Genomic DNA, 57,671 nt, shown 5'->3' with positions numbered 1-57,671 from the left:
CACGCGAATAGATCCCGAACAGGGGAGGGCGGCCATCAGTTGGCCGACGCCGAAGACCCTATGGTATCGGTCTTTGAAACTGAGGTTTGTTCGCTCAGTGGTTCGCTGAACAGGCAATTAATGCTTTGCTGCGTCACACCCAACACCATCCGTTGCCGGGCCCCTTCTCGACCGACCTCCACGGTGACTACACGCTGCTGCGGCCCAACCGCCAATACGGAAACGACGCGCGGCGCGGGCTCAGCCTCGCCGCCATATTTGGCCGTGTTGACAGACTTCCAGCGTTTCACCAGAAACGGCAATGCCGCGAGGCATGCCAGAAAAATGAGTACGGACCAGATTTGCTGCGCCAGCATTCGAATCAGTTCTTGCTGACCCGGCGCAAACGCTCGGACGGAGTCACTACGTCGGTCAATCGAATGCCGAACTTGTCATTGACCACCACCACCTCGCCCTGCGCTATCAAATATCCATTGACGAGTACATCCATTGGCTCACCGGCCAGCGCATCCAATTCAACGACGGAGCCTTGCCCCAACTGAAGGATGTGCTTGATAGGCACCTTGGTGCGCCCCAACTCCACAGACAGCTGCACAGGGATATCGAGCACCATATTGATGTCGTTGACTCCGCCCTCTCCACCATTTGGCCCTGCCGAGAATGGGCGTGGAGCCTCACCAGAAAGCACACCACCAGATTGCACGTCGCCCTCAGGACCATCCGAAGCCTTCTGCTCCAGCAGGGCCTCGGCCCAGTCGGCCATGCCGTCGTCCGCTGATTCGCCAGGTTTGTCTTCAGACATTTCGTTCTCCTAACCAGTTTTGGTCGTTTCCCCGCAGCGCCTTGTCAATGCGAATAGCGTATTTTGCATTGTGCGTACCGTAATAACACTCGAAGATGGGGACACCATCGACCGTAGCTTGAATCGTGGGCTCCTTGTCCAGTTCGATGAAATCGCCCTTTTTCATGGCCAACAATTGCTCAACCGTCGCATTCGCTGTCGCCAACTGCGCGACAAGCGTAATTTCAGCTGCCTGAATCTCCCGCGTCAGCACGTTGACCCAGCGCTTGTCGACCTCGATCGAGTCGCCCTGAGTCGACGAGTACAACACATCCCGGATCGGCTCCAGTGTGGAATACGGGAAGCAGAAATGGATCGCGCCGGTGATATCGCCGATTTCCAGCTGAAAAGACGTCGAGATGACGATTTCGCTGGGCGTTGCAATATTGGCAAACTGCGGCTGCATTTCAGACCGCTGGTAGTCCAGCTCCAGTGGATAGATACCCGTCCAGGCTTTTTTGTATTCGGCAGTGATCACATCGACCAGGCGGTTGATCACGCGCTGCTCGGTCGCCGAGAAGTCACGGCCTTCAATCCGTGTCTGAAACTTGCCGATGCCGCCATACAGCGTGTCGATGACGCCAAACACCAGCGCAGGTTCACACACAATCAGCCCGCTACCACGCAGGGGCCGCAGGGCCACGATATTGAAATTGGTGGGGACGGCCAGTTCGCGCAGGAATGCGCTGTAGCGCTGAACCGACACCGGTCCGACCGAGATTTCCGGGCTGCGCCGGATGTAATTGAACAAGCCTACGCGCAGGTTTCGGGCAAACCGTTCATTGACGATTTCCATCGTGGGCATGCGCCCACGGACGATTCTTTCCTGGCTGGAGATGTTGTAGGAACGAACCTCTCCATGCTCGGCCGCTTCCTCGACCGTCTTCTGGCTTTCGCCCGTGACCCCTTCAAGAAGGGCATCAACTTCTTCTTGTGAAAGGAAAGACTCACTCATGGGGTATCACCTGCAGTCTCGGCTATTGAACAATGAAACTGGAAAAGAGAACGCCCTTAACCGGGTATTCCACATGGGCTTTTTTCTTCTTCTTCTTGCTCTTGGCGCCGCTGTCTTCATCTTCGTGATCGTCATCGCCGCCGCCGAATGGAACTGCTGCTTCGCGCAGGATATCCTTCGCCAGCTTTTCCTTGCCTTCAGGCTTCAGCAACTCATCCGCTGTTCTCTGCGAGATCAGCATCAGGATGCCACTGCGGATGGTGGGCAGGTATCCCTTGACCGTGTCAGAGGCATGCGCATCCATCACTTCCAATGTAATACCCACTTGGGCAACACGTTCACCGCCAGGATCTGCCAGATTCACCACCATGTTGTCCAGCGGCAGATAGGCGGGGGGAGTTCCGGGCGCGGGCGCATGAGAAGCGGCCTTCGCTGGGGCTTCACCACCATCTTCGTCAGCCGCCGCTGCGCGCTGTTTGCTGATAAAGAAAAACGCTCCGCCGCCTGCGAGCACCAGCACCAGCACCAAGGCGCCGACGATGATCAACAGTTTCTTGCTCTTGGCAGGAGGACCGGCTTCGGGAGCTACTTCAGGTTTTGCGGACACGGATTACCTCGGGAAAATAGTTGCCAAACCATTATTTGACACTTTTGCAGAACATAAGGGTTGAATAGACACAAAAAACACGTCAAACATACAAGTCCAGTGTGCGCCCCACTCCAGTCGCCGATACGCCTGCGCCACGCACTTCTGGCGTCGCGATGCGCAATGTGGTCTCGGAGCGTGTGCCCTGGCGAAACTTGCGCTCCTGCTGCTGCCCGGCGTCGCCCGCGCCCGAGCTGCCGACAAACACGCCGGTCAACACCACGCCCTGCTGCTGGAGCATGTCCTTGAGCTGGGCCGTAGCGCCTTCCAGCATCTCGCGGGTCTGAATTTCATCGGTGCGGAACACGACCTGGGCCTCTTTGCCCTGCATGTTGATGCTGACTTCCACTGGCCCGCCGCCCACGCCTTCAAGTTTCATCTCTGCGCTCTGCACATCCTGCGAAACGTAATATGCGACCTCCTGCGCCACGACAGACTGAAACTGCGCGGCACTGCCAGATGGACCGACATCCCCGACACCGCTGGTGGACAGGGCGCCAGATAACCCAGAGGACAATACCACTAGGTTGTCAGCGACCTCGACCTTGGCCTGCATCACATGCGTGGCCTTGCGGGCTTCTTCGCCGGAGAGGGGGGCCTGCAATGATGCGGGTATCGGCAACGAAGGCATTTCCGGCTGGCTGGCAGTCATTGCGGCCTTGCCCTCGCGCGCCGCTGTCAGCTCTGCCAGTTTGGCGGAGGGCTCTTTGGGGGTTTCTGTTTGCAATTGCTGCGTGCCCATAGGCCCGGACGTGTCAGCCAGGAGCGCCGCACGGCGACGTCCTCCTGCAGCCGCTTTGTCAGATGTTTCCAACGTCAATGCGTCCGCAGACTCGCCTGCCTTGTCGTCGGCATGACCTTGAAACCGGTGCGACTCAGTCAGCGCAATTCCAGGCAGGGTGGCTGTATCGGTAACCGGTGTTGCAATAGCAGCGACCGGCAAGGCCACCGCCAAATCGGCACTCAAATCTTTGGCATCTGGCTCGGCTGCATCGGAAGCAAGCGCGGCGGGATCGGCGGACGCATCGGGCGATGGTTCCTGGCCCAGCCCCATTAACAAAGCCAGAAATCCGGCAGGATCTTTGGCTTGGCCGCTCTGGCCATGGCCAGCAGATTTTGCCGTACGGTCCGCCGAATCATTGCGGCCGGCGGCTGTTTGTGCCGTGGATTTTGCCGGACTGGCTTTGGCCGGTGCAGGCGCAATTTCAAGTGCCATCGAGGACTCCTGTGTTCAGTGTTTTGCGGACGCGCAGGAATTGCATCGTGGCCAGTTCATCGAACTGGATTTGCTCCCTGCGGTTCTTCATCTGCTGGATTTGATGCAGCCGGGTCGAATAGAGTTTCTGAATCGCCGCAAGACGAAATTCGCCTTGCAACAGTGCTGCGTGCGCCTCGGCCACGGCGTTGATTAAGCCAGCGATCACGCCGTTCTGCATTTGAATCGCTTGCTGCAGACGCCCGCCGAACTGGTAGTAGTGGTGCAGAACCTCCGCTGAATAGGCACTACCCGACGCGCCAATCCAGCGGGCATCGGTGTCGCGTGCATAAGTCTGCAACTGCTCCAACTGGACGTGTGCGTCAGCCAGCGTGCGCTGGGTGTTCGCATGCGCCTCCGCCAGACGATCGCGCTGTCGTTGCGCGTGTTCCACAGCCAATGCGATTCCATTAAGCCGGTGCATGGTCCATCTCCATCGCCGCCGCCATCGCACCGGTCACCGCGTCAAAACTGGAAGGTTCATACATATCCTGCTGCAGGAAATGCTCCATGCTGGCATGCAGCGCAATGGCCTCGTCCAGAGCAGGATCCGAGCCCGCTGCGTAAGCACCGATCTGCACCAGATCTCTGCTGCGTTCGTAGCGGGAATAAATCGAGCGGAAGCGTCGCGCCAGCTCAAAATGTTCGCGTGACACGACGTTGTGCATCACGCGCGAGGTGGATTGCTCCACATCAATCGCCGGGTAGTGGCCCGACTCAGCAAGGCGGCGCGATAACACGATGTGGCCATCCAGAATGGCCCGCGCCGCATCGGCAATAGGGTCCTGCTGGTCATCGCCTTCTGTCAGCACCGTATAGAAAGCCGTGATGGAACCCACGCCATGGAGGCCGTTGCCGCTACGCTCCACCAATTGGGGCATCTTGGCAAAGCACGACGGCGGATAGCCCTTGGTGGCAGGCGGCTCACCAATTGCCAGCGCAATCTCGCGCTGCGCCATGGCATAGCGGGTTAACGAATCCATCAGCAGCAAGACATGCTTGCCCTGGTCGCGAAAACTCTCGGCAATCGCTGTGGCGTAAGACGCGCCCTGCATGCGCAGCAATGGCGGGGCGTCTGCCGGAGCTGCCACCACCACGGAGCGCGCTCGACCTTCTTCGCCCAGAATATCTTCAATGAATTCTTTGACTTCTCGGCCCCGTTCGCCTATCAAGCCCACCACGATCACGTCGGCTTGGGTGTAGCGAGCCATCATGCCGAGCAACACGCTCTTGCCAACGCCCGACCCGGCGAATAAGCCAATCCGTTGACCACGGCCCACCGATAACAAAGCGTTGATGGCGCGCACCCCGGTATCAAGGCTTTGCCGCACTGGCGCCCGGTCCATCGCATTGATAGGCTGGCGATCCATAGGACGGGAGGTCACATGCCGAATCGGCCCCATGCGGTCCAGCGGTGCGCCTTGCGAATCGACCACACGCCCCAGCAGGCCATCACCCAAAGGCAGCCTCAAGACACCCGCATCTGCGGCATGCGCAGGCATACCCACCGTGGACAACTGCGGTACTGGCACATAGGCGGCAGCCGGGGTCACTGCCGCGCCGCTGGTTAATCCATGGACATCACCTGCCGGCATCAGAAAAGCTGTGCTGCCAGAGAATCCGACCACTTCGGCCAATACATCTGCACCGTTTTGCATACCCACCGTGCACTGCGAACCCACGGGCACGCGAATGCCACTGGCCTCCAGCACCAGGCCCGCCAAGCGTGTCAGCGTGCCGCGAACTTCCAGCGCATTGCCACGAGCAGCGTTTTGGGCAGCGCCCGACAGAAACTGCCCCCATTTAGCGGAGGCATCAACAGGGCCGGTAGCGGCTTCATTCGGCTGCATCGGGAACCTCCCAAGCCGATTCCAGCCCCAGACGGGCCACGACCCGATTCCAACGGGTTTCCACTCGACCATCCACGACCGTACCGGCAGACTCCACCTGGCATCCGCCGGCTTGCACGCTGCTGTCAGGCAACAGTTTGATCGCCAGCCCAGGGAACTCTTCGCGCAGCACAGGCTCGATGACGTCCACATCCGAAGGCGCCAAACGCACCAGTGCCGTTTTGGCGTCCGCGATCAGAATGGCCAGCGACTCCCGTACCACTGGCAGCACGGCATTGGGGTTCACCGCCAGTTCGTGCAGCAGCACTTGGCGGGCCAGTCCACAGGCCAGTTCCAGCAAGCCTTCTGCCATCTGCTGTTCGGAAGCGTTGATTTGTTCATGGCTGGTCGCCAGCAGACTGGCAAAGGCGCGGGCTGACTCTGCGCCTTGGTTGGAGATGTATTCAGCGATCTTGCGATCCCCTTCCAGCGTGGCCGCAGCGTGTGCCTGGGCATAGCCCTCAGAAAACCCCTTGTTGTAGCCTTCATCAAACCCGGCTTTGCGCGCAGTATCGGCCCGGTGCTGGTCTTCTGCTTCGGCTTGCGCCTTCAATTTGGCTGCAAAGCGCAGGGCAGCCTGGTCTACGGCGGCAAACTGCCAATCGACTGCGGGGCCGACCTGGTCGCTGGGGGTGATGCGTGAATGGACGCGGCTCATCAGACCATGGCGTCGTCGCCACCCCCACCGCCGATGACAATCTGTCCTTCGTCCGCCAGACGGCGCACGGTCTTGAGAATTTCCTTCTGCTGCGCTTCCACTTCGGACAAGCGCATCGGGCCACGCGATTCCAGATCTTCGCGCAGGGTTGCCGCTGCACGGGAAGACATGTTCGCCAGAATCTTTTCCTTGAGCTCGGGTTGGGCGCCCTTGAGTGCCACGATGAGCACATCGGAAGACACTTCCTTGAGCACCATCTGGACCGCCTTGTCGTCCAGTTTGATGACATCGTCGAACACGAACATCTTGTCCATGATCTTCTGGGCCAGATCGGCGTCGTGGCTGCGGATGGACTCGATCACAGTGCCCTCGATCGCGGTACCCATCAAATTGATGATTTCCGCTGCCGTCTTGATACCGCCCAGTGAAGCCTTGCGGATCTTGTCACCGCCTGCGAGAACCTTGAACAGCACTTCATTCAGGTCCTTCAGCGCAGTCGGCTGAATACCTTCCATCGTCGCCACCCGCAACATGACTTCATTGCGCTGGCGCTCGGTCAGGTGTTTCAGCACGTCGGCGGTTTGGTCATACTCCAGGTGAACCAGAATGGCTGCCACGATTTGCGGGTGCTCATTGCGCAGCAATTCAGCCACCGACAACGGGTCCATCCATTTCAGACTCTCGATGCCGGAAACGTCACCGCCCTGCAAGATGCGGTCAATCAGCAACGCCGCCTTGTCGTCGCCCAGCGCCAGTTTCAGTACAGACCGCACGTAGTCGCCCGAGTTGGACACCAGCAAGCTTTGCGACGCCGCAATGCCGGTGAACTTGTCGACCACCTCATCCACCCGTTCTCGGGTAATTTGCGTGGTTTTGGCAATGGCTTCGCCCAGCTTCTGCACCTCTTTGGGTGACAGATGCTTGAACACTTCCGATGCCTCGGCCTCACCGAGTGACATCATCAGAACTGCCGCGTCTTGTAGTCCGTCGTCTTGTGCCATGGTGTTATTTTGCGCCTAGCTTCAAGCGGCCGCCTCGCCGTTAATCCAGGACTTGACGATATTTGCCACCGCGGCCGGGTTGTCGCGCGTGAGTTTGCGGGCGTCTTCCAGCCGCAGCTCGGAAGCCGTTGCCTGCGCAGGATCTACCGCAGGCCCTGACAACTGCGGACGATCCGGTTGTTCGGACTCCAGCGCATCCAGCTGCGAGCCACTCAGATCGGAACTGGTACTGGTCGCGATCTGCTGTTGAGACAGACCCTTCAAAGCGGGGCGAATGACGCCCAGCAATACCAATGCAGCGAGGGCCAGCGTGCCCAATGGCCAGGCAAAGCTGCGGGCAGTCTCAAGAACCTGCGGCTGGCGCCACAGTGGTATTTCCAGGTTTTCGTCGGCAACCTTCGCAAACGGTGCGTTCATCAGGTTGACGGAGTCGCCACGGTCCTTGTTGAAGCCCACGGCTTCGCGTACCAACGCCGTCATTTTTTCCAGCTGGGCCTCGGACAGCGGCGTGCTGGTGGTTTTGCCCTTGTCGTCGGTGACAGTCTGGTTGTTCAACACGACAGCGGCATTCACCCGCTTGACCACACCGGTGGCGCCCTTGGTCACCTTGACGGTCTTGTCGACCTCGTAATTGATGATGGATTCTTTCTTGGATGCGCCACCTGAGCCGGCAGCGCCTGCGCCCTGACCACTGGCCGCCAATGGCTGCGCCTGCCCGTTGATCGGCGCTGCAGGGGGCGATGGGGGTTGGTTAGTGGTTGCACCGGGAACACCGGAGGGCGGTGTCGCAGTGCCGCCGTTGCTGCTTTCCACCATTTGCTGGCTGCGCACCGCACTGCTGTCGGGCGTCTGATTGGGTTTATGCGTTTCGGTTGTGGATTCGGTTTGGGAGAAATCCAGCTCAGCAGTGACCTGGGCTTTGACGTTTTGCTTGCCGACCACCGGCTCAAGAATGTCGAGAATCCGGCGGCTATAGGCCTGTTCAATCTGTTGCACGTACTGCAGTTGTTCCGCATCTACACTGCCTGCGCTGTCCGGCGATTGCGACAGCAGCTTCCCGGTATCGTCCAGCACGCTCACGGCAGACGGGTTCATTTCCGGCACGCTGGAAGCCACCAAATGCACGATGCCTGCCAGTTGGGTGCGGTCCAGCGCACGGCCGGCGCGCAGGCTCAGCAAAATGGAGGCCGATGGTTTTTGCTGCTCGCGGAAGAATCCATTCTGATTTGGCAGCGCCAAGTGCACGCGCGCACTCTCGACCGACGACAAAGCTTGAATAGAGCGGGTCAGCTCACCTTCCAGCCCACGCTGAAACGTCAGCCGCTCCTGGAACTGGGTCATACCAAAGCGGTTGGACTCCATCATCTCGAAACCCGCTACCGAACCCTTGGGCAGCCCCAGCGCCGCCATCTTCAGGCGCACGTCGTGCACGCGGTCTGCCGGCACCAGAATGGCGCCGCCGCCTTCGGTGTACTTGTACGGGATATTCAGCGTGGTCAGCTGCGCGATCACCGCACCGCCATCCTTGTCGGCCAGATTGGAATACAGCACCCGCCAGTCAGCCTGGCGCCCCATCACGAGGCCGATCACGGCAATCGCCACAAACAACACCGCACCCAGCGCCAGGCGCATGCGCTGCCCCTGTTCCAGCGCAGCAAAGCGCTGCGCAATGGTGGGATTCACGCTGATGGTATTGACAGGAAGGGTCGCGACGTCGGCCATTGGGTGTTCCGGTAAGACATACAAGGCGCGGTACGCCCTGTGACTGGGATTGATTATTCGGGGCTGCTCCCAAAACATTAGGATGAAAAGCACCCTTTATCCCCACCAATTCAAATTAATGTTTGCCCAAGTGCGGCAATAGCATTGCGCATGCCATTTTTGAAGGACCTGCCGTGGATCTGAAGCTCACCCCCGTCTCCATGCCGACCGGCATCCGTCCGGGAGCGCTCACCCGAGCCACGCCGTCCATTGGCGCCGAAAAGGACTCGGGGGGCTTTTCCGGCGCCCTAAAGAATGCCCTGACCGCCGTCAGCGCATCCCAGAACGAAGCGACCCGCCTGCAACAGGAAGTTCAACTGGAAAACCCCAAAGTCAGCCTGGAAGAGACCATGGTGGCGATCCAAAAAGCCCAGATCGGCTTTCAGGCCACACTGCACGTCCGAAACCGCATGGTGCAGGCTTACACTGACATCATGAACATGCAGGTTTGAAGCCCATGTTCCTCAATGCTTTGGGGAGCAAATATGCCCCCAAGGCCCGAAAAACGTGCGTAAGCAGCTATAAAATGAATAGCATGTCCAGCAAATGAAAGCCTTCTAGTGAAAGCCGTCATCCTCGCCGGTGGCCTCGGAACCCGTATTTCCGAGGAAACCCACCTCAAACCGAAACCGATGATCGAAATCGGCGGCATGCCTGTTTTATGGCACATCATGAAGATCTACTCCCATTACGGGATCAACGACTTCATCGTCTGCTGCGGCTACAAGGGCTACATGATCAAGGAGTACTTTGCCAACTACTTCCTGCACATGTCGGACATCACCTTCGATTTGGCTAACAACAGCATGCAGGTACACCAGCGCAAGTCCGAGCCCTGGAAGGTAACGCTGGTGGACACGGGTGCCGACACCATGACCGGCGGACGCATCAAGCGCATTGGCAGCTATCTCAATCCGGACGAACCGTTTTGCCTGACCTATGGCGACGGCGTGAGCGATGTAAATATTGGCGCGCTGATCGCGTTCCACCAAGCCCACGGCCTGCAGGCAACCCTGACTGCAACCTATCCGCCGGGGCGCTTTGGCGCACTCGACATCCAGAACCAGCGGGTCGGATCGTTCCGGGAAAAACCCAAGGGCGACGGCGCCATGATCAATGGCGGCTTCTTCGTGCTGTCGCCCGAGGTTCTGAGTCTGGTGGAAGACGACCAATCGGTCTGGGAACGCGAGCCGCTGGAAACACTGGCCCAAGGCGGGCAACTCGCCGCGTTTGAGCACACGGGCTTTTGGCAACCAATGGACACCTTGCGCGACAAGACCTACCTCGATGAGTTGTGGGCCAGTGGCAAGGCTCCATGGAAGGTCTGGGCGTGAATCCGGACTTCTGGCGTGGTCGCCGTATATTCCTGACGGGCCACACCGGCTTCAAGGGCAGCTGGCTGTCGCTATGGCTGCAGGATTTGGGCGCCGAAGTCAGCGGTTACGCGCTGGCACCGCCTTCTGATCCCAACCTGTTTACCCTGGCACAAGTCGAGCGCGGCATGCAATCGCAGATTGGCGATGTATGCGACCTGGCGACCCTGTCAAAGGCCCTTCAACAGGCCCAGCCGGAAGTCGTGCTGCACTTGGCGGCCCAACCTCTGGTGCGCGCGTCCTACGACGATCCGGTCGCCACTTACGCCACCAATGTGATGGGCACGGTGCACCTGCTCGAAGCGGTGCGCCAGACACCCAGCGTGCGCGCGGTCGTGAATGTCACCACCGACAAATGCTATGAAAACCGGGAGTGGGACTGGGGCTACCGTGAGAGCGATGCGCTGGGTGGTTACGACCCCTACAGCAACAGCAAGGGCGCATCTGAGCTGGTCACCGCCGCATACCGAAACTCGTTCTTCAACCCGGCACAGCACAAACGACATGGCGTCGCACTGGCCTCCGCACGTGCGGGCAATGTGATAGGTGGTGGTGATTGGGCCGCCGACCGGCTGGTGCCCGACATGCTGGGCGCATTGCAGTCCGGCACACCGGCGCGCATTCGCAACCCGCATGCGATCCGCCCATGGCAACACGTGCTGGAGCCACTGCGCGGTTATCTCCTACTTGCGGAGCGTCTATATACAGAAGGCCCGACCTTTGCCGAAGCCTGGAACTTTGGTCCGCTGGACGAGGATGCCAGACCTGTAGGCTGGATTGCCGAAGAATTGATCCGGCTCTGGGGCCACCAGGCAGCCTGGGTCGCCGATGCAGGCGAACACCCGCACGAAGCGCACTATCTGAAATTGGACATCTCCAAAGCGCGCGCGCGCCTGCCGTGGATGCCGCTGTTACGGCTGTCCGACGCGCTGCGCCTGACTGTAGACTGGGCGCGGCTGCAACAGGACGGCGCCGATATGCGCGCCGCCACCCTCTCCCAAATTCGCGGCTACCAAGCCCTGGCGACCACCTCTTAAGCCCCATGGAAAATCAGAAGTCAATCGCCCTGCGGGCGCAAATCAAAGCCCTGGTCGAGGAGTACGCCGCAATCACGCTGACGCCTCAGCCTTTCTTGCCCGGCGCCAGCGCCGTACCACCTTCCGGTAAGCTGCTGGACGCGCGCGAACTGCAATACATGGTGGACGCTTCGCTGGACGGTTGGCTGACCACAGGACGCTTCAACGCCGAGTTTGAAAAAAAGCTGGCCTCGTTCATTGGCATCAAGCACCTGATCACAGTGAACTCCGGTTCATCGGCGAATCTGGTCGCATTCAGCACATTGACCTCGCCACGCCTCGGTGATCGTGCGATCAAACAAGGCGATGAAGTGATTGGCGTGGCCGCAGGCTTCCCCACCACGGTCAATCCCATTCTGCAATTCGGTGCGGTGCCGGTGTTTGTTGATGTGGATCGACTAACCCATAACATCGATGCCGACAAGATTGAGGCAGCCATTGGCCCCAAGACCAAGGCCATCATGCTGGCCCACTCGCTGGGCAATCCGTTCAACCTGGACGTGGTGGTCGCCCTGTGCAAGAAATACAACTTGTGGCTGGTAGAAGACTGCTGCGACGCGCTGGGCAGCACCTACCGCGGCCAGATGTGCGGCACCTTTGGCGACATCGCTACGCTGTCGTTCTATCCAGCGCACCACATCACGATGGGCGAAGGCGGCGCGGTGTTCACCAACAACGATGAGCTCAAAAGCATTGCCGAAAGCTTTCGCGACTGGGGCCGCGACTGCTACTGCGCACCCGGCAAGGACAACACCTGCAACAAGCGCTTTTGCTGGACAGCCAAAGAAATCGGCGGCAGCCTGCCCGACGGCTACGACCACAAGTACACCTACAGCCACCTGGGCTACAACCTGAAGATCACCGACATGCAGGCCGCCTGCGGTCTGGCCCAACTGGAGAAAGCACCCCGCTTCATCCAGGCACGCAAGGACAATTTCGCGTTCCTGAAAGAGCGGCTCGCGGCCTGCGAAGAGTTCATGCACCTGCCGCAGGCGACCGAACACTCCGCCCCGTCATGGTTTGGTTTCCCGATCACGCTGAAAGAAAACAGCCCCGTCAGCCGGCTTGATCTGCTGACCTATCTGGACCAAAACAAGGTCGGCACGCGACTGCTGTTTGCCGGGAACCTGACACGCCAGCCTTACATGCAGGGCGCGAATTACCGCATCAGTGGCGACCTGACGAATACCGACAACGTGATGAACAACACCTTCTGGATCGGTGTGCAGCCCTCGCTGACTCGCGATATGCTGGAGTTTGCGGCGCGCAAGATAGAAACCTTTTTGGGCGTTGATTTCTAAAGCCTGCCACCATGTCCGCCTCCGATCCCCTGATACTGCTGCACCCGGCCGACGATGTCGCGATCTGTCGGCGCCAGCTCGTGGGCGGAACCGTGGCCTTGGGTGTCGCCGCGCGCGGCTTAATTCCGGCCGGCCACAAGGTCGCTCTGCGCGCCATAGATACAGGCGCGCCGGTGCGCCGCTACAACCAGATCATCGGATTTGCGTCGCGCTCCATCGCAGCCGGAGAGCACGTACACAGCCACAACCTAACCATGGGAGCATTTGAGCGTGACTATGCGTTTGGCGCCGACCTGGCTGCGGCACCCGTCCAACAATACGCCGAGTTTCTGGGTATACGCCGCGCCCACGGCAAGGTTGCCACCCGCAACTACATTGGCATCCTGTCCAGCGTGAACTGTTCGACCACGGTGGCGCGCGCGGTGGCCGATCATTTTTCACGTAGCAACCCGGCCAGCCCCTTACATGCGTTTGCCAACATCGATGGCGTTGTTGCCTTGACCCACGGCGCCGGATGCGGGATGGACGACCAGGGCCTGGGCATGCAGGTTTTGCAGCGCACACTGGCCGGTTATGCGTTACACGCCAACTTCGCTGCGATCCTGGTGATCGGCTTGGGCTGCGAGGCCAACCAAATCTCTACCCTGCTGCTGGCCGGCGGCTTGCAGCCCGGCGAGTCGTTCAAGACTTTCAATATCCAGGACGTGGGCGGCACCCGCAGCGCGGTGGCCCAAGGCATCGCCATCATCCAGGACTTTTTGCCCAAGGCAAATGCAGTGCAGCGCGAAGCCTGCGGCGTCGAGCACCTGACTATCGGCCTGCAATGCGGCGGCTCAGACGGCTATTCCGGCATCAGCGCCAACCCGGCGCTGGGCAGTGCGGTCGACCTGCTTGTAGCCCATGGCGGCACCGCAATTCTCAGCGAGACGCCGGAGATCTATGGCGCCGAACACCTGTTGACACGCCGCGCGATCAGCACCGCTGTCGGGCAACGCCTGGTCGACCGCATCCACTGGTGGGAAGAGTACGTCAGGGTCAACCAAGCCGAGATGAACAACAACCCGGCACCGGGCAACAAGGCCGGCGGCCTGACCACGATTCTGGAAAAGTCGCTGGGTGCAGTAGCGAAGGGCGGCACGACCAATTTGCAAGCCGTCTTCGAATATGCCGAACCGGTCAATACACACGGCTTCGTGTTCATGGACACCCCCGGCTACGACCCGGTCAGCGCCACCGGCCAGGTCGCAGGCGGAGCCAACCTGATTTGCTTTACCACCGGCCGCGGCTCGGCCTACGGTTGTGCGCCGGCACCTTCGCTCAAACTGGCCACCAACTCCGCCCTGTGGCAACGCCAGGCCGAAGACATCGATGTCAATTGCGGGGAGATCATTGACGGCGACTGCTCAGTGGCGGAGATGGGCGCGCGCATATTTGCAGAATTGTTGGCCACCGCCTCCGGCAAGAAGACCAAAAGCGAATTGCACGGCTACGGCCAAAACGAGTTTGTGCCTTGGCAACTTGGCGCGACCCTATGATCTATTTTTCGATTTCGAACCCCGCATGAGAGTCAGCGACTACATAGCCCAATTTTTACGTGACCAAGACGTAGACCTGGTCTTCACCATTACCGGTGCCGGTAATATCCGCCTGATCGAATCGATCAGCGAGGCAGGCATCCAGTATGTGTGCCCGCACCACGAACAGGCCGCCGTGATGGCCGCGCTTACCCGAATGCGGATGAATGGCAAACCAGCCGTGTGCGTCGTCACCGGCGGACCCGGCGCCGCCAACACGCTGATCTCTGTGGCCGACGCGCATCTGGATTCCCTACCCTGCATCATCATCGCCGGCCAGGAAAAAGCAGAGTTTCTGTCGCCTCCCAACGCGATGCGCGGCAAGGGCGTGCAGGGCTTGGACATGGTCGGCATCATGAGCACAGTGACCAAGTTTGCGACCTGCGTCACCCACGCCGCCGATATCCGCTGTGCGATGGAGCAAGCCTTTCAAGAGGCCCACAGTGGCCGCCCCGGCCCGGTCTGGATCGACGTGCCGCAGGATGTGCAATGGGCCGACATCGAGCCGGCCGCGCTGCGCGGCTACACCGCCCCTGCAGTACCCCAAGTGGCCATGCAAGAGGCAGCGGAAGCCGCGCTAGGCTTGCTGAAGAACGCAGAACGCCCGCTGCTGTGGGTAGGCCACGGCATTCGGCTGGCCGGCTGCGAAGAAGAATTCAAACAGTTGCTGGACCGCCTGGGTGTGCCCGCGCTGGTGTCCTGGCAGGCCGCCGACCTAGTCGCTGACACGCATCCTTTGTATGTGGGGCGCGCCGGAACCTACGGACAACGTTGGGCCAATCTGGCGCTGCAAAACTGCGACCTGTTAATCACACTTGGCACGCGCCTGGCGATTCCGCAGCGCGGCTACAACGATGCCGAGTTCGCCCGCGCGGCCAAAAAAGTCATTGTCGAAATCGACCCGGTCGAAATGGACAAGTTCAAATTCCACATTGATGTACCGGTGCGGGGGAATGTGAAAGACTTCATTACTGCGCTGTTGGACGCCAAGCCAGTATCCGCCCAAGTGACGGCTTGGACTGAGAAATGCCGCGACTGGCGCAACCGCTACCCGATGAGCCAGCCGCCCCAAGACCCACAAGCGCCGGTCAACTCCTATTGGTTCATAGACAGGCTGTCCGAACACCTGCCCGCCGACAGCGTAATTGTCACTGACATGGGCACCAGTCTGACTTGCACCCACGCCACCATCCGGATCAAAGATGGCCAACGCCTGATGACGTCCACCGGCCTGGGTGAAATGGGTTTCGGTTTGCCAGGCGCCATCGGTGCTGCATTGGGTGCAACGCCCGGACGGCCCATTGTGTTCATCGGTGGCGAAGGCTCACTGATGATGAACCTGCAGGAGCTGCAAACTGCCAAGCACCTGGGTCTACCGATCAAGATGTTTTTGCTGAACAACAACGGCTACCTCACTATCAAGCACACCCACAATGCGCTGTACAAAAGCGCAGGCCAAGCCAGCGCCACCGGCCCGGCTTCGGGCGTCAGCTTTCCGGATTTCGCAGACGTTGCGCCGGCCTTTGGTTTTGAATTCCGCCGCATCCACAACGCGCAAGGCCTGGACGCTTGGATCCAGGACGTACTGGCGTCGCCCGGCAGCGTGTTTGCTGAAGTCGTGATGTCGGAGTTCCAAGAACTGGTTCCAAAATCCTCGCTCAAAGTGCTGGCTGACGGGCGCATGATGTCGCCCCCGCTGGAAGATCTTTATCCATTCCTGAGGCCCGAGGAACTGGCGCGCGAAATGATAATTCCTATGTTGCCGGCATAAGGAGCATCGCACCATGACCATTTCCGCCACTCCCTGCGCTCTCGGCCTATTTGTCAAATGCCCGCAGCCCGAAATGATCGAGGCCATAGGCATTGCCGGCGTGGACTTCGCCGTGATCGACATGGAGCACACACCCTTAGGCCCGCGCGACCTGTACCCACTGGTGCTGGCCGCCGAACGACGCAAGTTGCGCTTGGTGGTGCGCATCCCGCAAAAGCTCGATGCCTATTTCAAATGGTGCCGCGACCTGAACATTGCATCCATCCAGGTACCTCATGTGGAAACCCGCGAAGACGCGCTGTACGCAATCAAGCACAGTTATTTTTCGCCGCTCGGCGAGCGCGGCCTGTGCCGTTTTGTGCGCGCCGCGGATTTTTCAGCACTGCCCAAAGACGAATATTTGCAAACCGCCAATGCCGGCAACCAGCTAATCCTGCAGATCGAAGGAAAGAAGGCGCTAGGCAACCTGAACGAGATCGTTGATGTCGTGCCGCCCGGTGCCTCGCTGTTCATCGGCCCTTATGACCTGTCTCAGTCGCTTGGGAAACCTGGCAACATTTGGGATCCCGAGGTGGTTGCTGCAATGGAAAGCATCATCGCGCTGTGCAATGCACGTAGCATTGGCGTGGGCACCTTTACGGACACGCTGGAAGGCATTGAATTCTGGTCCGGCAAGGGTCTATCCTTCTTGCAATACGCCTCGGACTTGAATGTTTTCATAGGCGCGGCGCAATCGCTGATGCACACCGCCCGCGGCCTGTTGAACAAATAAGAGCTATGAAAACAAAAATACTTTTTATGGGTGCTGGCGCAATTGGCCGCGGCTATTTGCCCTGGACCTTGGATGAGTCCAAGCACGACTTCATATTCATCGACCACAGCGCGGCCATCGTCGACCGGATGAATCAGTACGGCGGCTACACCACGCACCGCGTTAAGGGCGACACCTATGAAAGCCGCTTCATCAAGGTGCAGGCCGCCTATACACCCGACACCTTTGTACTGGGCGACCACCAGGATGCCGTTGCCTGCTTCTTTTCGGTCGGCCCGCGCAATGTCAGCAAGGCCGCCCAAGCCTTTATCGGCTCGAAGATACCGCTAATCCTGTGCGAGAACGAGCCTGACACCGTCGCCGCGGCCAAACGCGTGGTCGGGCATGACGCCGTGTACTTCGCCGTGCCCGATGTGATCACTTCCAACACCGCCCCGGCCGATCTTCTGGCGAAGGACCCGCTAGCCATCACCACTGAAAACGGTGTGCAGTTCGTGGAACAGGGCGCTGCCGGCTTGCACGGCGCCATGCACTGGATGTCGCGCGAAGAACTATTGCGCGTGCAATGGACCCCCAAACTGTACCTGCACAACACCCCGCACTGCATCGTCGCCTACCTAGGCGCGCTGATGGGATGCACCTACGTGCACGAGGCGATGATCCCTCCCATGGCTGCGGCCATCGTCGAAGGCGCGATGACGGAAATGCTGCAGACGTTGAAATTGCAATGGGACATTCCGCACGACTTTCTGGAGTGGTACGCGCAGAAGGAGCTGGCGCGGTTCCGTTGCCAGCTGCTGTTCGACCCGGTGGCCCGGGTCGCGCGCGAGCCGCTGCGCAAGCTGGAGCTGCACGGCCGCCTGATAGGCGCGGCGCAGATGTGCCTGACGCTGGGCGTGCTGCCCAACAACCTACTCAAGGGCATCGTCGGCGCCCTGCTGTTCGAGGACGTGCACGACCCCGACCACCACATCGGCCTGATGCGCGAATCCATGGACACGGCCAGCTTCAACCGCTATGTGCTGGGCCTGCGTCCGGGCGAGCCGCTGGACCTGATGCTGCGCGAGAAGATGGGCGCCATCACCGCCGAACTGCGCGAACTGGCGAAGGAGGCTCACTGATGTCCGCCGAATACAACGCATGGGTTCAAACCGCCGTCGCTGCGGTACTGGCAGGCACCAAGCTGGCCGAGACCGCGAGTACCAGCCAATCCCTCAACCAAAAGGGAAGCCTGCGTGACATCGTCACACAGGCCGATCTGGATATCAGCGCGCTGCTGACCGAAAAATTGATCGCCACCGGGATTCCCGTGGTCTCGGAAGAACAGATCCAAGCCGCGTCCACACCGGATGTGTTTTGGGCAGTCGATCCGATTGACGGCACAGTAAACTTCTCGCATGGCCTGCAGCAATACGCAGTCAGCGCCGGCCTGGTTCAAAATGGCAGCTTCAATCTGGGCGTGGTCTGTGCACCTGCCCTCGATGAGTTGTACTTCACGCTGAACCCGCAGCGCGCCTTGCTCAATGGTCGGCCAATTGCACATTTGCACCAGCCCTTGCAAGATAGTTTGGCAGCGGCCAGCTTCAGTGCACGCGCTGATGCCAAGCAGTACCTGCTTTTTCAGGCGCTCAACGAAAGCACCCGCGGCTGCTTGCGCAGCGGCAGTTCGGCGCTGAATATCTGCTGGGCGGCAGCGGGTAAGCTGCAACTGGCCTATGGCTTTGGCGCCAAGATCTGGGACGTGGCCGCTGCGCTGGCGATTGCCAAGGCGGCCGGCTGCGCATGGCAACTGCAGTTCAAGCCCGGCTGCCTTACGCTGGACTATTGCGTGGGCTCAGGCGAAGCGGTGGCCCATTTGACACAACTTGCCAAGGCTCAGGGCCTGTGGAGTGGGGCATGAAAAACCATAAAAATGCATTCCACGGTGTGCCGGTGGCCGTCTTGTGCGGCGGCCGCAGTGTGGCGGTGGGCGACAACGCCCCCAGCAACAAGGCCTTGGTGAGCTTGCGCGGCAAGCCGCTGTTTTGGTGGGTGCTGCGGCACTACGCCGCCTACGGCGCCCATCAATTCATCATGGCTACCGGTGTTCAAAGTGAGCGCTTCAGCGGTGCGCTGCTGACACTGGGCGCACACGCGCAGGCACAAGACCCACAGTGCTTTGACATCGAGATTGCCGGCAGCGCCTGCCAGGTTCGCCTTCTGCCCACTGATGCACAGGCCAGCACGGCGCAGCGCCTGCTGTCGTGCAAGCCTTGGCTGGATGGCGCAGCGCATTTTGCGCTGACCTATTCCGACACGCTCAGCGACGTCGACCTCGACGCGGAGATGCGTTTTCACACCTCGCAAAGGCTGATTGCCACGCTGCTGTCGGCCCGTCCGCCAGTGCGCTTTCGCATCCTGGGCATGCGCCAGGGCGAGTCGCTGGTACGCGCATTCGCACCACGCCCAGTGATTGAAAATACTTTTATCAATGGCGGCTATTACCTTTTCAACCAAGCGATCTGGGATGCCGCTTGGGGCCTGACGCCGGATGTAGCGCTGGAAAACCAGCCGCTGGAGCGCCTGGCAGCAGCTGGCCAACTGGCCGCCTTTAAACACAAGGGTGCTTGGCATTACTGCGACGGCGAACGTGATCTCGATTTGCTGCAAAGCATCGCACAAGCGCTGGAGCACTCGGCAGCCTGAGATGCAAGCTGCGCACGCCATCGTTTCACAGGACCTGGGGCATTTGGCCGCCGCCACGTTGCCCTGGGAGCGGCTGCACGGCAAGACCGTGCTGGTCAGCGGCGCAGCCGGTTTTCTGGCTTCGTACCTAGTGAAGGCGCTGCTCGCGGTGGGCCGGGCGCATCAGTTGGACCTACGCGTTGTGGGTGTGGCACGCAGCATTACCAGCGTCAACGCGCGTTTGCAAGACTGCCTAGCCAACCCGCACTTCTCGCTCGTACTGTATGACGTGGCGCAGGCGCTGCCTGCCGACTTTCCCCGTGCCGACTTCATCATCCACGCGGCCAGCCAGGCCAGCCCCAAATACTATGGCGTGGACCCTGTCGGCACCTTGATGGCCAACGCCGCCGGTACCCAGCATTTGTTGGATCACTCTGTGCGCAGCCACGCGCAAGGTTTTTTGTTTTTCAGCAGCGGCGAAGTCTATGGCGTGCCATTGAACACCGAGCTACCCGTCACCGAGACCGACTACGGATACCTGGACCCGATGCAGGTGCGCGCCTGCTATGCGGAGAGTAAGCGCCTAGGCGAGACCATGTGCTGCGCATGGGCCCAGCAGCATGGCTTGCATGCCAGCGTGGTGCGCCCCTTTCATACTTACGGCCCCGGCATGGCGCTAGACGACGGCCGTGTGTTTGCCGATTTCGTCGCCGATGTGGTGGCCAACCGCGACATCGTGCTAAAAAGCGATGGCCTGGCACAGCGGCCGTTTTGCTACATCGCCGATGCGACACTGGGCTTTCTGACCGTATTGCTGAAAGGTGAAAGCGCGCAGGCCTATAACATCGCCAACCCGGATGCGGAAGTGTCGATGCGCGATCTGGCCGGCACATTGGCGGGCCTGTTTCCTGAACGCGGTATTGCGGTGCGCTTCGATATCCCGTCGTCCAGCAGCACCTATTTGAAAAGCCCAATCATGCGCTCCTGTCCCAGCATTGCCAAGGCGCGCGCGCTGGGCTGGTCGCCGGTGACCGATATCGCCACCGGCTTCAGGCGCACCATTCTTTCCTACACTGCCTGACCCCTGGAAGCCTGCACCATGAACACCTTGCAGTCCACTGCCGAACGCTTCGCGCAAGGACAGATCGACAAGCCCACCTTCATCAAGACCATGTATGAGGAACAGCACCAACGGCTGTTCGACTATGCGGCATATCTGGCGCGCACCAATATCAAGAAGATCGAGATCGAGGATGGCAAGGTCATCATGACCTCGCGCGACCGGGGCATACGCATCGTCTGCGGAAGCGTTGACCACAGGATTGCGCCCATCGAAACGCTGAACTTCCTGGACTATGAAAAAGCTGAGTCCGACATGATGGAAGCCTTGGTACAAGACGGCGACAACTTCTTCGACATTGGAGCCAACATCGGCTGGTATTCGTTGCGCATCGCAACCGCCCAACGCAACACCCAGGTCTATTGCTTCGAGCCTCTGCCCAAGACCTGGAAGCAGTTGCAGGCCAACCTGTCCATCAACAACATTAGCAACATCCAACCTCACAACTTCGGTTTTTCCAACAAGGCCGGTTCGTTCCCGTTCTACTACTACCCCGAAGGTTCAGGCAATGCCTCCGCAGCGAACCTGAGCGGGCGTGACGATGTCGAAGTCGTGGAATGCCAGGTGCAGACGCTGGACAGCTACACCCAGAGCAGCGGCACACATGTGGACTTCATCAAATGTGATGTGGAAGGCGCCGAGCTGCTGGTATTCCAGGGTGGGCAACAGACCATAGAGCGCGACCTGCCCATCGTGTTCTCGGAAATTCTGCGCAAGTGGTCGGCCAAGTTCAACTACGACCCCAACGACATTTTCAAATTCTTCCACCGCTGCGGCTACAACAGTTTCTCGGTGGAAGGCTCGCACCTGAAGCCGTTTGAAACCATGACCGAAGTCAGCGGGGAGACCAACTTCTTCTTCCTGCACTCGACCAAGCATGCCGACCTGATTCGGCGCTACCAACAGGCCACTTGACGCTACCCCGGATACCCGTGCATGCCGACGCCCAAGCCACTACTATCGATTTGCATCCCGACCTATAACCGCGCTGCTTTTCTCTCCCAGACCCTTGCCAGCATAGGCCAACAAGCGGCGTTTCTGGAGTCTGATGCGATCCAGGTGGTTATCACCGACAACGGCTCCGGCGACGAAACACAGGCCGTCGCCAGCATGTTCCAGGCTCAGCACCCGCAAAAGGTCACCTACCATAGGCACGCGCCGGCGATTGACGTCAGCGCGAATTTTGAAAGTGCACTGAGTCTGGCCACCGGTGAGCTACTCAAACTGCACAATGACAACCTGGTCGTGCGCAACGGCGCGTTGCAGGAGATTTTGAAGGTGGTCCGCGCCACGGCCGAAGAGAGGCCATTGATCTTTTTCAGCAACGGCAACAACTTCAGCGGCAACCCCATTGTCGTAGCCAACGACATCGACGGGTTTGTCAAAACCGCATCGTTCTATTCGACTTGGATAGGTGGCTTCAGTATTTGGCGCAGCGACTTTCTGGCGATGGAGAATTTCTCGCGCGCCGCGGGGCTGCTGCTGGTGCAGACAGACGTCATCTTCAGACTGCTGGAACAAGGAAAACGCGCCATCATTTTGATGGATGCCTATTTTGATAGTCTGGACGTTGGCAAAAAGGGCGGTTACAACATCGCGCAGGTGTTCGGTAAAAATTATTTGTCCATCCTCAAGCGCTATCTACCCACCGGCCAACTGCGGGCCCAGACATTCGAGGCGGAAAAGAAGGAACTACTGCTAAGGCACATCCTGCCCTACCACTTCGACCATTCCAACGGCTTTCTCCGCGACCATTTCCTGCAGCACATGGAGGACTATCTGCACGACGATTATTTCCATCGTGCCGTGGAGGAACGCCTTGCAGCCCCCACAACGTCACCCGGGCCGGCGTCCGCTCCCGCGCCGCTTTCGCGTGATGCTCAAATTGCAGCGGTCTGGCGGCAGATCAATCCACACAACGAGACCCGGTTGGTTCAGTTGCATGGCCCGTTGGATCTGAACCGGATTCAGGTCGGCCGAAGAAGTTATGGCGCGCTGGATGTCTGGGTGTTCGGGCGCGGCGACGAGCAGTTGACGATAGGCAACTTTGTCTCTATCGCCGACCATGTGACCTTTTTGCTGGGCGGAAACCACGATACCCAAAGCCTTTCGACTTATCCATTCCGAGCCAAGTATTTGGGAGGGCACGACGCGGTCACCAAGGGGCCGGTGGTCGTCAAAGACGACGTCTGGATCGGGCATCAGTCCACTATTCTGTCCGGTGTCACCCTGGGGCAAGGTTGCGTCGTCGCTGCCTGCAGCGTGGTCACCCGCGACGTGCCACCCTATGCGGTGGTCGGCGGCAACCCAGCCAAGGTCATCAAGTACCGGTTTGCAGAGGCCGTCATCGACAAATTGCTGGACTTCGATTTCGCCAGTCTGGACGACGAGAAAGTGCTGCGGCTGCATGAAGCCCTGTACCAGCCGCTGACCGTGGACAATGTCGACGCTGTGTTGCAGTCTCTGATCAGTTAGCTCCCGGCTTTTGCGACCAGCGCGGCGAACCGCTGTTGCTGCTCCGGCCCCAACTGGGCCACACCAAATTGCAGATACGGCATCTTGGCCCGCAGGATCCGCGCAGGCAGGTTTTCGACCAGGAAATCCAGATTGTCCCGGTAGACCCGCGGCAGGTTGAAGATGCCGTGAAAACCAAACGCGGTTTGCTCGTTGGGAACGATCTCATATGAAAACCGTTGCGCAGTTGCTTCGTCAGCGAACACACAACCAAAACGTTGCTCCAGCAGTACCCGAAGCGTGCGGCAGATGAACAGATCTTCAGCTTCCCCGGGCGCGCGCAAATGGCTCAGGCTGGCCACTGCCTCCATCAGTTTTTTGGAACGCCACGAAAAGCCGCCGTTCCCGACGCGCATATAGGGGTAGTCGGGCCAGACTGCACCTATGTAATCAAATTGGAAAAAGTCGTCGCTGAATTTGTCGGCATCCAGAATGAAACCGTCAAACTGCACGACCAGGCAAAACTCCTGCTGGCAGACTTGGGGCAACTGCCCCAGCACCAGCTGGTTGTAGTCTTCGATGCTGGTGATTTTTGGTATCTGTGCCACCTGGTACTGCGGCCAATACTGATGCGCATCGGTAAATACATGGACCGCTTGAAAATCGAAGCGGGAAGTGCAGGCGTGCAGCGCGTTGTTGGCCAGCACATAGGACTCTGTGTCGGCAATTGCCAGTGCGACGGTGGGGCGCATTGCCGTGCCCGCTAGATCAGCGAAACGATTTGCCTGGCTGCGCGCTGCCAGTGGAACTGCTCCAGCATGCTGGAGCGGCCGAACGAGAAGTCGCGGCCCATGCGCGGCTGCACATGGCTGGCCGATTGCATGAGCTGCACCAGCGCGTCCATGTCAGGCTGAACATAGGCGCCAATCTTGGTGTCGTTGATCACGGTGTTTACGACTTTCTTTCCGGGGATTTTCTGACTGACATATGGGTTGCAAAAATCGTCGGTCGCCCCGCCTTCGGTAACGATGACTGGCGTGCCGCAGGCGATGGCCTCGATGACCGGCAAATTGAAACCTTCGGCCCGGTAGGGTGAGAGGTAGCAATCGGCCACGTTGTACAACGAGCACAACTGGGCAATGCTGACGGTTTGGGGCAGCACGCGGATCGACTCAACACTGTCGTTGTCGATCGTGATGGCACCGCTGTCGGACAGCTTTTTGATCATTTGCACCGACGAAAGGCCGTACAGAGCCTGCTGGTCTTTGATCAGGAGCCGCGCCTTCTTGTTGGTCTGGCGCAGCGTGAAGAATGCTTGGATGATCAGGTCCAGCCCCTTGTTCCAGATCGGCGCGCCCACATTCAGGAACACGCAGTCGTCTTCGGCATACCCTAAGGACTCGCGCGCCGTGCGCCGCTGGGCCTCGTCATACGGCGCAAATTTACTGGTGTCCACGCCATGCGGAATGACGTAGACACTCTCCGGTGAAAAGCCGTAGTCGATGATGCGCTCGCGGCTCCATTGCGACGGGGTCACAATGACGTTGCCTTGTGCCACATAGGCATTGATATCGGTGCCGGGCGCAAAGCTGCGCTCGTCCAGGCCCAGCTCGGTCACCAGGAAGGTAATCTCCCTGGCAGCACTGGCGGCCACCAAGTTGGGGGAATGAATTTTGTAGACCGCGTCCACTGGCTGCCGCTCCCACGTGGGAATAGCGGCAATCGCCGCCTGCTCTGCAGCGGAGAAGCCAGAGTCGTTTTTATCCTTGGTCCAGCGCGTGTCAAACAGCGGCATATCCTGGTGCCACAGCGCAAGCCCTGGCAACTGCTGCAATGACAAGAGCTGGTATTGGTTCACCATCGCATAGGAATGGTTGATGCCAGTCCAGCCTTGGATCAGCAGCGATTTCTGTGCGTTCTCAATGGACATGCGCTTATTGTGTCGCAAAGGACCGCGGATTACTTGGGTTCACGGATCGCCTCGTCCAGCCCCTTGGTCAGCGGCCATGCAAAGTAGGAGATCACCGAGCGCGTGCCGACAACGATCTCGGCAGACAGCGTCATGCCCGGCAGAAAGCGGGCGTTGTCAGTCATATTTCGCAACTTGATGCCGTTCAGCTTCATGCGTGCAATGTAGTAGGTGTCGACGCTAGACTTGGCCGAGGCGTCCCGCTTGAACGCGTCTTCGCTGATGCCAGTGACGGTAGCCTCCAGGGCGCCATGACGCTGGAATGGATAAGCGTCCAGCTTCACATGCACTGGCATGCCAATCTTGATGTAGCCGACGTCCACAGAGTTGATTTGCACCTCGACCTGCAAATCGGAGTTCAGTGGCACCAGCGTGAAGAAGGTCTCCGCCTCCCGAATGATGGAGCCGGGTGACAGTTTGGCGATCTCCAGCACCACGCCATCGACCGGAGCGGTCAGTGTCACCAGCTTGCTGCGCCGGTCAGCCTTTTGCAATTGCTGCTCTATCCCGTCGCGCTCGCGGGTCAGCATCAGCAGATCTTCCATCGCCTTTTGACGCCAATTCTTCTCGAACGCAGTTTTTTCAGCCTCAAAGGCAGCCAGTTCCCGCTTCAGCTCGACCTCACGGCTGCGGGTGATCTCCAGCTCTCGCGCCACTTCCTGGCTGCGCTGCTGTGCTTCCAGAAGTTGCAGTGGTGCGCTGTACTTTTGCGCGACCATTTTTTCCTGCATCGCCTCGATTTCTTTCAGCGACTTCAACCGGGTCAGAACCAGCTGCTGATCCTGCTTGTTGGTCACCACCGCCGCACGCAGCCGGCCCGCCGTCTCCGACAACTTGAGCTGCTGGGCGTTGTAGTTGGCTTTTCGTTCTGACAGCAGGTCGGCCTGCAAAAGGCCATCAGCTGAAGTCGGCTTACCCGCAATCGATTTGCCGCCGGACAGCTCCAGTTGAATGCCCGCAATCTGTGTCTCCAGGCTGGTCATGCGCAACCGTAACTGCGATTCATCCGCCTGCGCAAAAGTTGCGTCCAGTGTTGCCAGGTTGTCGCCCTTTTTGACGACCTGACCAGCCCGGACATCAACACTTTGAATCACGCCCGTCTCCAGTGGCTGCACCACCACATTGGGCAATGGGTTTACCAGCCGACCTTGCGAGACCACGACCTGATCCAGCTGCGAGATGCTGGCCCAGACAAAGAATGTCAACAACGCAACAACCAGCAATTGCAGGGTGAACTGCGCATAGCGCGGCGGCGGGCTGCGCTCAATCTCGTCCGCGTCCGGCAGGTATTCCACCACCGTACCGGACTGGTTTGCGCCTCCAATCTTATGGAGCCAGCGCTTCACAAATGACTGGTTTGCTGGTTCCATAGGTGCTGGTAGGTTTCGCTTCGGGTTAACAACTCCTCATGCCGGCCAACGTCGACCAGCTTGCCTTGGTGCATCACCAGGATCGCATGCGCGTTGACCAAAGTCGACAGTCGGTGCGAGATCATGATTACAGTGCGGCCAACTGCAATTCGCGACAAGTTGTTGATAAAGATAGCCTCGCTCTCCGGGTCCAGCGCCGAGGCGGCTTCGTCCAGCACCAGAATGCGCGGTTTGGACAGCAAAGAGCGGGCAATCGACAAGCGCTGCTTCTGTCCGCCTGACAAGTTCGAAGCGTTCTCCTCAAGCATCGTGTTGTAGCCCTGGGGCAAGCGCTCGATGAACTCGGAGGCGCCCGCTGCATCGGCAGCAGCAACGATTTCCTCGAAAGTAGCCTCGGGCTTGGCCGCTGAAATGTTGTCGCGCACCGAGCCGCGGAACAAGAAATTCTCCTGTAAAACCACACCGATCTGGCGCCGCAAATGGGCCAGTTCGATCTCGCGCGCATCGGTGCGGTCAAAGCGGACGATACCTTCTTGTACCGGATACAAACCCTGGATCAGCTTGGTCAGTGTGGTCTTTCCGGATCCGCTGCGTCCAACAATGCCAATCACTTTGCCAGCAGGAATCGTGAAACTGGCGCGGTCCAGCGCCGCGTTGCTGGAGCCGGGGTAGCGAAAGGTCACTTCATCGAAAGAGATCTCGCCAGCCAGCTCTGGCCGTAGGCCTCCAGCACTGGCGCGACCTTCGGGCGCACGATTCATCACCTCGCCCATCATCTTGATGGACAGCGCAGTTTCTTGGTACTCGTTGACCAGTGCAACAATGGCAATCAGGGGTGCAGTAACGCGGCCGGTAATCATCTGAAAACCGATCAGCGCACCCACTGTCATGGTCTGATCAAACACCTCCTGCGCACCCATCACGATGATGACCACTGGCAACAGCTTGCCCAGTAAGTCGGTAATCGCATTCCCGGTGATGGCCAAGGTACCGACGCGGAAATGCATATTGATGGACTGGGCCGAGCGCTGGTCCCATTGGCGGCGCTGCGCCGGCTCAATCGCCAGTGCTTTGACGGTGCGCATGCCGTGTATGGTTTCCACCATCATCGACTGGCGCTCACCTTCTGCCTGGTATAGATCTTTCAAGCGCTTCTGAAAGGTCGGCACCATCGCCGCGACAATGCCAGCAATCAAGATCGTGAACACCAACGCCACCATTGCCAATTTGACCGAATAGGTAAATAGGATGGGCAAGAAGATCAGTAGAGAGGTCGCGTCCAGCACCGTGAAAAACATGCGTCCGGTCAGGAATGCACGGATTTTTTCAACCTGCTGCATGTGGCGCGTGATCACGCCTGCAGTGGTCGTCTCGAAATAGTCAATCGGGAGCGACAGCAAATGCGCAAAAGTACGCCGCGTCAGCCGCATATCTATCTTGTTAGTGGCCGACATCGTCAGAATCTGTCGCAGATAGCCGAATAGCGCGTCAACGATCAGTGCAATCACGATGCCCACGCCCAGCACCCACAGCGTGGACATGCTTTGGTGCACCAGTACCTTGTCGATGACCAGCTGAAAGAAAATGGGAGAGGCCAGCGCCAAAAAGTGCATCGCAATCGCCGCAATCGCAATATCGCGCAATGCGGCTTTCTGCTTCATGATTTCTGGGATAAACCAGCGAAAGCCAAAAGGCTGGCCCTCTTCGGGCAGCGCATAAACGCGCTTCATCAAAAATACTTCACCATCCCATAATGCGGTGAAATCGGCCTTGTCCATCAACAGGACCTCGGTCGCCTTCTGAGCCATGGGATTAAGCAGTGCAAGCTTCTGATCGCCTGCCGCGGAGGTTCCGATGACGATTACGCAGTTGCCATCTCGCAGGCGAGCGATCAGCGGAAAGACCCCGCCTTGGGCCAACAGGCCGTCCCACGTCAACCGGTCAAACTTGGCCTTGAGCCCGATGTCCGCTGCGATCCGTAGCACCGTTGCCGGCGCAGGCTCCTCCGCCGCCAAGGCGTAATCCTCTATCAACCGCTCCGGATTGACCGGTAAGCGGTGATGTTGGGCGATGGCGGCCAGGCATTGGACGGTGGAATGGGGGAAGCGTTCTGCCATTGTGAGTTGACACTGCGGGACTCAGGCATTTCAGCACAGGCCTTTTTGGCAGAACTCGGGAAATACGGGGTATTTGGAGCGCAGTTTTTACCAGGCGCACGGACAAAAAAATACCCGGCAAGGCCGGGTATTTTGCGTAGGGGGCGCCGTTGGCGCCGCTGTCTTTGTCAGCCCTTGCTGGCCAGAATGCCGTTGGTCGACGGATCCTGTGTTCCGTTCAATCCAGGGGTCTTGCTCAACAGCGCGGTCGCTGTCGCGTTCGGACTCAACAGGTTGCCATCGGCATCGAACTGTTTCATCACACTGACCATGCTGCCGACAGCCAACGTCGCTGGTGTTTGGACCGACAACTGGCTCGCCGCAGTGACTTGCAACTTGGTGCCGACGAAACCTTCGCCATCCCCGAAGCTGCCCAAGGCAGTCGCCAGCCCCGAAACCTTCGAACGCAAGTCGGTTCCAGTGGTAACAGGTTCTGCAACCTGCTCGGCCACAGGCACTTGCACCGTAGGCGCCACCGACTGGCCTTTAGCCAGGTCGGCAATCGCGCTGTCCACGCTCTGGTTCTTGTCGGCGACGAACCAGACATCGGCGGCTTCATGGGTGCTGCCATCCGAGGTCTTGTAGGTAGAGGTCAGGCCGATCAGATTTCCGTTGTCCTTGCTCAAATTGACCTGGCCCGTCGCACCGATTTCGGTGATGCCCAGTGAACTCAGGCTCTTGAGTTCACCCTCATTGGTGAGGCCATCAGAGTTTCCGTCCACCCAGACTTTCAGATCGGCAAACGCGGCATCCCGCTCGTTGATGACGCCGTCATGGTTGGCATCCAACTCTTGCAGCGCGGCATATCCGTCGGCAGCATTGCTGCCGTCCGCCAGCTTGGTCGCAGAACCGAACAATTCGGAGCCATTGTTGACTAAGCCATCATGATTACGATCCAATACCAGCAAACCATCGGTGCTGCTGACCCAACCAGTGTTGACGCTCTTTCCGTTGTCAAACAGGTCGAATTTCACGCCTGACTGGATGCTCAAGGTGCTGATACCGTTGCCGTCCAAGTCCAGCACCAGCGGCGTGCCCAGCGTCAGCCCTTGTATGGCTTGTGTCGTGAAGGCGCCGATCTGCGTCGAGGTCAAAGCCTCATTCTGTGCTGTTGTCAGCGCCGCAGCCTGTGTACTAGAGAAGGCACGAATCTGCGCCGTCGTCAGCGCAACCAACTGGCTGGTGGTCAGTGCTGCAACGGTTGCCGTGGTCAGGGCCGCGACCTGATTGGTCTTCAGCGCTGCAATGTCACGGGTTTCAATGGCAACAGCTTGCGTGGTCGAAAGCGCCAGCACCTGCTTGGTCGTCAGCGACGAGATTTGCGCGGTCGTCAGCGCAACGACCTGATCGGTCGTCAGTGCGGCCACATCGGCGGTGGTCAGCGCAACGACCTGCGCGGTCTTCAGTGCAGCGATGTCTGTGGTTTCCATCGCAGCAACTTGAGTAGTGCTCAGTGCCGCCACATCCTGCGTGGTCAGCGCCTGCACTTGGGTCGTCGTCAGCGAAACGATCTGGTCAGTCGTCAGCGCCACGACCTGATTGGTCTTCAGTGCCGCAATGCCACCGGTGGTAACTGCCTGGATCTGATCGGTCGTCAGCGCTGCGACATTGGCTGTGGTCAGCGCAGCAACCTGAATGGTCTTCAGGGCCGCAATATCAACAGTCTCGATGGCCGCTGCTTGAGAGGTGGTCAGGGCGATGACCTGATTGGTCGTCAGTGACGATACCTGCGCAGTGGTCAATGCTACGACTTGTCCAGTCGTCAAGGCTGCCACGTCGGCTGTGGTCAAAGCCACGACTTGGCCGGTCTTCAGCGCCGCGATATCGGTAGTTTCAATCGCAGCAACCTGAGCGGTAGTCAATGCTGCAACGTTGGCCGTAGTGACCGCCTGGATCTGCGCAGTCGTCAGTGCAACGATCTGGTCAGTGGTCAATGCTTGGACCTGAGTCGTCTTCAGCGCGGCAACGCCAGCGGTGGTAACGGCCTGGATTTGCGCAGTCGTCAGCGCCGCTACATCGGCGGTTGTCAGGGCGGCGACTTGATTGGTCTTCAGCGCTGCAATATCGACAGTCTGAATAGCCGCCGCTTGAGAAGTGGTCAGGGCGATGACCTGATTGGTCGTCAACGATGAGATTTGTGCAGTACTCAACGCGATGATCTGGTCGGTCGTCAGCGCGGCCACATCGGCTGTGGTCAGCGCCACAACCTGGTTGGTCTTTAGCGCGGCAATGTCGACTGTTTCGATCGCCGCCACCTGAGCCGTACTCAGTGCGGCCACATCGGCTGTGGTAATGGACTGGATCTGCGCAGTCGTTAGTGCAACAATCTGGTCAGTGGTCAGTGCTTGGACTTGGTTGGTCTTCAGCGCAGCGACGCCGGCAGTGGTGACTGCCTGAATCTGCGTAGTGGTCAGCGCCGCTACATCGGCAGTGCTCAGTGCTGCAACCTGAGTGGTCTTCAGCGCAGCAATATCAACCGTCTCGATCGCTGCAATTTGCGAAGTAGTCAGGGCCAGAATTTGGCCTGTCGTCAGTGACGAGACTTGCGAGGTGCTCAGCGCCACAATTTGGTCAGTCGTCAACGCCGCCACATCGGCAGTCGTCAATGCCACGACTTGGCTGGTCTTCAGTGCAGCAATATCTACGGTTTCTATTGCCGTGACTTGCGCAGTCGTCAGTGCACCGATCTGGGCGGTCGTCAGCACACCAACTTGAGAAGTGGTCAGCGCAACGATCTGGGCCGTGGTCAACGCAGCAATATCGGCCGTGCTGATAGCCACGATCTGGGCTGTCTTCATCGCCGCAATGTCAACAGTCTCGATGGCTGCCGTCTGCGCAGTCGACAATACGTTTACGCCTGCGGTGGACAAAGCTGGTACTTGGGTTGTGGTCAGCGCGACCACTTGATCCGTACGCAGTGCCTGCACTTGCGAAGTCTTCAGTGCAGCAATGCCGGAAGTCGTGATGGCCTGGATCTGATCAGTGGTCAGCGCGGCGATGCCGGCTGTGGAGATCGCCACGACCTGGTTGGTCTTCAGGGCAGCAATGTCTGTGGTCTCGATCGCCGCGACCTGGGCTGTGCTCAACACGCCCACGTTGGCGGTCGTAACGGCCTGGATCTGGCTGGTAGTCAGCGCAACAATCTGATCCGTAGTCAGGGCCTGGACCTGGTTGGTCTTCAAGGCGGCCACACCGGCAGTGGTGACGGCCTGGACCTGGTTAGTCGTGAGCGCGGCAACGTTGCTTGTGCTCAGCGCTGCAACCTGATTGGTCTTCAACACTGCGATATCGCGGGTTTCAATGGCTGCGGTCTGACTGGTGGTCAGTGCGCCGATCTGGTTGGTCGTCAGTGACGACACTTGTGACGTAGACAGTGCAACGACCTGATCGGTAGTCAATGCCGCGAAGCCAGCAGTCGTCAGTGCGACGACCTGGTTGGTTTTCAGCGCAGCGATGTCAGCGGTCTCAATCGCGGCAACTTGCGATGTGCTCAGCGCAGCAACGTTACCGGTAGTAACCGCCTGAATCTGGCTGGTCGTCAGCGCAACGATCTGATCCGTAGTCAGGGCTTGGACCTGGTTGGTCTTCAGCGCGGCCACCCCACCCGTGGTCACAGCCTGGATTTGGTTGGTCGTCAAGGCGGCCACGTTGGCAGTGCTCAGCGCGGCAACCTGGTTGGTCCTGAGCGCAGCAATGTCCACCGTCTCGATCGCCGCAGTTTGACCTGTGGTCAGCGCGCCAATCTGGTTTGTGGTCAGTGAGGAGATTTGCGAAGTGGTCAGCGCAACAACCTGATTGGTCGTCAGCACCGCAACGTCAGCGGTCGAAAGCGCCGCGACCTGGTTGGTCTTCAGGGCCGCAATGTCGGCGGTCTCAATCGATTGCACTTGCCCCGTGGTCAGTGCGACGACCTGGTTGGTCGTCAGTGAGGATATCTGACCAGTGGTCAATGAAACCACTTGATCTGTGGTCAATGCTGCAACACCAGCGGTGGTCAGCGCGACGACCTGATTGGTTTTCAGCGCAGCGATGTCTGTGGTTTCGATAGCGGCGACCTGGGCCGTCGTCAACGCAGCGACATTGGCAGTCGTAACGGCCTGGAACTGACTGGTCGTAAGCGCAACGATCTGGTCGGTGGTCAGCGCTGCGACCTGGCTGGTCTTCAAGGCTGCGACGCCCGCAGTGGTCACGGCCTGCACTTGGGCAGTGGTCAGCGCTGCGACGCTAGCGGTGTTCAGCGCGGCAATCTGCGACGTCTTCAGCGCGGCGATATCCACGGTTTCAATGGCTGCAACTTGAGAGGTACTCAGCGCGGCGACATTGGCAGTGGTGACGGCGACAACCTGACCGGTGGTCAACGCGACGATCTGGTCCGTGCCCAAGGCCTGAACCTGGCTGGTCTTCAATGCGGCAACACCCGCTGTGGAGACGGCTTGAATCTGGTTGGTGGTCAGCGCCGCAATGCTGCTGGTCGACAGTGCGGCAACCTGGTTGGTCTTCAGGGCAGCAACGTCCTGGGTATCCAACGCCTGGATTTGGGAGGTGGTCAGCGCACCGATCTGATTGGTGTCCAACGAAGAAACCTGCGCCGTAGTCAACGCCTTGATTTGGTCCGTTGTCAGCGCGACGAGATCGGCGGTTTCAAAGGCCGCAACCTGGCGCGTTGTGAAAGCCGCAACATTACCCGTGGAGAAGGCGACCACCTGGGCCGTCTTGAACGCCTGAATCTGGGATGTGGTGAATGCAGAGACCTGCGAGGTCGTGAACGACTGGATGTCATCCGTTGTCAACGCCTGAATCTGAAAGGTAGTAAGGGCCGCAATCTGCGCCGTCGTCAAGCCACTAAGGTTACTCATCTTTATTCCTTTGGACCAATCAGGTCACTACCCCACCGTTTGCTGCTGCAGTCTGTAAGCCGTTTGCTTACCGCTCGTTACATATGACTCTACAGGACGCCTAAACCCTCTTGGACCTAGATTTCTTTGTAACGAACAGTACGGCCGCTTCTCTTCATCGACATAAACACTAAAAACTTTAGAAGCGCAGGGGGCCATTATTGGCAACATTTGCTTACATCCTCAAGCGGAGATTCAGAGTCGAAAGTCCCTTTATGCGCTTTCTGTGCATTTCTTCACACTATTCGCGCTTTGGACCACTCTTCCGCTCGCCGCCGGGCCTCGCGCAGTGGCGCGTCGGCCATCAGCTTTTCAGAGTGCGCCAAGTTCGTCGTTGCAACCTTGTCTCCGGCCTGGCTGGCAATCAAAAACCATTTGTGCGCCTCAATCGCGTCCAATGCTGCGCCCTCGCCCTTGGCATAGGCCAATCCCAGACGTGATTGCGCCTGCACCACCTTCTTATCGGCCGCCCGGCACAAATAAGTGAGTGCCTGCTGCGCGGTAATCTGTGGAAATTTGGCTTGCATGGCTAGCAAGGCCAGATTGAATAGCGCCTCCGGATCATCCTGGGCTACGGCTTTTTCCAGCCACATGAGGGCGTCGGGCCAGCGCTCCAGCCGGGCGTATAGAGCGCCCAGCGTCGCCTGTGCCGCCGCAAAACCCTGCTCGGCCGACTTGTGGCACCAGTCCAACGCCAGGTTTACATTGCGCGCCAAGCCAGCTTCCGTGTTGCCGCTGGCATACAGCGAACCTAGATTCCACTGCGCCTTGGGCTCACCCTGCGCAGCTGATTCGGACAACCATTCGACCGCAGTCTTGGCATCTCGCGCAACGCCGCGACCTTCCAGGTACATCAGCCCCAACGCACATTGCGCCTGCGCATGGCCCTGCCGAGCGGCCAAACTGAGTACGCGTTCGGCTTGGGCCAACGCATTCGGCCCGCCGTCTTTAAGCAAGTCCTCACCGACCTTGAACTGCGCTTGCGCAACGCCCAGTGCGGCCGCATGCTGGTAGCAGCCCAGCGCGACATGCCCCAAATCTCCCTCCAACAGGCTACCCACGGTCACCAGTGCGGCGGCGTGGCCCTGCTCAGCGGCGCGCAAGTACCAGCCAAGGCCCCGGAACGGGTCGGGCGTCAGCAGGTTACCGGAGGACAAGTTTCTGGCCAGCGCAAACTGCGCGTCAGCCTCGCCCTGTTCAGCGCTCTTCCTGTACCAGTCCAGTGCTTCGTAAACTCCGGTCGCTTCCAGCAATCGACCCAGGGCGTTCTGGGCACGGGCGTCGCCCTGCTGTGCGGCGCTGCGATACCAGTGCTGCGCTTGCGCGAGGTCCGCCGCAACGCTCCAGCCCATCTCATAGAGCAGGCCCACGTGATAGCGCGTGTCGGCGTCGCCGGACTCAGCAGCTTCCAGCCATTTCTGCGGCGAACGCCGACGCTCCTGGTTCGTCTTGCGCTTAGCGGAGTTGCGCCCAGCGCCACGGGTGCTACCTGCCAATTCAAGCCGCTCCAGCGCAACCATCGCCTGCACGCTGCCTTGCGATGCCGCGCGGCGGTACCAGTCCAATGCCAGTGCACTGTCAGGTGCAACGGCTACGCCTCGTAAATGGAGGTCCCCCAATGCGCACTGCGCGGCCGCCATGCCCTGCTCCGCTGCGCTAATCAAGTACTCAAAGGCCAGGCGACGTTGCTCGCCGCTGGCCTGCTCGGCATTGAGTACCGCCTTGGACCAAGCCCATTGCGCCTCCAGCAAACCGGCCTGAGCCGCTTGTTGCAAGCAGGCCAGCGCGGCATCGCGGTGCGGAGCCTCCAGAAACCGGCCGAGCCGATAGATCGCCTTGGTATTTCCCTGCGCCGCGGCTTTACCCAGCCACAGCATCGCGCTGGTCTCATCACGTTCAACGCCAATGCCGCTCAAGTAGCGCGTCGCCAGCAGGTATTGGGCAGACGACAGGCCCTTGCCCGCAGCCTGCTGCAGCCACTGAATCGCCTTGGGAACATCAACAGCCACGCCAATGCCATTGGCATACATCAGCGCCAATTCGTATTGCGCCTCCAGCGTGCCAATACGCGCCTCTTTCAGGGTTTTTTCGAAGTTGCGCTTGTCGCGCAGGTTGGTGCTGGCGGTCATCGTCTATTTTTGTGCCAATTGGGTTTCGGCCTGGCCGCCTCCAAGCGCGCGATACAACTGGGCAGAGGCATCCAGTTGGCCACGCCGAACCTGAATCGACGTCTGGCACGCAGCCAGCCAGTCGCGCTGGGCGTCCAGAACATCCATCGGACTGGTCAGACCCGCTTGTGCGCGAGCCACAGCCGCATCCAGCCTATATCTTTGTGCGCGCTCATTGGCCAGCGTAGCCCGCATTTGCCGCGCCGTGGAGTTGCTGGCCGCCAAAAGATCCGCCACTTCGCGAAACGCCAGTTGAATGGTTTTTTCGTACTCTGCGATTGCGATTTCCTTACGCGCATCCGCCAGATCCCGGCCAGAGGCGGTACGTCCGCCGTCGAACAGCGGCATGGCAATAGTGGGCTGAAATGTCCAGGACCCGCCCGCAGCAAACAGGCTGGAAAGCCCGGCACTGGCAACGCCAGCACCCGCGGTCAGCAAGATGCGTGGCAAGAAGGCCGCCCGGGCAGCCCCCACATTGGCGTGCGCCGCACGGAGCCGGTATTCGGCAGCAATCACGTCAGGGCGTAGCAACAGAACGTCGCCGGGCAGGCCATCTGGCAGAGTGGCCGTCAGGCTCAACTCTTCCAGCGACTTGCCATCCGGCAGTGTTGCCGGCATCTTGCCGATCAGAAAATTCAGTCGGTTGGTGGCCACAGTCCGCTGATAGTCCAGCGTCTCGTTCGCAGCGCGGGCTGACTCCAGTATGCCCAGCAGTTGCTGGACCTCGACCTCACCAACACCACCTGCATCACGTCCCTTGGTCACCAGTTGTTGGGTTTGCTCACGCGTCTCCAGAGCGGCACGCGACAGCGCGCCCATCTCATCAAGTTGCAGCACCGTGAAGTAGGCGGAAGCAACATCTGCAATCAGCGCAATCTGCACCGTCTTTTGCGCAGCCTGCGTCGCCAACACGTTGCTCTTTGCCGCATCGGACAGCCCGGACAACCGTCCCCACAGGTCGGCCTCGAAGGAGATTACGTTCAGGCCCAGGTCGTAACGTTCGTTGGACAGCGTAGTGCCGGTCGCGCTGATGTTGCCTGGGGTATTGGAGAAACTGCCAGAGCCAACCAAATTGACAGTGGGCAGACGATCCGCCTTGGCAAAACCGTATTGCGCACGCGCCTCTTGAACGCGCGCGACTGCAATACGCATATCGCGGTTGTTTTCCAGCGCTGCATCTATCAGCGCCTGCAGGCGAGCATCGGGGAAGAAGGTCCGCCAGTGCACGCTGCCCACACCGCGCAAATCGGGAGCGATTGACTGAGGCCAGGCATTGGCTACAGGCGGCTCGGGCAGCTTCAGTTCGCCAATCGACGAGCAGGCCCCCAGAAAAAACAGGGTCGCCAACCCTCCGCCGTGGACCAACAGCCTCGGTATCGGGGCGTGCGCGGTCGTGCGTGAAGGGAGCTTCATGCCGGGCAGTTTACGGCGCCTGCGCGGATCGCAAAACGCCATAAATAGACCTGTTTCTCATGCTTTTTTTTCCTCAAATGGTGGGCACTTGCCCTAGGATGCGCAACACGCGGCTTACCATCCACCGCTAGAAACTCTTGCAGGAGAAGCCGTTTGGCGACTGAGGAATCCTTTGCGATTGCGGTGCGACGCGCCTGGAACACCGAACTTTCGTTTGGCGAACTGTTGGACACCGCCGGCCGGCTCGAAGCTGCGGGCGACAGTGCGCTGGCGGTGGTGCTGTACCAAACATGGCTGGATCGCAACCAATCACCCTATGCCCATGCGGCGCTATTCAACTTGGGCGTGGCACTGGGCAACGCCGGTGATTTGCCCAAGGCCGAGGCAGCCTATCTGCGGGCGATCCAGATTTTTCCCGGCTTTGTCCAGCCGTATCTCAACCTCGGCACGCTGTATGAGCGTATGGGCCGAATCGAAGATGCGTTGAAGCAATGGCGCTGGGTAGCAGAAAACATTTCAGCATCCGGCGAAAACATAGGCTTTGTATTGATGGCGCTGAACCATCTTGGCCGGGTGCTTGAAACCCACAAGCGCCTGGAAGAGGCCACCGGGTATCTGACACGCAGCCTGACGATAGACCCAAGCCAGACAGATGCCATGCACCACTGGGTGCACCTGCGGCAAAAGCAGTGCATCTGGCCGGTCTACGCGGGCTTGCCCGGCGTAGACCCGGAATGGATGCGCCAGTGCACGTCGGCGCTGGCGATGCTAAGTGTCTCCGACGACCCGGCACAACAGCTGCGGGCCGCGCACCATTTCGTCGAAAAGAAAGTCGCCCACGGCCTGCCGGTGATTACGCCCACGCAGGCTTACAGGCACCGCAAGATACGCGTGGCCTACGTGTCGTCGGACTTTTCGCTGCACCCAGTGTCCATGCTGATGGCCGAATTGTTCGAGCTGCATGACCGCGAACATTTCGAGATCTATGGCTACTGCTGGAGCCCGGAAGACGGTTCGGCCCTGCGCCAACGCGTGATCGCGGCAATGGACCACTTCACACGGATTGACCAACTTTCTGACGAAGCCGCGGCGCAGCTCATGCGCTCGCACGAGATTGACATCCTGGTCGACCTGCAGGGCCAGACCTCGGGCGCACGCGCGAACATGCTGGCCTACCGCCCGGCGCCTATTCAGATCACTTACCTGGGCCTGCCAGCCACGACCGGTCTGCCATCGATCGACTATGTGATTGCCGATCGCTTCCTGATCCCGCAGGAGACTGCGCAGTTCTATTCGGAAAAGCCGCTGTACATGCCGGATGTCTACCAGGTCAGCGACCGCAAGCGGGCCGTTGCGGTGGCGCCCAGCCGCGCCAGTTGCGGCCTGCCGGACGATGCCTTTGTGTTCTGCTCGCTGAACAACAACTACAAATACACGCAGGAAATGTTCGACGTCTGGATGAACATCCTGCGCCGTGTACCCAACAGCGTACTGTGGCTGCTGTCGGACAATCCTTGGGCCGAAGCCAATTTGCGCAAAGAGGCCTTGCAGCGCGGCATCGATGGAAACCGTTTGCTGTTTGCGCCACGCGTACTGCCCGAGCACTACCTGGCCCGCTACGCCTGCGCCGATCTGTTTCTCGATACCTTCCCGTTCAATGCCGGCACCACTGCCAACGACGCGCTGTGGGTGGGCTTGCCCGTACTGACCCGCTGCGGCAAGTCGTTTGCTGCCCGCATGGCGGGTGCATTACTGACCGCGGCTGGCATGGACGAGTTGATTACCTACAACGTCGCGGACTACGAGGAGAAGGCCGTGGCCATTGCGTCCGACCCGGCAACTCTCCCAAGGCTGCGTACGCAACTGCAGCAAGTACGTACGGATGGGGTGTTGTTTGATACGCCGCGCTTTGTGCGTAATCTGGAAGGCGAACTCAAGCGGCTGGTGGCCGACCTTTAGTGCAGGTATTGCTGGTTTGCGAACTTCTGTTCGCAATGCGCCAGCCAAGGCTCAGCCAGATAGCGGATCTGCGCATCGTTGTTCAGAATGCGCAACATGATCTTGGTCTTTTCCTGGCGCGCGGCAAGATCCAGCTCTTCGGTGTGGGCACGGCTGCGCAGCTGCTCGATCAGCACCGCGCAGGCGCCCTCGAAACGCACCACGCCATCCCAATCCTGGACCTTTGCAGCCTCCAGCATCTTGGCGCTGCTGTCCTCGATGGCTTTGTAATAGTCAATCAGCATTTGCGGCATGGCAACAAGCCTCTTCGATTCAAACCGGCCGCAGATACGCAGGGCCCCGGCTTTCGATCTGCTTCCAGCCGGAGGCGATAGGCTCGATCAGGCGTTGCACTTCGTCCAGCGCAGCCAAGTCGTTGCGGGCATTGGCCATCACCAGTTTGTTAACGCAGTATTCGTAGACAGATTTCAGATTGGCGGCAATCTCTCCACCTTTTTCCAAATCCAGCGGCGCCTGAAGGCCCTCCTCCAGAATGCGGATCGCATTCCCGATCTGGGTGCACTTGTTGGGGATGTCACCGGACTGCATATGCAACTTGGCGGCGCCGATGGCGCGCTGCAAGGCTTCGAACAGCAAATTGACCAACTGGTGCGGGTCCGCCATGTCCACGCTGGCTTCCACACTGGCACGCTTGTAGGCCGAGGCGGAACGGGTACTGGCGGAGGTGAACATGCTGCAAATCCTTGTTGTCTTGCAGTAAGTATCGGCAGGTTTTGGACCGACTAAAGCCCTGGGCGAAAGAAGTTCGACTTCTTAACGGAGAAGATATGCTACAAAAACAGGAGCTGCTTACGCAGTATCTACGGGCTAAAACACCACTTTTCATGCCTAAAACTCAGCTTGTGGACTTGTTCCAGGTCGCGATTTGTTGGGCCACATAAGTGTTCAGCGCGTTCAGGCTGGCCATCTTGGCGTCCAGCGCGCTGTATTGAGCGCGTATCCGCTTCTCGAATGCATCGGCCCGGTCGTTGATCCGGGTCTGGTCCTTGGCATTGGTGTCCAGTTCCTTTTGCAGCGCGCTGGCCTTGTTGACCACGGCGCCGCCGGTGGCGAGTGCGCCTTTGGCAAAGTTGGCAAACTTCAACGCAAAACCGTTGGTCTGGATGTCATTGTTATTGGTGGTGAACAGCTTGGACAACTCGGTGCCATTGTTGGCCGCAGCGGACAGCTTGGTCGTGTTCATCGACAACGTACCATCCAGTTGGCGCTCAATGCCAATGTCATTGAGCCGCTTGTACACCGAGCCATTGCTGATCGAACCCACCATGCTGCGCAACAGGTTCTGCATTCCGACGATGGACGAGTCGCCCTGAAAAATGGACGGCGTCTTGGTCGCAGCGTCGTATTTGGTGACATCCGCCAGGTCGCTGGCCAGCGCGTTATAGGCGGTGATGAAATCCTGCACGTTCTTGACGGCCGCCGTCACGTCCTCGCTGACCGCCATCGTGACGGGCGCACGGGCTTCGGTACCGCCAATGTTGTTGTAGTTGGTCGTGGTCACAGCCATCACAGTCACGGTGACGCCTGGGAAGTTGTTGGCAAAGGTGTTGGAGCTGGAAGTCACCGCCGTGCCGTTGATGCGGGCCTTGGCGTCCTGGCCGTACGTCGCTTGCAGTCCGGCGCTGGCCATGCCGAACGAGGCGTTCTGCGGATCGTAGGCCATGCGTGACAGGCCGTTGTTGTCGTTGTCCACGCTGTCGCCGGTGTCGCTGACCTGGATCCGGAAACCATTGGCCGCACCGGTGCTCTTGGAGCTCAGTTGCAGGCGGTCACCGGTGCCGTCGTTGAACACGGTCGCCACAATGCCGGCATTGGCAGCATTGATCTTGGCCGCCAGCGTGGTCACGGTGTCAGTCGCAGTAACGGTGATGGCAACGTCGCCGCTGGCGTTGGCTGCGGCAAATGTGGGCCGGGCGCTGCCGACGCCGTTCTGGGCGTTGGTCAGATTGGTCTGGGCCGTGACGACGGCCGCATTGGCGTTGGTCGCGGCGGTGTTGGCGGCAGCGTATGCGGCAGCGGCGCTGGCCTGGTCGCCGGTGGCGGTGGCCAGTGCAGCATTGGTGGGTGCAGCATTGGCGACGGCCGTGGCCTGGTCGGACGTGGCATCTGCAAGCGCGGTGCTGGCGGTGCCGACGTCATTGGTAGCCACGACCTGGGCTGCGTTGGCAGTGGCCACATCGTTGGCGGCGGTGACAACCGCTGCGTTGGCTGCGGTCTGTGTTGCCGTCGCGGCAGTCAAGGCGTTGTTGGCCGCAGTAGCCGCTGCCGTAGCGCTGCTGGCAACGCCGGCTGCTGTCTTGGCAGCGCCCTTCAATGCAGACGCGTCGGTCGCATCAGCGGTGGCGGTGATGCCATCGGCATTGGTCTGGGCAGCCGAGTCCACCGAGCCCAGCACGCCATACGCAATGTTTTTGGCTTGCAGCGCAGCATCCTCGGCGGCCTGCAGGCTGGGCGTGGAATGGTCGTTAGCGCCAACCGCAGTCACCCAGGAGGTATACGCGTCGGAATAACTCTTCAGCGTGCTGTTGGACGGGTTGTTCGCAGCATAGATGGCCAGGTTGGTCGCCGCGTCGTTGTCGTCGGTCAGCGCGCTGCTGGATGCCGAGTTGGCTGACGCCAGCGCGCTTGTCGCTGCATTGGCGGTGTTGCTGGCGTTGTTGTAATTGGTGGTAGCCGTAGTGACGCCAGCATCGGCCGCAGTCGATGCGTTGTTGGCATTGGTCAGCGCGCTATTGGCATTGAGCAGCGTCGCATTGGCTGCAGTCAACGTGTTGTTGGCGTTGGTGTAAGCCGTGGTGGCCGCTGCCAGGGCGGCAGTGGCACTACTCAACAGGGCGTTATTGCCGGCAGCGTTGGCGATGGCAACGGCCAGCGCGGCGTCGGCATCCGACAGAGCGGTGGCGGCGGTGGCCAGCGTGGCGGCGGCGGCGGTCTGGGTGGCCTGGGCCGTGGTCAACGCGGCCTGGGCCAGCGGGACTGCGTTGTCGGCATTGCCGACGTTGGTGTTATCGGTGCTGGCGTTGCCGCTGGCACTGGTCCAGGTGCCCTTGCTGATGGTCAGCGTGCCCGCGCCTACAAAGGTGCCCGTGCCAATACTGGATGACGAGGTGGACTGGGCCTTGGCCAGTTGGTCTACATCGAGAGTGAACGAGGTCGCCGAAGCGGTGCTGGAGGCGGAGATGGTCGCAGCGCTGGTGTTGGACGAGGAGGCTGAGCGGGCGACCCAGGCTGAGCTGGCAGACAGGCGGGTCGCAACATCGGCCAGCGTGGAAAACTGTGACTGGATCGTGCCAAAAGCAGAAATCTTGGCCTTGTCTATCGTCGCGGCATTGGCCAACGCGGTCAGCGGCTGTTTTTCCAGCGCGACCAGTTTGGTCACAATGGCTTCTGAATCCAGACCATTGGTACCGATACCTAGCGATGTGATAGTAGCCATGAACAAGCCTCCTGCTTCAACAAGAACACCTCAGTGTGCTCTTTTTGCGGGGTTTGTAAAACCGGGAAATAGCCCCGGATTTCAGCAAAGCCCCTATGGAACGACAAAAACGGAAAGAGGCTTTCGCCTCTCCCCGTCTTGTATATCGGCCGCCTTCTGCAGAACTTGAGGCGACCGACCTTTCCGTTTGCCGGGTTTTTGCCCGGCTTTTCTGCCTTTTAACGCAGCAGGGCCAGCACGCCTTGAGGCAACTGGTTGGCCTGAGCCACCATCGCGGTACCTGCCTGTTGCAGGATCTGGGCGCGGGACAGGTTGGCGGTTTCTGTTGCAAAGTCAGCGTCCTGAACACGTGAACGCGATGCGCTCAGATTTTCAGAAGTTGTTGCCAGGCTAGAGATCGCGGTTTCAAAACGCGATTGCAAGGCGCCGAACTTGGCACGTTGACCGGAGACCACGCTGATCGCAGCATCCACGGTGGACAGCGTGCGGGTTGCAGATTCCACGGTGCCGACGTCCAGTGTGTCTGCGCTTTGCAGTTGGCTGGCGCCAGTGGTGGCCAGCACGTAGGAAGTCTTGGCCGCATTGGTAGAACCAGCGGTGGCAGACAGCGCGAACGACTTGTCGGAGTCCATAGTCAGCGAGCCGGTGATGTAAGCGATGCTGGCGGCAGCGATCGTGCCAGTGTCACCCACCACACCAGTCAACATCGTGGTGCCGTTGACATCGACGTTGAACGTGCTGGCAGCAGCCGACTTGTTACGAACCATGATGTCTTCGCCGGACGCGTTGGTCAGCGAGATGCCGGAGCCAGCGTCGTTCAACTTGGCGGTCACACCAGTCTGCGAAGACTTTTCATTGATCGCATTGATCGCGGAAGCCAGGCCATCAGCGTTGTTGGCGGCGCCGGAAGTGAACGATACAGTCACCGCAGTGGTGTTGTTCGACACGATTTCCAGCGAGTAGCTGGAGCTGGCAACAAATGTAGACAAGTCTACTTCAGTGCGCGCAGTTGCGGACACGCCAGTCGTGCCAGTCTTGGCGTTGACAGTTGCAGCCACGGTCTTAGCGCTGTCGCCTTGGGCCACCGAAAGGGTTGCAGATCCGAGCGAACCGTCGATCTTGAATGCTGTGTCAGCAACGATGGAGGATGTGGTCGAACCCTTGACCATGGACGCTGCAGCGGAAGCCACGGCGGAAGAAGTGGTCAAAGTAGCGGAGCCACCAACGTTCAGGTCACCCTTGTTCAGGTTAGCGGTCACGCTACCGGCAACGACAGAACCTTGGCGGTTGTTGCCGTACTTGCTGGTTGTGAAGTTCGCTGTTGTCGCATTGATGGTCTGGTTGGCATTGGCACCGACTTGGAAGTCTGCCGATGTGAACGAGCCGTCCAGCAGGTTCTGACCGTTGAACTGCGTGGTTTGCGCAATGCGGTTCAGTTCGGCGCCGAGCTGGCTTACTTCCTGGTTCAACGCTGCGCGGTCAGACGCAGAGTTGGTCGCATTGGCGGACTGCACTGCCAGTTCGCGAATACGCTGCAGGATGGTGTTGGAAGCGCCCAATGCGCCTTCAGCAGTTTGCGACAGCGAGATGCCGTCGTTGGCATTGCGGGAAGCCTGGTTCAGACCGCGAATTTGCGACGTGAAACGCTCGGAAATACTCAAGCCAGCGGCATCGTCTTTCGCGCTGTTAATGCGCAGGCCAGACGAGAGGCGCTGAATCGCTGTGCTCAAGCCCATTTGACTGTTGGTCAAGTTGCGTTGCGCTGTCAAAGAATTGACGTTCGTGTTGATGGTTGCTGTCATTTCGGTAACTCCTGAAAAAAACTCACCTAATCCGGCGAAATGCCGATCCCAACGCCAGCATTGCTGCTGACCGCTATGACCGGCGCGCCGTGATTGACGCCTTCCGGACGACGTACCCAAGAGGGCCCGTTGGAGTAGTTTTCGGGCAGTTCGGGAAAAACTTAAGTGCCAGATGCAGAAATTGACCTCTATCACAGGCAACTTTGCACGGAAAACCCATTAGCGGGCGATTTACACCCCAGTTCGGGCATTCAAGGGTTAACCCCCATCAAGTTTTGTTGCGCAGAGTCAATTTGGCTGGCTTTTGCCGCGCTTATCGCGCAAATGCGTCTGTGAGCGATCTCCAGAATTCAACCCATCGTTACTGATTGTCTGCACGTTAGTTAAGCAGGCTCTGCAATCGGCGGCGACGCTGATTCAATCTTTTTAGGAGTTTCGCGATGGCTTCAACCATTAATACCAATATCCAGTCACTGACTGCGCAGCGCAACCTTGCCAACTCACAGCTGGCAATGTCGACGTCGATGGCGCGTCTGTCATCGGGATTGCGCATCAACAGTGCTAAAGATGATGCAGCGGGTCTGGCCGTCAGTGAACGATTCACCGCCCAGATTCGTGGTGTCAACCAGGCCGCCCGCAATGCCAATGACGGCATTTCGCTGGCCCAGGTAGCAGAAGGCGCCTTGGGTAGCTCTTCCGGCATCCTGCAACGTATCCGCGAATTGGCCGTGCAGTCTGCCAATGCGACCAACTCCGCATCGGACCGCGCAGCCCTGAATTCAGAAGTCAGCCAATTGACAGCTGAACTGAACCGGATTGCAGCGACCACACAATTCAACGGCCAGAACATTCTGGACGGCAGCTTTACGTCGGCTACCTTCCAAGTCGGCGCCAATGCCAACCAGACCATTATTGCGACCACGGCCAATTTCAGTACGACGAAATACGGCAATAACCGCATGGGCTCGGCAGTAGCAGCCAACACGGGCGGCCCTGGCGATCTGGTTCTGGGCACCGCCAGTGCGGGCACCAACCCTTCAACAGCCATTACCGGCAATGCCAGCGCAGTTATCGCCGACGTCCTGGCGATCAGCGGCTCCACCGGCAGCGCCAATGTGGCAGTGAATATCGGTGACAGCGCGAAAACAGTTGCAGCCAGCATCAATGCGCAGGCCGGCACCACCGGCGTCTCGGCAACCGCGCGCACCAACCTGGATATCAACAACTTCACACTGGCCGGAGCGTATTCCCTGTCTGTGGTTTCCAACAACCCCAGCACCACGCCCGCTACCGTGGCTTTCAATATTGGCTCCTCGCTGAATAACTCGGATGGCCTGGCTGCGGCAATTACCGCATTCAACGACAAGTCATCTCAAACCGGTGTGACCGCAAAGATCAATGTGGCCGGTACCGGCATCACATTGACCAACGAAAGCGGCGCCGATATTTCCATCACCAGTGCAGCAACATCGGTCGGCGCTTTTGATGTCGTCAATCCTGATGTCGGCCCGATCCCGCCAGCAGCTCCAGTCACCCCGGCCGTCGTCAACGTTGCAGCCAGTGGCAGCGCCTACATTACTGGCGCCATCACGATGGATTCCAACGGCAGCTTCAGTGTCGGCTCCCCCAATGGCGAGGCCATATCGACTGGTGCAAGCTTCTTCACCGGCATCAGCTCTGCCAGCGAATTGCAAGCCGCATCGACGATGGACGTCTCCAGCGTCGACGCTGCAACACGCACGCTGTCTACGGTGGACTCGTCGCTGGCCGTGATTTCTGCCCAACGCGCCAAATTCGGTGCGCTGCAGTCGCGCTTTGAAACGACAATCGCCAGCTTGAACACCACCTCGGAAAACCTGAGCGCATCCCGCTCACGGATTCAGGATGCAGACTTCGCGATGGAAACCGCGAATCTGTCACGCACCCAGATCTTGCAACAGGCCGGTACGGCGATGGTGGCCCAGGCCAACCAGTTGCCACAGTCTGTGCTGCAGCTGCTCAAAGGCTGATATCGGGCTGCCGCAAAGCGGGGCCTGATTCTCTGGGTTGCCCTTGGGGCAATCGATTGCGTCAACACGTCTGTAGTTTTCGCCTCCAGTTTTCGTCTGAAATACCGATATAGGACTTGTCAGTCCAGCGGGGAGTCACGCATGTGGCCCAGCCCCAGTCTTTGCTTGTAGGGAAACTTCCTACAGGCCGTTTTCGTTTTTACTGACGACTGGATTAGCCGTTTTCCAATTTCGGAATTGAGGCCCGCATTCCAGAATTTGCTCCATGGTGATTCATCCGAATCGCTGACTCGTCACCGACCGACATGGAGCCTCAAATGACCAACGAACAACTGCTTGCTGAAATCCGCGAAGCCAATATGACTTACCTCATGTTGGCGCAAAACCTGATCCGCCAGGACAAGGCCCAAGCGCTCTTTCGCCTGGGGATGTCTGAAGAGGCCGCCGACCTGATCAGCGCACTCTCTCCTGCACAAATCCTGAAAATCTCCTCCGGCAACATGCTGCTGTGCCGCTTCCGCGTGGATGACGATCTGGTCTGGAACCTGCTGACCAACCACACGACTTCCAGCAAGGTCGACAACGATGCCACCACCAAGCTGCACGCCAGCATTCTGATGGCCGGCAAGTTTGCCGAAGCCATGTAAAGCGCAACGAGGACTATCACCATGGCTACCAAAAGTGTTTTGAATGACTCCCGCCAAGTGGAGCGTGCTGTTTCCCTGATTCAACTGGGTGCTCGCCTTCAGGTATTGGAGAGCGAGACCAACCTGTCTTATGAGCGGCTGCTGCGCCTCTACAAGGAAGTGGCGGGTCGCTCGCCCAGCAAGGGCCAGTTACCGTTTTCCACAGAATGGTTTCTGACCTGGCAGCCCAACATCCATGCCTCGCTGTTCCAGAACACCTATGAATACCTGACCAAAGTCAGCGCCATGGAGGACATTGATGCGGTGATGGCAGCCTATCGTCTGTACACCGAGCAGATTTCCGCTTGCGGCGTGGAACCCCTGCTGTCCATCACCCGGGCCTGGCGCCTGGTCAAGTTCATCGACAACAACATGCTGTCCATGACCAAGTGCTGCAAGTGCGGTGGCCACTATGTATCCGAAGCCTATGAAAACAGCCGGCACTTCGAGTGCGGCCTGTGCACGCCACCGGCCCGTGCAGGCAAAGGCGCCTCCAGCGGCGGGATACTGTTGCACTGATTGCTATTGAAATAGTAGCTGGCCACGCAACCCCTACAAGGCGCAAGGCCGAATTTGGCAATAAATTCAAGCGCCGGCGCAGAGCGACGATATGATAGGGAACAGGCCTGCATAAGGCGCCCTTTTCCACCCCTGAGGTTCCCGGCCTCACTGTCACAATGCGCCTATGTTTGTAATCGTCGGCTGGCTTGTCATTCTGGTGTGCGTGTTTGGCGTGTACATCGTCCACGGTGGAAACATCATGGTGATCCTGCACGCCTTGCCGTTCGAGTTGATCACCATCGGCGGCGCCACAGTCGGTGCGTTCCTCGCCAACAACCAGATGAAGGTGGTCAAGGCCACCATCAAAGGTTTGGGCGAATGCTTCAAGGGCAGCAAATACACCAAGGCCCGCTACATGGACTTGATGGCGCTGATGTTCGACATCCTGCAAAAGGCGCGCAAGGAAGGCCTGATGGCCATTGAAAAGGATGTCGAGACGCCAGAAGAATCCGAGATCTTCAAAAAATATCCGATTGTGGGCAGTGACCACCACGTCGTGGAGTTCATCACCGACTATTTGCGCATGATGGTGTCCGGCAACCTCAATGCCCACGAAATCGAATCGCTGATGGACAACGAAATCGAAACCCACCACCACGAAGCCCATGCGGCGGTGGCGGCGATCCAGCGCGTGGCCGGTGGTTTGCCCGCCTTCGGTATTGTTGCCGCCGTGTTGGGCGTGGTGAACACCATGGGCTCGGTGGGCCAACCCCCCGCCGTCTTGGGCGGCATGATCGGCTCGGCGCTGGTCGGCACCTTCCTGGGTATTTTGCTGGCCTATGCGTTTGCCGAACCACTGGCTGGCGTACTGGAGCAAAAAGTCGAAGAAGCTGGCAAGGAGCTGCAGTGCATCAAGACCACGCTCTTGGCCAGCATGCAAGGCTACAACCCTTCCACGGCTATCGAGTTTGGCCGCAAGGTCCTGTTCTCCACCGAGCGTCCATCCTTCACCGAGCTGGAAGAGTTCGTGAAGAAGAAGTAGCAAGAAAAGCGAGAGCCCGGCATGGCCGACTCCAAGAAACTCCAACCGATCATCATCAAGCGGGTCAAGAAGGGCGGCCACGTTGCGCATGGTGGCGCCTGGAAGATCGCTTACGCCGACTTCGTCACCGCGATGATGGCGTTCTTCCTGCTGATGTGGCTGCTGGGCAGTACGACCGAGGGCGACAAGAAGGGCATTTCCGATTACTTTCAGTCCCCGTTGAAGGTCGCGCTGCAGGGCGGCCCGGGTGCTGGCTCCAGCAACAGTATCGTCACCGCCGGCGGCAACGATCTGACCCAAAATGCGGGTCAGGCCAAGCGTGGTGATAGCGAGCAAAAGCTGGCCAAGAAAACCGCCGCGGAGCAAAAGAAGTCCGAGCGCTCCAAAAAGGATTCGCAAGCCCTGGCGGCACTGAGCGCCAAGATTGCAGCAGCGATTTCCAGCAACCCCAAGCTGTCCGAGTTCAGCTCGCAAATCAAACTGCAAATCACCCCCGACGGCCTGCTGATCCAGATCGTCGATGACCAGAAGCGCCCCATGTTTGACAGCGGCAGTGCGGTCGTCAAGCCCTATATGCGCGACATCCTGCGTGAAATCGGACTTGCGCTCGGTGATGTGGAAAACAGGATCAGCCTGGATGGACACACCGACCGCGCCGCCTATGGCAATGCAGCCAAGGGTTACAGCAACTGGGAACTGTCAGCTGACCGCGCCAATGCCTCACGCCGCGAACTGGCCGCTGCCGGCATGCCCGAAGAAAAAATGGTGCGTGTGGTTGGCATGGGGTCCAGCCTGCCATTTGACCCGACCGACCCGCTGGCACCCAGCAATCGGCGCATCAGCATCCTCGTGATGACCCGTGAAGCCGAGGAGCGCATACTTGGACCGGGCAATATCCCTGTCGACACAGATACCGAAGCCAGTCCGCCCCCAGCGGCAGGTGCAAAATCGACGCCCTGAATTGGCAAAAATTCGGTCATACTTGCGCAAATACGAAAACCGCCCGGGAAAGGGTTAGCCATGACAAAAGAACTGCGATTTTTGGTTGTCGACGATTTCTCCACAATGCGACGGATTGTTCGCAATTTGCTGAAGGAAAGTGGATATACCGAAGCCGATGAAGCGGAAGACGGCGTCGCTGCGTTAGCCAAACTGCGCAATAGCACCTTTGATTTTGTGGTGAGCGACATCAACATGCCCAACATGAACGGGTTCCAGTTGCTGGCTGAAATCAAGAAGGACGACAAACTCAAGCATCTCCCGGTGTTGATGGTGACCGCTGAAGCGCGCAAGGAAGACATCGTGCTGGCAGCCCAACAAGGCGCTGCTGGCTACATCGTCAAGCCCTTTACCAAGGCAACCTTGGAAGACAAGGTCAACCACATTCTGACCAAATCCGGTCTGAAGTAACCATGTCGACCCCCGAACTGCGCGACCTGTTGAAAGACGGTGTCTCTCCTGTTCAGATTCACCAGCAGCTGGGCGCGCTGACCCGCCAGCTGCACGACTCCCTCAATGGATTGGGGCTGGCCGACAAGGTCAAAGAGTGGTCTGGTGAACTGCCCGATGCAAAAAGCCGTCTCTCCTACATTGCCCGCCTGACGGGCGAAGCCGCCGAAAAAGTGCTCAACCGGGTCGACCAGGCCAAGGCCGAGCACGACCACATCGCTTCGGAAACACGCCGCATTGGTGAACTGATCACCAAAGACCCGGTCGGCGCGGTGGCCAAAGGCCACGTGATGAATTTCATTTCCGATGTGGAACAGTCCAGCAGAAAGGTCGATGAGCATCTGACCGAGATCATGATGGCGCAGGACTTCCATGACCTGACGGGCCAGGTGATTGCCAAGGTGGTTAACCTGGCTGCCACGATCGAAGAGCAACTGCTGCTGATGCTGGTTCAAACCGCACCGCCGGAATCCAAGGAAAAACTGCAGCCCGCCGCGGAAAACAAGGGCCCCGCCTTGGCTGGCCCTGTGGTCGCGGGTCAAGCCTTCACTGAGGTCGTCACCGACCAATCGCAGGTTGACGATTTACTGGCCAGCTTAGGTTTTTAGGCCCCCACGCTCCACCGCTGCGCGGGTCGCTGCCCCCCAAGGGGGCTAATTTGTCTTGGGGCGGCCCGGCGGCAAATTGCCCTTTAAGCTTTCTCAATTAGCGGGGATTTGACCCGCCTTATCAGCCTTTAGTTCGGCGCCTCGCCGAACACAATGGTGGGAACTTTTCAGTCTCCCCACCATGGAATCAGGCAGCCAAGACCGCAATCTACCGGCCTCAGAACGCAAGCTCAAAAAAGCGCGTGACGACGGCCAGGTCACCCGATCCGAGGATGTATCCCATCTGGCCGTTTTGGGAGCAGGTGCGCTTGCAGTTTTGCTGCTGGCACCCATCCTGTTCGACAGACTCAAACACACGCTGGGCGAGCAATTGACCTTTGATGCCAACGTCGTACGGCAAACGGCCAGCATGGTGGCCCGACTCGGGGATGCCACTTCCGTAGGGCTCGTTGGCTGCATCACCTTTGCAGCGATTGTGATGTCCGCTTCCATTCTGGGCGCTGTCGCCTGCGGTGGCTGGGTCAACAGCCTCAAGCCCCTGATGCCTGATTTGAGTCGCCTGAGCCCACTCAAAGGGGCAGCCAACCTGTTCAGCAAAAAGAAACTGATCACGACGGCCAAAATGCTGCTTCTGACCATCATCCTGTTCACGATTGCAGCGCAGTACCTGGGCAACGGCTTCGTGGAGATGGCGATGATGGTCTTGCAACCCTCCGCCAACTCCATCACCCACATGTCTACCTGGATGGCCGCCGGTGCCGGGTTGATGCTGCTCGTGATCCTGCTGGCGGCAATGATCGATGTCCCGCTGCAGAACTTCCTGCACAAGGGCGAAATGAAGATGTCGCACCAGGAGTTCAAGGAAGAGAACAAAGAGACCGATGGCAACCCGCAGATGAAGGGGAAGATGCGCCAGCGTCAGCGCGAGCTGTCGCAAAAGGCCAGCGTCAATGCCGTGCCCAAGGCAGATTTTGTGGTGATGAACCCCACCCACTTTGCGGTGGCGATCCGCTACGACGAAAAGACCATGAATGCGCCCCAGGTCATCTCCAAGGGCGCGGATCTCCTGGCCATGAAGATCCGTGACATTGCTAAAAACCATGACATCCCAGTGCTGCAATCGCCCATGCTGGCACGTGCGCTGTACGCCAATGCCGAGCTGGACCAAGACATTCCTTCGGCTCTGTACACCGCCGTCGCGCAAGTACTGGCCTATGTGTACCGCCTGCGCAATGCGCTCAAGGGCGCAGGCCCAATGCCGGGCGATGTGCCACAACCGTTTGTGCCACCGGAGCTGGATCCTTTGACAAAGGTGGCCAAGGCAAAGAACACTGAGGCAGTCTTCGCATGAGCAACCCACTTCAGTCCTTCCAGCAGTGGTATCGGCAAAACGCCGGTGTGATCCAGGGCGCCGGGGCGCCAATGTTGGTGGTCGCCATTTTGGCGATGATGGTGCTGCCACTGCACCCGATGCTGCTGGACGCATTTTTCACAATCAACATCGCTGTCGCGCTGATGGTGATGATGGTCGCGGCCTACATGATCCGGCCGCTGGACTTCGCCGCCTTTCCATCCGTGTTGCTGTTGACCACACTGATGCGCTTATCGCTGAACGTGGCATCCACACGCGTTGTTCTGCTGGAGGGCCACACAGGCCCGGGCGCAGCAGGCGCTGTGATCGAGGCCTTTGGCCACTTTCTGATCGGTGGCAACTTTGCCGTCGGCTTGATCGTGTTTGCGATTCTGGTGGTGATCAACTTTGTGGTGGTGACCAAGGGTTCCGAGCGGATTGCCGAAGTGTCAGCGCGTTTCACGCTGGATGCGATGCCAGGCAAGCAGATGGCGGTCGACGCCGACCTGAACGCTGGCTTGATCGATGAGAAAGAAGCCAAACGCCGCCGCGCAGAAATTGGCGAAGAAGCCGAATTCTTCGGCTCGATGGACGGTGCATCCAAATTCGTGCGCGGTGATGCGGTCGCCGGTATTCTGATTCTGCTGATCAATATTTTTGGTGGCTTCACGATCGGTATCCTGCAACACGACCTGACTGCCAGCCAGGCTGCGAACACCTACATCCTGTTGGCCGTCGGTGATGCGCTGGTTGCACAGATTCCCGGCTTGCTGATCTCAGTCGCCGCAGCGATGGTGGTATCGCGCGTCGGCAAGGACAAGGACATCGGCAAGCAGATCGTGGGTCAGATGTTTGTGTCCCCGCGCGTGCTGGGCATCACGGCCTGCATCATGTTCATTCTGGGCGTGATCCCCAACATGCCGCACTTCGTGTTCCTGACCATCGCTGCGATATTGGCCTGGGGTGCATGGACATTGGCCCACCGCCCACCACCTGAAGTAGCGCAAGAAGTGGTGGCCGCACCGGCCAACGAAGGCGAAGCCTCCTGGGACGATTTGCAGCCCGTTGACCAACTCGGCCTGGAACTGGGTTACCGCCTGATTGCACTGGTCGACAAAACCCGCCAAGGCGACCTGCTCAATCGCATCAAGGGTGTACGCCGCAAGTTTGCGCAAGAAGTGGGCTTTCTGCCGCCGCCCGTCCATGTGCGCGACAACCTGGAGCTCAAGCCCAGCGCCTACCGCATCACCTTGCGTGGCGTGATCGTGGGCGAAGGCGAAGCCTTCCCCGGCATGTTCCTGGCGATCAATCCGGGTGGCATCACCACCCCACTGATAGGCACAGCAACCACCGACCCCGCATTTGGTTTACCCGCGCACTGGATCGACGAACGCCAGAAAGAAGCGGCGCAAATGGCCGGATTTACGGTGGTTGATTCCGAGACTGTGATGGCGACCCATTTGTCACACTTGATGCAGGTTCAGGCCTCCAAATTGCTGAGCCGGACCGAGACACAACAACTGGTGGAACACGTGGCAAAACTGGCCCCCAAACTGATAGAGGAAGTCGTTCCCAAGATGGTGTCGGTAGCGGTTTTCCAGAAGGTATTGCAGTTACTGCTGGACGAAGCCGTTCATATCCGCGACATCCGCACCATCATCGAATCGATTGCCGAGCACGCGACCACCACGCTAGACCCTGCAGAGTTGGCCAAGCGTGTTCGCGTGGCACTGTCACCGGCCATCGTGCAGCAAATCTATGGCCCCACCAAGGAACTCAATGTGATTGCCATCGATCCTTCACTGGAGCGCCTGCTGATGCAAGCACTGGCCAACAACTCCGGTCCCGCACTGGACCCCGGCGTCGCCGACATGCTGACCCGCAATGCCGCCGAAACCGCGATGAAGCAGGAAGAAATCGGCGTACCGGCCTGCCTGTTGGTGCCCGACGCGATTCGCAATTCCATTTCGCGCCTGGTGCGCCGTGTTGCGCCGCGCCTGCAGGTGCTCGCGCACAGCGAAATTCCCGAAACCCACACCATCCGCATTGGCCCCATCCTTAAAGGTGCAGCATGAACATCCAACGCTTTACCGCCGCCACATCCCGCGAAGCCCTCGCCAAAGCCCGCATGACTTTCGGTGACGGCACACTGATCCTGTCCAATCGGCCCACAGAAAACGGCGTCGAAGTGGTTGCAACCGCTGAGGACACCTTGGCGGCACTGGATCTGGAAGCCAGCCCCGGCGTCCCCCGGCGTGCTGCATTTGCACAACGTGCCGCCGAGCCGCAGAGCTACAAGGATGTTGCCACCAAGGTCGAAGAAGACGCCGACCAGTTGGCGATGAGCACGCTGTCGTTCCAGGACTATGTGCGCGAACGCATGGCCAAGAAACGCGCCGAAGCCGCCCAAGCCGCTACGCTTGACGCGCCGCCAGCGCGTCAGCAGCCGCGCATCATCCCACCCGATCCAGGTCCGCAGAAAATCAAACCCATCCAGGTCCGCAAGCCTGAGCCGCAGCCCACAGCGATGCCCGCAGGCATCGCGCAGGAATTGCATGCAATGAAAGCGCTGATTGAGGATCGCTTCAACACGCTGAACTGGCTGGGCCAGGCACGTCAGAACCCGATCCAGTCCAATTTGATGTTGCGCTTGATTCGTGCCGGCTACTCGCCTGCCCTGTCGCGCACGATTCTGGAAAAATTGCCGGAAGGCACTGATGCCAACGAAGCAGGCCGCTGGGTCATGGATGTGCTGGAGCGCAATGTGCGCACCGACGCCAAGGGCGCTGCATTGACGGAAGAAGGCGGAACCTTTGCATTGATCGGCGCAACCGGCGTTGGCAAGACTACGACCGCAGCCAAACTGGCTGGCATGTGCGCGCTGCGCCATGGCGCTGCCAGCGTGGGCCTGATCACACTGGATGCCTACCGCGTGGGGGCACAAGAACAATTGCGCGCTTACGGAAAAATGCTGGGCGTAGTGGCTCACCTTGCACATGACAAGGCCGCGCTGCAAGATCTGCTGGGCCTGCTGTCCAACAAGAAGATGGTGTTGATCGACACCACCGGTCTGGCCCCACGCGATCCGCGCAAACTGGAGATGATGGAGCTGCTGACGCTGCCTGGCATCAAGCGCTTGCTGGTGCTTAACGCGGGCGGGCACGGCGACACGCTGGACGACACTATTGCCGGGTTCAAATCCGCCGGCCAGCAGCAAGTCATCCTCTCCAAGATCGACGAAGCCGTCAAACTCGGACCCGCGATCGACGCCTGCATACGCCACCAGTTGGTCGTGCGCGGCGTAACCAACGGCCAGCGTGTTCCTGAAGACTGGGAGGCTGCGGAGTCCGGCAAGCTGGTGCGGGCTTCGATGCGAGCGACAAGTGCATCCGCCTACGACCCGCAAGCTTCGGATTTGGGCTTCATCTTCAGCCGCTCCGGTGGCGATATTCCACAGGAACGGCTGCATGCTTGACTTTCAGGTCCACCAGGCAACCGGTCTGCAGGCGCTTTCAGCGCTGCAAGGGCCCCAGCTCATTGCCATGGTCAGCCATGGTGACGAGCAATCGGACATGCCCGTGCTGTGGAAACTGTGCTCTGCCTATCTGGAGCTGGGTTACTCCATCACGGTACTGGACGCCACCAAGCGGGAAACCCGCTCAGAACCCGGCCTCGCGCGTTTGCTGGAAGATGGCTTTTGGCCCGGCGGACAAAACCGCCCGGAAGCTGCCTGGCAAATCCTGCCTGCGGCGCGGGGTTTGCAAGAACTGCAAACCCGTGCGTCTGGCGTCGGCGCCGCCTGGCCCCAACTGGGTCAATTGTTTGCGGACGACGCGGTGGTACTGGTGTACGCAAAACCTGAGGCGCTCGCGGCTTTGCTGCGCGGCAGCAGCGCCCGTCCGCTGCTTGCGGTATCCTCCAGCAAGAACGCGCTGCTGACCAGTTATCTGGCATTGAAAAGGCTGCTGATGGACGGCGGGGTGGACCCCACCATCGTCAACGTGAGTGGGCTCGGTGGCGCCGATATGGAGAACGCCATGCCCACTTCTGTCGCAGTGAATCTGGCGGAATGCGCCCGCAACTTTCTGGGCTACCAGGTCCGGATGCTGCGGATTGCGCCGCAACAGCAAGGACAAAGGCAGGAATATGATCTGAAGCCATTGGCCTCGCGATTGCTGGAGTCCGGTCTGGCTTTGGGAGCAAAACCGACCAGACCCATGGCAGCGCAGGCACGGATACCGGCATTTGCAGGAACCCATTGATGTACACGGCAAAAGGCCAACTCGACCGCAACGCGCTGATCAAGCAGTACCAGCCCCTGGTACGCCGCTTGGCGCACCACATGATGGCCAAATTGCCAGCCAGTGTGGAAGTGGACGATTTGATTCAGGTAGGCCTGATTGGCCTGTCTGATGCCTTGACCCGGTTCGAAGCTTCGCAAGGCGTACAGTTCGAGACTTTTGCCACCCAACGGATCCGCGGCGCGATGCTGGACGAATTGCGCGACAACGACTGGATGTCGCGCGGCTCGCGCAAGAGTCAAAAAGAAATTGAAGTCGCGATGCGCAAGCTGGAGCACAAGCTCGGCCGCAGCCCCGCTGAATCCGAGATCGCCGCCGAGCTGGGCATGACCCTGCCCGATTACCAGTCGCTGTTGGGCAAAGTACGCGGTACTCAACTGGTTTATCTGGAAGACATGTCACGCGGTGGCGAAGACGACGACACCTTCCTGGACCGCCACGTCGCCGATGCCGATGCCGACCCGCTGAATATGTTGCGTGACCAGCGCCTGCGCCAGGGATTGGTTCAAGCGATCAAAACACTGCCGGAACGTGAGCAGTACATCATGAGCATGTACTACGAGCAGGACATGAACCTGAAAGAAATTGCGAAGGTTCTGGACGTGACCGAGTCACGGGTCTGTCAGCTGCACAGTCAGAGTATTGCGCGGTTGCGGGCGAAGATGCGGTCGCACTGACTCTTCTCTTTCGCCTTTTTAACCCCGCTTTCTTTTTTAACACCCACTCCCCCAACCCCTCGCCCCGTCGGCGAGGGGAGCCTTAACTGCCGATTTGGTGGGTTCACTCCGAATACGGAATTACTCGCGTGGCGCTGCCATCGTTATTTCTCTCAGAGGCGTAAACCAACGGTTGGGGCAGCCTCCAACAGCGCAGGTCGGAGCGTTCTGGCGCGCAGCGCCAGCAGCGAGATACGCACTCCGGAAGATCATGGATTGTTACTGGCCGCTAAGCGGCCAGCAGTGCCGTACTACGTTGCAGGAAGTGACTAGAACCGTAGGTTCATGCAGTGGCGGACCACAAGCAGTGGCAACGCCTCGCACGTAATTCCGCAGTCGGCGCGACGAAACAAAATCGGCTGTTAAAAGCTCCCCTCGCCGACGGGGCGAGGGGTTGGGGGAGTGGGTGTTAAAAAAAGAGTGGGGGAATGAGAAACCCCACGGGAAGCGCAAAACCTAAGCAGCAACCGTCTTCAAAGACCCCGATTGCTTGGGAATAACACCATATTTGGCGTTATCTCCGTTGCCATAAGTAGCCTGTGCCGCTACCGGAACCAGGGTTGCCAAAGCCTGATCCGCATGGGCACTGCGGCGATACAAGGCATCCCGCAGCACAGGCATCAACGCAAGCAGTTCCTGCATGCGCTTTAGCAAAGCCGGGCTCATTCG

General features: G+C 59.2%; 49 protein-coding genes (2 of these 49 cut by a window edge). 26 read left to right on the top strand and 23 right to left on the bottom strand.

Annotated elements, in window-relative coordinates:
- The 11 genes from fliP to fliF all read right to left on the bottom strand — a co-directional run.
- On the bottom strand, window positions 1-36 hold the 5' portion of the coding sequence (fliP, locus tag AC1DV6_RS16355; protein ID WP_477979269.1) for a flagellar type III secretion system pore protein FliP. 756 nt of this gene lie to the left of the window's left edge; 36 of the gene's 792 nt are visible here — the first part of the coding sequence; it begins with the start codon at window positions 34-36; its stop codon lies off the left edge, out of view.
- On the bottom strand, window positions 36-356 hold the full coding sequence (locus tag AC1DV6_RS16350) for a FliO/MopB family protein (RefSeq protein WP_477979268.1): 321 nt from the start codon (window positions 354-356) through the stop codon (window positions 36-38). Before AC1DV6_RS16350 ends, fliP begins: the two co-directional genes overlap by 1 nt.
- Before the next feature lie 5 nt (window positions 357-361).
- Window positions 362-802, bottom strand: a complete 441-nt coding sequence (fliN, locus tag AC1DV6_RS16345) for a flagellar motor switch protein FliN (RefSeq protein WP_477979267.1) — start codon at window positions 800-802, stop codon at window positions 362-364.
- Complete coding sequence (fliM, locus tag AC1DV6_RS16340) at window positions 795-1,796, bottom strand: flagellar motor switch protein FliM (protein ID WP_477979266.1); 1,002 nt, start codon at window positions 1,794-1,796, stop codon at window positions 795-797. Before fliM ends, fliN begins: the two co-directional genes overlap by 8 nt.
- Before the next feature lie 22 nt (window positions 1,797-1,818).
- Window positions 1,819-2,403, bottom strand: coding sequence for a flagellar basal body-associated FliL family protein (locus AC1DV6_RS16335; RefSeq protein WP_477979264.1), 585 nt, complete (start codon window positions 2,401-2,403; stop codon window positions 1,819-1,821).
- A gap of 82 nt (window positions 2,404-2,485) precedes the next feature.
- Complete coding sequence (locus AC1DV6_RS16330; protein WP_477979262.1) at window positions 2,486-3,658, bottom strand: flagellar hook-length control protein FliK; 1,173 nt, start codon at window positions 3,656-3,658, stop codon at window positions 2,486-2,488.
- A complete protein-coding gene (fliJ, locus tag AC1DV6_RS16325; protein ID WP_477979260.1) occupies window positions 3,648-4,121 on the bottom strand; it encodes a flagellar export protein FliJ in 474 nt (157 codons plus the stop codon). The genes AC1DV6_RS16330 and fliJ overlap by 11 nt, the downstream gene beginning before the upstream one ends.
- A complete protein-coding gene (gene fliI / locus AC1DV6_RS16320) occupies window positions 4,108-5,547 on the bottom strand; it encodes a flagellar protein export ATPase FliI (RefSeq protein ID WP_477979258.1) in 1,440 nt (479 codons plus the stop codon). Before fliI ends, fliJ begins: the two co-directional genes overlap by 14 nt.
- Window positions 5,534-6,244, bottom strand: a complete 711-nt coding sequence (locus AC1DV6_RS16315) for a FliH/SctL family protein (protein WP_477979256.1) — start codon at window positions 6,242-6,244, stop codon at window positions 5,534-5,536. The genes fliI and AC1DV6_RS16315 overlap by 14 nt, the downstream gene beginning before the upstream one ends.
- Window positions 6,244-7,245 (bottom strand): flagellar motor switch protein FliG, encoded by a 1,002-nt coding sequence (fliG, locus tag AC1DV6_RS16310; RefSeq protein ID WP_477979254.1) that lies wholly within the window; start codon window positions 7,243-7,245, stop codon window positions 6,244-6,246. The genes AC1DV6_RS16315 and fliG overlap by 1 nt, the downstream gene beginning before the upstream one ends.
- 21 nt (window positions 7,246-7,266) lie before the next feature.
- Entirely contained in the window at window positions 7,267-8,967 is a 1,701-nt protein-coding gene (fliF, locus tag AC1DV6_RS16305) for a flagellar basal-body MS-ring/collar protein FliF (RefSeq protein WP_477979252.1), read from the bottom strand.
- Between the two features lie 173 nt (window positions 8,968-9,140).
- Between fliF and fliE the strand changes: the two genes are divergently transcribed.
- From fliE to AC1DV6_RS16240, 13 genes are all read left to right on the top strand, one after another.
- Entirely contained in the window at window positions 9,141-9,458 is a 318-nt protein-coding gene (gene fliE / locus AC1DV6_RS16300; protein WP_477979250.1) for a flagellar hook-basal body complex protein FliE, read from the top strand.
- A gap of 108 nt (window positions 9,459-9,566) precedes the next feature.
- A complete protein-coding gene (gene rfbF / locus AC1DV6_RS16295) occupies window positions 9,567-10,340 on the top strand; it encodes a glucose-1-phosphate cytidylyltransferase (RefSeq protein WP_477979248.1) in 774 nt (257 codons plus the stop codon).
- Entirely contained in the window at window positions 10,322-11,416 is a 1,095-nt protein-coding gene (rfbG, locus tag AC1DV6_RS16290; protein WP_477979246.1) for a CDP-glucose 4,6-dehydratase, read from the top strand. Before rfbF ends, rfbG begins: the two co-directional genes overlap by 19 nt.
- 5 nt (window positions 11,417-11,421) lie before the next feature.
- The gene (gene rfbH, locus AC1DV6_RS16285) at window positions 11,422-12,756 is read left to right on the top strand and encodes a lipopolysaccharide biosynthesis protein RfbH (RefSeq protein ID WP_477979244.1); all 1,335 of its coding nucleotides are present in this window, start codon (window positions 11,422-11,424) and stop codon (window positions 12,754-12,756) included.
- 11 nt (window positions 12,757-12,767) lie between these two features.
- Complete coding sequence (locus tag AC1DV6_RS16280) at window positions 12,768-14,291, top strand: UxaA family hydrolase (protein WP_477979242.1); 1,524 nt, start codon at window positions 12,768-12,770, stop codon at window positions 14,289-14,291.
- A gap of 25 nt (window positions 14,292-14,316) precedes the next feature.
- A complete protein-coding gene (locus tag AC1DV6_RS16275; protein WP_477979240.1) occupies window positions 14,317-16,101 on the top strand; it encodes a thiamine pyrophosphate-binding protein in 1,785 nt (594 codons plus the stop codon).
- A gap of 13 nt (window positions 16,102-16,114) precedes the next feature.
- Window positions 16,115-16,873 carry an HpcH/HpaI aldolase family protein gene (locus AC1DV6_RS16270; RefSeq protein ID WP_477979238.1) on the top strand — a complete coding sequence of 253 codons (759 nt, stop codon included), beginning with the start codon at window positions 16,115-16,117 and terminating at the stop codon, window positions 16,871-16,873.
- A gap of 26 nt (window positions 16,874-16,899) precedes the next feature.
- Complete coding sequence (locus AC1DV6_RS16265; RefSeq protein ID WP_477979236.1) at window positions 16,900-17,994, top strand: mannitol dehydrogenase family protein; 1,095 nt, start codon at window positions 16,900-16,902, stop codon at window positions 17,992-17,994.
- Window positions 17,994-18,773 (top strand): inositol monophosphatase family protein, encoded by a 780-nt coding sequence (locus tag AC1DV6_RS16260; protein ID WP_477979234.1) that lies wholly within the window; start codon window positions 17,994-17,996, stop codon window positions 18,771-18,773. The genes AC1DV6_RS16265 and AC1DV6_RS16260 overlap by 1 nt, the downstream gene beginning before the upstream one ends.
- The gene (locus AC1DV6_RS16255; RefSeq protein WP_477979233.1) at window positions 18,770-19,558 is read left to right on the top strand and encodes a glycosyltransferase family protein; all 789 of its coding nucleotides are present in this window, start codon (window positions 18,770-18,772) and stop codon (window positions 19,556-19,558) included. The genes AC1DV6_RS16260 and AC1DV6_RS16255 overlap by 4 nt, the downstream gene beginning before the upstream one ends.
- A 1-nt stretch (window position 19,559) precedes the next feature.
- Complete coding sequence (locus AC1DV6_RS16250) at window positions 19,560-20,618, top strand: NAD-dependent epimerase/dehydratase family protein (protein WP_477979231.1); 1,059 nt, start codon at window positions 19,560-19,562, stop codon at window positions 20,616-20,618.
- Between the two features lie 18 nt (window positions 20,619-20,636).
- On the top strand, window positions 20,637-21,572 hold the full coding sequence (locus AC1DV6_RS16245; RefSeq protein ID WP_477979229.1) for an FkbM family methyltransferase: 936 nt from the start codon (window positions 20,637-20,639) through the stop codon (window positions 21,570-21,572).
- Between the two features lie 21 nt (window positions 21,573-21,593).
- A complete protein-coding gene (locus AC1DV6_RS16240; RefSeq protein WP_477979227.1) occupies window positions 21,594-23,132 on the top strand; it encodes a glycosyltransferase in 1,539 nt (512 codons plus the stop codon).
- Here the strand turns inward: AC1DV6_RS16240 and AC1DV6_RS16235 are convergent.
- From AC1DV6_RS16235 to AC1DV6_RS16205, 7 genes are all read right to left on the bottom strand, one after another.
- Window positions 23,129-23,863: a DUF5672 family protein gene (locus tag AC1DV6_RS16235; protein WP_477979225.1), complete on the bottom strand. Its 735-nt coding sequence runs from the start codon at window positions 23,861-23,863 to the stop codon at window positions 23,129-23,131. The two genes, AC1DV6_RS16240 and AC1DV6_RS16235, sit on opposite strands and share 4 nt — an antisense overlap.
- A gap of 11 nt (window positions 23,864-23,874) precedes the next feature.
- Entirely contained in the window at window positions 23,875-25,041 is a 1,167-nt protein-coding gene (locus AC1DV6_RS16230; protein ID WP_477979223.1) for a glycosyltransferase family 4 protein, read from the bottom strand.
- A gap of 29 nt (window positions 25,042-25,070) precedes the next feature.
- Window positions 25,071-26,426 (bottom strand): HlyD family type I secretion periplasmic adaptor subunit, encoded by a 1,356-nt coding sequence (locus tag AC1DV6_RS16225; RefSeq protein WP_477979221.1) that lies wholly within the window; start codon window positions 26,424-26,426, stop codon window positions 25,071-25,073.
- The gene (locus tag AC1DV6_RS16220) at window positions 26,423-28,567 is read right to left on the bottom strand and encodes a peptidase domain-containing ABC transporter (protein ID WP_477979219.1); all 2,145 of its coding nucleotides are present in this window, start codon (window positions 28,565-28,567) and stop codon (window positions 26,423-26,425) included. The genes AC1DV6_RS16225 and AC1DV6_RS16220 overlap by 4 nt, the downstream gene beginning before the upstream one ends.
- A 167-nt stretch (window positions 28,568-28,734) precedes the next feature.
- A complete protein-coding gene (locus AC1DV6_RS16215) occupies window positions 28,735-33,462 on the bottom strand; it encodes a beta strand repeat-containing protein (RefSeq protein WP_477979217.1) in 4,728 nt (1,575 codons plus the stop codon).
- A gap of 275 nt (window positions 33,463-33,737) precedes the next feature.
- A complete protein-coding gene (locus AC1DV6_RS16210) occupies window positions 33,738-35,630 on the bottom strand; it encodes an SEL1-like repeat protein (protein WP_477979216.1) in 1,893 nt (630 codons plus the stop codon).
- A 3-nt stretch (window positions 35,631-35,633) separates the two neighbouring features.
- Window positions 35,634-37,082 carry an efflux transporter outer membrane subunit gene (locus tag AC1DV6_RS16205; protein WP_477979214.1) on the bottom strand — a complete coding sequence of 483 codons (1,449 nt, stop codon included), beginning with the start codon at window positions 37,080-37,082 and terminating at the stop codon, window positions 35,634-35,636.
- Between the two features lie 153 nt (window positions 37,083-37,235).
- On the opposite strand from AC1DV6_RS16205, the gene AC1DV6_RS16200 reads away from it, so the two are divergent.
- Entirely contained in the window at window positions 37,236-39,041 is a 1,806-nt protein-coding gene (locus AC1DV6_RS16200; RefSeq protein ID WP_477979212.1) for an O-linked N-acetylglucosamine transferase, SPINDLY family protein, read from the top strand.
- Here AC1DV6_RS16200 and AC1DV6_RS16195 read toward each other — a convergent pair.
- The 4 genes from AC1DV6_RS16195 to AC1DV6_RS16180 all read right to left on the bottom strand — a co-directional run bounded on the left by AC1DV6_RS16195 (window position 39,038) and on the right by AC1DV6_RS16180 (window position 44,339).
- Window positions 39,038-39,334 (bottom strand): flagellar protein FliT, encoded by a 297-nt coding sequence (locus AC1DV6_RS16195; RefSeq protein WP_477979210.1) that lies wholly within the window; start codon window positions 39,332-39,334, stop codon window positions 39,038-39,040. The genes AC1DV6_RS16200 and AC1DV6_RS16195 overlap by 4 nt on opposite strands.
- Before the next feature lie 19 nt (window positions 39,335-39,353).
- The gene (gene fliS, locus AC1DV6_RS16190) at window positions 39,354-39,773 is read right to left on the bottom strand and encodes a flagellar export chaperone FliS (protein ID WP_477979208.1); all 420 of its coding nucleotides are present in this window, start codon (window positions 39,771-39,773) and stop codon (window positions 39,354-39,356) included.
- Between the two features lie 163 nt (window positions 39,774-39,936).
- The gene (gene fliD, locus AC1DV6_RS16185) at window positions 39,937-42,537 is read right to left on the bottom strand and encodes a flagellar filament capping protein FliD (RefSeq protein ID WP_477979206.1); all 2,601 of its coding nucleotides are present in this window, start codon (window positions 42,535-42,537) and stop codon (window positions 39,937-39,939) included.
- A gap of 218 nt (window positions 42,538-42,755) precedes the next feature.
- Window positions 42,756-44,339 (bottom strand): flagellin N-terminal helical domain-containing protein, encoded by a 1,584-nt coding sequence (locus AC1DV6_RS16180; protein ID WP_477979204.1) that lies wholly within the window; start codon window positions 44,337-44,339, stop codon window positions 42,756-42,758.
- A gap of 440 nt (window positions 44,340-44,779) precedes the next feature.
- On the opposite strand from AC1DV6_RS16180, the gene AC1DV6_RS16175 reads away from it, so the two are divergent.
- The 12 genes from AC1DV6_RS16175 to AC1DV6_RS16120 all read left to right on the top strand — a co-directional run bounded on the left by AC1DV6_RS16175 (window position 44,780) and on the right by AC1DV6_RS16120 (window position 56,963).
- Entirely contained in the window at window positions 44,780-46,348 is a 1,569-nt protein-coding gene (locus AC1DV6_RS16175) for a flagellin N-terminal helical domain-containing protein (RefSeq protein WP_477979202.1), read from the top strand.
- 317 nt (window positions 46,349-46,665) lie between these two features.
- Window positions 46,666-46,995, top strand: a complete 330-nt coding sequence (flhD, locus tag AC1DV6_RS16170; RefSeq protein ID WP_477979200.1) for a flagellar transcriptional regulator FlhD — start codon at window positions 46,666-46,668, stop codon at window positions 46,993-46,995.
- A 21-nt stretch (window positions 46,996-47,016) separates the two neighbouring features.
- Complete coding sequence (gene flhC / locus AC1DV6_RS16165) at window positions 47,017-47,553, top strand: flagellar transcriptional regulator FlhC (protein ID WP_477979198.1); 537 nt, start codon at window positions 47,017-47,019, stop codon at window positions 47,551-47,553.
- 166 nt (window positions 47,554-47,719) lie between these two features.
- Window positions 47,720-48,577, top strand: coding sequence for a flagellar motor stator protein MotA (gene motA, locus AC1DV6_RS16160; RefSeq protein WP_477979196.1), 858 nt, complete (start codon window positions 47,720-47,722; stop codon window positions 48,575-48,577).
- Window positions 48,578-48,598: 21 nt separating this feature from the next.
- Window positions 48,599-49,537 carry a flagellar motor protein MotB gene (gene motB / locus AC1DV6_RS16155; protein ID WP_477979194.1) on the top strand — a complete coding sequence of 313 codons (939 nt, stop codon included), beginning with the start codon at window positions 48,599-48,601 and terminating at the stop codon, window positions 49,535-49,537.
- Window positions 49,538-49,597: 60 nt separating this feature from the next.
- Window positions 49,598-49,987 (top strand): chemotaxis response regulator CheY, encoded by a 390-nt coding sequence (gene cheY / locus AC1DV6_RS16150; protein ID WP_477979192.1) that lies wholly within the window; start codon window positions 49,598-49,600, stop codon window positions 49,985-49,987.
- Between the two features lie 2 nt (window positions 49,988-49,989).
- Window positions 49,990-50,634, top strand: coding sequence for a protein phosphatase CheZ (locus tag AC1DV6_RS16145; RefSeq protein WP_477979190.1), 645 nt, complete (start codon window positions 49,990-49,992; stop codon window positions 50,632-50,634).
- Window positions 50,635-50,815: 181 nt separating this feature from the next.
- A complete protein-coding gene (locus AC1DV6_RS16140; RefSeq protein WP_477979188.1) occupies window positions 50,816-51,985 on the top strand; it encodes an EscU/YscU/HrcU family type III secretion system export apparatus switch protein in 1,170 nt (389 codons plus the stop codon).
- A complete protein-coding gene (gene flhA / locus AC1DV6_RS16135) occupies window positions 51,982-54,060 on the top strand; it encodes a flagellar biosynthesis protein FlhA (protein ID WP_477979186.1) in 2,079 nt (692 codons plus the stop codon). The genes AC1DV6_RS16140 and flhA overlap by 4 nt, the downstream gene beginning before the upstream one ends.
- A complete protein-coding gene (gene flhF, locus AC1DV6_RS16130) occupies window positions 54,057-55,460 on the top strand; it encodes a flagellar biosynthesis protein FlhF (protein ID WP_477979184.1) in 1,404 nt (467 codons plus the stop codon). The genes flhA and flhF overlap by 4 nt, the downstream gene beginning before the upstream one ends.
- The gene (locus AC1DV6_RS16125) at window positions 55,453-56,247 is read left to right on the top strand and encodes a hypothetical protein (protein WP_477979183.1); all 795 of its coding nucleotides are present in this window, start codon (window positions 55,453-55,455) and stop codon (window positions 56,245-56,247) included. Before flhF ends, AC1DV6_RS16125 begins: the two co-directional genes overlap by 8 nt.
- Window positions 56,247-56,963 carry an RNA polymerase sigma factor FliA gene (locus AC1DV6_RS16120; RefSeq protein ID WP_477979181.1) on the top strand — a complete coding sequence of 239 codons (717 nt, stop codon included), beginning with the start codon at window positions 56,247-56,249 and terminating at the stop codon, window positions 56,961-56,963. The genes AC1DV6_RS16125 and AC1DV6_RS16120 overlap by 1 nt, the downstream gene beginning before the upstream one ends.
- A 495-nt stretch (window positions 56,964-57,458) precedes the next feature.
- Here the strand turns inward: AC1DV6_RS16120 and AC1DV6_RS16115 are convergent, their stop codons facing one another.
- On the bottom strand, window positions 57,459-57,671 hold the 3' portion of the coding sequence (locus AC1DV6_RS16115; protein ID WP_477979179.1) for a hypothetical protein. It continues 171 nt past the right edge of the window; 213 of the gene's 384 nt are visible here — the last part of the coding sequence; its start codon lies beyond the right edge, outside the window; it ends in the stop codon at window positions 57,459-57,461.

It is taken from the genome of Rhodoferax sp. P2_H8_2 (assembly GCF_056403235.1).
The sequence above is the reverse complement of the archived record's forward strand: the minus strand, read 5'-3'. Positions and strand labels throughout refer to the sequence as shown.

Coding starts and splice junctions, on each gene's coding strand:
- AC1DV6_RS16350 (WP_477979268.1), bottom strand. CDS start 356: ATGCTGGCGCAGCAAATCTGGTCCGTACTCATTTTTCTGGCATGCCTC.
- fliN (WP_477979267.1), bottom strand. CDS start 802: ATGTCTGAAGACAAACCTGGCGAATCAGCGGACGACGGCATGGCCGAC.
- fliM (WP_477979266.1), bottom strand. CDS start 1,796: ATGAGTGAGTCTTTCCTTTCACAAGAAGAAGTTGATGCCCTTCTTGAA.
- AC1DV6_RS16330 (WP_477979262.1), bottom strand. CDS start 3,658: ATGGCACTTGAAATTGCGCCTGCACCGGCCAAAGCCAGTCCGGCAAAA.
- fliJ (WP_477979260.1), bottom strand. CDS start 4,121: ATGCACCGGCTTAATGGAATCGCATTGGCTGTGGAACACGCGCAACGA.
- fliI (WP_477979258.1), bottom strand. CDS start 5,547: ATGCAGCCGAATGAAGCCGCTACCGGCCCTGTTGATGCCTCCGCTAAA.
- AC1DV6_RS16315 (WP_477979256.1), bottom strand. CDS start 6,244: ATGAGCCGCGTCCATTCACGCATCACCCCCAGCGACCAGGTCGGCCCC.
- fliG (WP_477979254.1), bottom strand. CDS start 7,245: ATGGCACAAGACGACGGACTACAAGACGCGGCAGTTCTGATGATGTCA.
- fliF (WP_477979252.1), bottom strand. CDS start 8,967: ATGGCCGACGTCGCGACCCTTCCTGTCAATACCATCAGCGTGAATCCC.
- rfbG (WP_477979246.1), top strand. CDS start 10,322: ATGGAAGGTCTGGGCGTGAATCCGGACTTCTGGCGTGGTCGCCGTATA.
- rfbH (WP_477979244.1), top strand. CDS start 11,422: ATGGAAAATCAGAAGTCAATCGCCCTGCGGGCGCAAATCAAAGCCCTG.
- AC1DV6_RS16280 (WP_477979242.1), top strand. CDS start 12,768: ATGTCCGCCTCCGATCCCCTGATACTGCTGCACCCGGCCGACGATGTC.
- AC1DV6_RS16275 (WP_477979240.1), top strand. CDS start 14,317: ATGAGAGTCAGCGACTACATAGCCCAATTTTTACGTGACCAAGACGTA.
- AC1DV6_RS16270 (WP_477979238.1), top strand. CDS start 16,115: ATGACCATTTCCGCCACTCCCTGCGCTCTCGGCCTATTTGTCAAATGC.
- AC1DV6_RS16265 (WP_477979236.1), top strand. CDS start 16,900: ATGGGTGCTGGCGCAATTGGCCGCGGCTATTTGCCCTGGACCTTGGAT.
- AC1DV6_RS16260 (WP_477979234.1), top strand. CDS start 17,994: ATGTCCGCCGAATACAACGCATGGGTTCAAACCGCCGTCGCTGCGGTA.
- AC1DV6_RS16255 (WP_477979233.1), top strand. CDS start 18,770: ATGAAAAACCATAAAAATGCATTCCACGGTGTGCCGGTGGCCGTCTTG.
- AC1DV6_RS16250 (WP_477979231.1), top strand. CDS start 19,560: ATGCAAGCTGCGCACGCCATCGTTTCACAGGACCTGGGGCATTTGGCC.
- AC1DV6_RS16245 (WP_477979229.1), top strand. CDS start 20,637: ATGAACACCTTGCAGTCCACTGCCGAACGCTTCGCGCAAGGACAGATC.
- AC1DV6_RS16240 (WP_477979227.1), top strand. CDS start 21,594: ATGCCGACGCCCAAGCCACTACTATCGATTTGCATCCCGACCTATAAC.
- AC1DV6_RS16235 (WP_477979225.1), bottom strand. CDS start 23,863: ATGCGCCCCACCGTCGCACTGGCAATTGCCGACACAGAGTCCTATGTG.
- AC1DV6_RS16230 (WP_477979223.1), bottom strand. CDS start 25,041: ATGTCCATTGAGAACGCACAGAAATCGCTGCTGATCCAAGGCTGGACT.
- AC1DV6_RS16220 (WP_477979219.1), bottom strand. CDS start 28,567: ATGGCAGAACGCTTCCCCCATTCCACCGTCCAATGCCTGGCCGCCATC.
- AC1DV6_RS16215 (WP_477979217.1), bottom strand. CDS start 33,462: ATGAGTAACCTTAGTGGCTTGACGACGGCGCAGATTGCGGCCCTTACT.
- AC1DV6_RS16210 (WP_477979216.1), bottom strand. CDS start 35,630: ATGACCGCCAGCACCAACCTGCGCGACAAGCGCAACTTCGAAAAAACC.
- AC1DV6_RS16205 (WP_477979214.1), bottom strand. CDS start 37,082: ATGAAGCTCCCTTCACGCACGACCGCGCACGCCCCGATACCGAGGCTG.
- AC1DV6_RS16195 (WP_477979210.1), bottom strand. CDS start 39,334: ATGCCGCAAATGCTGATTGACTATTACAAAGCCATCGAGGACAGCAGC.
- fliS (WP_477979208.1), bottom strand. CDS start 39,773: ATGTTCACCTCCGCCAGTACCCGTTCCGCCTCGGCCTACAAGCGTGCC.
- fliD (WP_477979206.1), bottom strand. CDS start 42,537: ATGGCTACTATCACATCGCTAGGTATCGGTACCAATGGTCTGGATTCA.
- AC1DV6_RS16180 (WP_477979204.1), bottom strand. CDS start 44,339: ATGACAGCAACCATCAACACGAACGTCAATTCTTTGACAGCGCAACGC.
- AC1DV6_RS16175 (WP_477979202.1), top strand. CDS start 44,780: ATGGCTTCAACCATTAATACCAATATCCAGTCACTGACTGCGCAGCGC.
- flhD (WP_477979200.1), top strand. CDS start 46,666: ATGACCAACGAACAACTGCTTGCTGAAATCCGCGAAGCCAATATGACT.
- flhC (WP_477979198.1), top strand. CDS start 47,017: ATGGCTACCAAAAGTGTTTTGAATGACTCCCGCCAAGTGGAGCGTGCT.
- motA (WP_477979196.1), top strand. CDS start 47,720: ATGTTTGTAATCGTCGGCTGGCTTGTCATTCTGGTGTGCGTGTTTGGC.
- motB (WP_477979194.1), top strand. CDS start 48,599: ATGGCCGACTCCAAGAAACTCCAACCGATCATCATCAAGCGGGTCAAG.
- cheY (WP_477979192.1), top strand. CDS start 49,598: ATGACAAAAGAACTGCGATTTTTGGTTGTCGACGATTTCTCCACAATG.
- AC1DV6_RS16145 (WP_477979190.1), top strand. CDS start 49,990: ATGTCGACCCCCGAACTGCGCGACCTGTTGAAAGACGGTGTCTCTCCT.
- AC1DV6_RS16140 (WP_477979188.1), top strand. CDS start 50,816: ATGGAATCAGGCAGCCAAGACCGCAATCTACCGGCCTCAGAACGCAAG.
- flhA (WP_477979186.1), top strand. CDS start 51,982: ATGAGCAACCCACTTCAGTCCTTCCAGCAGTGGTATCGGCAAAACGCC.
- flhF (WP_477979184.1), top strand. CDS start 54,057: ATGAACATCCAACGCTTTACCGCCGCCACATCCCGCGAAGCCCTCGCC.
- AC1DV6_RS16125 (WP_477979183.1), top strand. CDS start 55,453: ATGCTTGACTTTCAGGTCCACCAGGCAACCGGTCTGCAGGCGCTTTCA.
- AC1DV6_RS16120 (WP_477979181.1), top strand. CDS start 56,247: ATGTACACGGCAAAAGGCCAACTCGACCGCAACGCGCTGATCAAGCAG.